A 57671-nucleotide genomic window follows, 5' to 3' on the forward strand; every position below is an offset into this window, starting at 1 on the left:
TGCAGATTATGCGCAGCAGTATCCTCTCGTGGATGTGCAGGTTCATATCAGCAATTCGGACAATATTTTGCAGGATATCCGTGCAGGACGTTTCCATATCGGACTGGTTGAAGGCCAAGTCGACGCAAAAGACCTTCAAGTCACAGCCTTTATGAAGGATGAGATGGTTCTGATCGCCTCTCCCGATCATCTGCTGGCCGCCAGTAAAAGCGTCGATTTTAACCAGCTGCAGGATCAGGTATGGGTAATGCGGGAAACAGGATCTGGCACGCGCACTTACAGCGACAGGCTGATTCAGGATGGCGGCCTGTCCATCAAGCGCAGCTTTGTGTTTAACAGCAGCCAGGGCGTCAAGGAAGCCGTAGCCTGCGGCCTCGGCATTGCCCTCTTGTCACGCTGGGTTGTCCGCAAAGAACTGGGCAGTGGAGAGCTGAGTGAAATTCCCATCCGGGGAATAAAGATCAGCCGGGATCTTTCCCTGCTGCAGAGCAAGGATGAACCGGCTGTCATGGCGGTACTGAAGTTTATTCAAACTTTGAATCTTAACGTTCAATCCATTTATGCGGATTTCTGACTTTCCTGCTGCTTTAGAAGAGTCGCGGTGCCGGTCGGCTGACGGTAAGCAACGAAGTATGCTCCTGCGACGAAAAGTGCGCCGCCGACAAGGTTGCCAAGGAATACCGCGCTGAAGTTCGGGAAATATTGTCCCCAAGTCATTTGTCCGGCAAAAATAGCGGCTGGAATCACGAACATATTGGCGACAACGTGCTGGAAGCCGATCGCAACGAAAGCCATGACCGGGAACCAGATGCCGGCGATCTTACCAGCAACATCTTTCGCGCCGTAAGCAAGCCATACCGCAAGGCATACCAGCCAGTTGCAGCCGATGGCGGACACGAATGCCTGTGTAAATGTATCATGAACTTTTGCGTTAGCAATGGCTACCGTTTTGGTCAGGAAAGCTCCTTCCGTAAGACCAACCACATGACCGAAGAAATAAGCGACGAATACAGCACCGACGAAGTTTGCAATGGTCACCAAAATAAAGTTTTTCAGCACCGAGCCAAATCCAATTTTGCGTGCAAACCATGCCATCGGTAGTGTCATCATGTTCCCTGTCAGCAGCTCTCCGCCTGCAAGTACCGTCAGAATCAATCCAACGGGGAACACAGCGGCACCCAAAAAGCCTGTAACGGAACCCCATTCTTTAGGTGCCGTACCAATGACGCGGATATCCAGCAGAAATCCGAGGGCAATAAAAGCTCCGGCTAAAAATCCCAGAACAAGCAGTGCGGAGAGAGTAAGTCTGGCTTTCTTCTCTCCGGTCTCGACTGCAATGTCTTTAATTTGCTGCGGTGAGTAAAACGATGACATGAATCATTCCTCCATAAACATTTCAAATTTTCAGCATAAAAACGCAACAAAAAAACCGCCACGAATCCATCCTTTCGCCAGAATACGAAAAAGAAAGATTAGTGCCGGTTAATTCTCCTACCCGTTTCCTATAGGAGCATCAATCAACGATCACGCTATCAATAGAGCAGCTGCAACACCTACAGCCCCTCCATTGCACTATGACATTTCATACACATGATAACATAGGTTCATTTTTTGTCAACAATGTGAACATGAACACAAAGTCTTTAAATAACACAGATTTATCGACTCCAATTTAACCGCCAATCCTGGACATTTCCACCTTGGCTCCTTCGTTCCGTTCTCCGCCTGTCGTTCCCCGCTCCAGAGAATACTGGTCATGTCTGCCTTCCCAGATGGATATGATACGCTCCATTATTTCATCGTCGGAAGCATCCGAACGCAGCAGCGTGCGCAGATCATGACCTTTGGTCGCAAACAGACAGGTATAGAACATGCCGTCCGCCGACAGTCTGCCCCTCGTACAGGTAGAACAAAAAGCATCACTGACAGATGAAATCACGCCAATTTCGCCTTTACCATCCAGAAAACGAAAGCGAGAAGCCACTTCTCCCGGGTAATTGGGATCGGCAGGGGCAAGCGGAAATTCTGCTCCGACCCGTTCCAGTATTTCCTTCTTGCTGACAACCTGCTTCCAGTCCCAGCCATTGGTATTGCCTACATCCATATATTCGATCATGCGCAGAATATGGCCCTTTTCGCGAAAATAACGGACCATCGGCAGCAGTGCATGCTCATTCACGCCTTTTTGGACCACCATATTGACCTTCACCTGCAGCCCTGCTTCCGCTGCGGCATCAATTCCCTCCAGAACCTGCCGAACACGGGCCTTGCCGCCATTCATTCTCATGAAGGTCTCATCATCCAGTGCATCGAGACTGACCGCCACACGCATCAATCCAGCCTCGCGCAGCTTCACAGCCTGTTTGGCCAGAAGACTTCCATTGGTTGTCAATGCAATATCCTCGGCACCCTTGATTTCAGAGATGCCTGCAATGATCTCGGGCAATTCTTTGCGCAGGATAGGTTCGCCTCCTGTTATACGCATTTTCTGTACGCCCAGCCGCGTGAAAATGCGCGCAATCCTTACCGTCTCCTCAACGGACAGGATATGGTCACGGGATAAAAACGGATAATCCTTATTAAAAATTTCCTCCGGCATACAGTAACGGCATCGGAAATTGCAGCGGTCCGTCACGGAAATCCGCAGGTCTCTGAGTACTCGTTTGTAAAAATCATTGGTTTCCACGATGCTCACTCCATTTCTGTGCCAAAATAACCCCACAAAGTGGAGCCTATGCTGAAGAATGCTCATTTCTGAATACGCTGCGGGGAACCCCGATATTAAGGACAGCCGGATGCCCCAGGCATCCGGCTACTCCACATCCGCGGTATTTTTCTTCATCTCTTCCCTGCATTCGAGAATACGCTGAGGATGGGTATACACATTGCAGGAATTTCCTCGTACAAAACCCACTGTCGTAATACCCAGATTCTCGGCCAGCTCAAGGGCAAGTGCCGTTGGAGCAGATTTTGAAAGTATGACCCCACAGCCGATTTTGGCGACCTTAAGCAGGATCTCAGAAGAAATTCTACCGCTGAACACGATTACTTTATCGTTCATGGGAATGTCCTGCTTCAGGCAATGACCGTAGATCTTATCCAGCGCGTTATGTCGTCCGATATCCATCCGTTCCAGCAAAACACCACTCCGGTCACATAAGGCTGCATTGTGGACACCACCTGTTTGGCTAAAGGTTTCGGCGCCTTCCTGCATCTCCCGGACCAATCGAAAAATATCGTCAAAGGACAGTTCAACCGGTACATCATGCAGTCGTTTAGCCGTCTTTGCGTCATTAAAAAAAACAAATCCCTGCCGGCTCGCGCCGCAGCAGGAAGTCACATAACGTTTGCTGTAAAGCTGGCGGTGAAGCGGACTCCAGCTACTGACCGTAGCATGGACGAAGCCTTCATCCTCCTGCACCCAGAGCTTCTCGATTTCATCGGTGCCGGATATGACTCCCTCTGAGGCGAGATAGCCCACAGCCATATCTTCAATGTATTCCGGAGTACAGACCAGCGTCGCGAATTCCTCGCCGTTTATTTTTATCGTCACAGGATGCTCGGTGACGATAAGATCCGTTTTCTCCGTAATTTGGCCGTGCTCGTAGCGGATAATGTTCCCCTTTTCCCTCGTCACAGTATTCATCGGTTCTCATCCCTGCTCTATATTTTTCTCAAACATAAAAACGGAAATGGCCACATCCTCGTCGACCTTGATATCCGAAAACAGATGAACCAGTTTCGAGCCGCAAAGCTCTTCCAAGCCTTCCGGAACCTGGTTTTTATACAAATCCTGAATCATATACGTTCTGGCGCTGTGCACCATTTTTTTGCCATCCGGCGTTTGTGCGATAAACTTTTCCGTAGGGGTAAAATTCCCGTACATCCGAGTGATAGCCATGTTCTCAACAAAGGTCGTATGAATGCGCTCCGGGCCTTTGCCGAACGTGTCTTTTCTGACTTTCCGGATGATGTCGTTAAACGCAACTTCCTTTTTCATCCCTCAATCACCTCATTACAAGTTTAACACTATACTAAATCCTAGTAACAATGTACAGGACGATTCGGCAAAAATCCAGAAGGCAAAATTTAATCCTGACAGATAATTCAATCTTGTTTTTTCAAGCGGAAGTAGTATAATCATGGCGAGACACCATTTTGACAAAATAACGGGAATGATCTGTTTAGTAGGCCATTGCTAATCGGTTACTCCACTACAACCTGCCGCACCAGAACTAGCGGATCAGGTTTAGTGGAGTTTTTTGTTTGTGGACTTTTTTATGAACGATCCGTTTAAGCAAAGGATTCTACATCCGTTATCGTGAAAGAATTGGGGAAATGAGGTTATTTCGTGAGCCAGAAAACTGTAAGTATAGCTTTGAACGGAACAAACGTTGAATTCAAAGAGGGCATGACGGTACTCGAGGCCATTAACCTTGCAGGACTAGAGCATCCTCAAATTTGTTATGTACCCGAAGTGGATCCTATTCAAACATGCGATACCTGTATCGTTGAAATCAATGGCCAACTAAAACGTGCCTGCTCCACCAATGCGGCGGACGGCATGGATATCAAGCTTTCTTCGGATCGGGCTAAGGAAGCCCAAACGGAAGCAATGGACCGGATTCTTGAGAATCATCTGCTGTACTGCACGGTCTGTGACAACAACAATGGAAACTGCAAAGTGCATAATACGGCAGAATTGATGGAAATTGAGCATCAAAAATATCCTTATCGCCCGAAAGTCGACGCCTCTGAAGTTGATATGTCCCATCCGTTTTACCGGTATGATCCTAATCAATGTATCGCCTGCGGTCAATGCGTTGAAGTGTGTCAAAACCTTCAGGTCAATGAAACGCTGTCGATCGACTGGGAAGCAGATATTCCCCGCGTGAAATGGGATGCCGGCACATCCATTAATGACTCCTCCTGCGTGAGCTGCGGACAATGCGTGACCATCTGTCCTTGCAACGCATTAATGGAGAAATCGATGCTCGGCGAAGCCGGGTTCATGACTGCTATTGATAAGCCGATTCTCGATCCGATGATTGAACTGGTCAAAGAGGTAGAGCCAGGCTACAGCGGCATTTTTGCTATTTCCGAAATTGAAGCCGCAATGCGCGACACCAGAACACGCAAGACCAAAACGGTTTGCACGTTCTGCGGCGTGGGCTGCTCCTTTGAAGTGTGGACCAAGGGACGCAAGATCCTGAAAGTTCAGCCATCTCATGATGCCCCTGTCAATGCGATTTCCACCTGTGTTAAAGGTAAATTCGGCTGGGATTTCGTGAACAGTGAAGAACGCATCACTACTCCGCTGATTCGTCAGGGAGATGCATTTGTGGAAGCCTCATGGGATGAAGCTCTCTCCCTTGTTGCTGAACGTCTGGGCGGAATCAAGAAGGAATACGGCTCTAACGCGCTCGGATTTATTTCTTCCTCCAAAATCACCAATGAAGAAAACTACGTGATTCAAAAGCTGGCACGCCAAGCGTTTGAAACCAACAATATCGACAACTGCTCCCGTTACTGCCAATCCCCTGCTTCGGACGGACTGATGTCCACTGTAGGTATCGGCGGTGATGCCGGCTCCATCAAGGACATTGCAGCTGCAGGACTTGTCATTCTGATTGGCTGCGCTCCTGCGGAAGGCCATCCCGTGCTTGCGACACGCATCAAACGTGCCCACAAGCTGCATGGACAAAAGCTGATTGTTGCAGATCTGCGAAAACATGAAATGGCTGAGCGCTCCGATCTGTTTATTCGTCCAAAACAAGGATCCGACTTTGTGTGGCTTACTGCCGTCACCAAATACATGATCGACCAAGGCTGGCATGACGCAGCTTTCGTCCAGCAGCATGTCAATCAGTTCGGTGAATATTCGCAGCTGCTTGAGAAATTCACACTGGAATATGCCGAACAGGAGACCGGTATTTCCAAAGACACACTCATCTCCATCGCGGCTATGATTCATGAAGCTGATGGAACCGCCATCTGCTGGGGTATGGGTGTAACCCAAAATATAGCCGGATCGCATACTTCCGCGGCAATTTCCAACTTGCTGCTCGCAACCGGAAACTATATGCGTCCAGGTGCAGGGGCATATCCGCTCCGTGGTCACAATAACGTACAAGGCGCTTGCGACATGGGAACCCTGCCGCCATGGCTGCCAGGCTACCAGCATGTATCCAATGATGAAGCCCGCACCCGCTTTGAACAGGCTTACGGTGTAAGCATTTCTCCAAAACCGGGCATGGATAACATCCAAATGCTGGATGCGGTGGATCGCGGCGAGCTCAAGGGTATGTACCTGGTTGGCGAAGACATGGCTTGGGTCGACTCCAATGCCAATCACGTACATGAGCTTCTCAGCAAGCTGGACTTCTTTGTGGTTCAGGACGTCTTCCTGTCCCAAACAGCCCAATTTGCCGATGTCATTCTGCCTGCTGCCCCTTCCCTCGAGAAGGACGGCACCTTCACGAATACGGAGCGTCGTGTACAGCGTCTGTATGAGGTCATGGAACCAATGGGGGATTCCAAGCCGGACTGGTGGATTACGACTCAGCTTGCGAAACATCTTGGCTTCGACTGGAACTACAGCCATCCAAGCGAAATCTTTGCAGAAATGGCCAGCCTGACACCGTTCTTCGCTAAAGCAAGCTACGAAGTCATGGAAGGCTGGGGCAGCTTTACCTGGGGTTCTGCAACTGGTGAAAGCACGCCGCTCCTGTATACCGACGGATTCCATTTCCCGGACAAAAAGGCCCGCTTCTCGCTGGTGGACTACATTCCTCCAATGGAATTCCCTGCAGAATTCGATCTTGTGCTGAATAACGGACGCCTCCTGGAACAGTTCCATGAAGGCAATATGACTAACAAATCGCATGGTATCAACCTGAAGCTGCCAGAAGTCTTTGTAGAAATTTCGCCTGAGCTGGCCGCAGAACGCGGTCTCGAAAGCGGATCTTTGGTTCGCCTTGAATCACCTTACGGCGCCATCAAGCTGAAGGCTCTGGTGACAGATCGCGTACACCGTAATGAGATCTATGTTCCAATGCACTCCACCAGCCATGAAACGGCTGTTAATCTCCTGACCGGAGGTGCGGTGGATGTCCGTACGCATACGCCTGCCTATAAGCAGACGAAAGTCCGGATGCAAACCTTGAACATTAAAGGAGCGAATCCGCTTCCGCTCAGTAATCCGCGGAACAAGAAGCGGCATCCGCAAAACGGAGTCGAAGTTCAGCGCAAATGGAACCGTCCCGGTTATGTTTCTCTGGTGGACTAAAGGAAAGGTGGTATGAAAATTGGCACAACCCATTTCTTTTATTAAAAAACGCGTTCTAAGCGAAGAAGAAATAAAGCAGCAGTCACTGGATCAGCTGAAGGATTCCGTAGCCGAGCATGAACAGGCGATTGAGAAGGCAATCGCTGTCCTGAGCGAGCTGTACGGCAGCGGCGTCCTGGAAGCAGCCGAATCGCTGCTGAAGGCAAAAGCCAAGGTTGCTGAAATTGCCCTCAATCAGGTAAAGCGACCTGAAATGACGAACATGATCAATAATGGTCTCGCAGCGGCGGGAGCCCTATCCGCTATTGACCCGGAACAAACCTCTAAGCTGCTAGGCAGTGTGGCGAAAGGACTTGAGGAAGCGAATGAGCCTCAGGACAAAAAGCTGACGGTCTTTTCCCTTATGAGTGCCCTGAAGGATCCTGATGTGAACCGCGCAATCGGCTTTGGCCTGCGTTTCCTGAAAGGGATGGGCAAAGGGCTGGGCGAGTAGGTTTTGGCATCTCTCCTTAACATGCATGCCCATATGTATGAATAAATGAATGAATAAAAGGCAGGTTCCAATTTTGGAATCTGCCTTTTTCCGTATGTTCCTTTACATCCGTATACTCCTATAAACAAAAACAGACCCCGGAGCATCGGGCTCCAGGGCATCAATCAATATATTATAAAAGGGGTATGGCTTTATTATAAGTGCCCTATCTTAAAATTAGATGAAAATAACCTTCAAGACACCTTAAATTTGCAAAGGAATTACCGCAAACTTATGTGTCTGCTCCATTTTTCGAGTGCCCGTTCCATATCGGACATCAAAACAGGCTTGCTTAAGAAATCATGCATCCCCGCTTCCAGGCACATTCTATGGTTATCGGCGCCAGCAAAAGCGGTGACAATGATAACAGGCAGTCCCTCCTGCGGAAGCTGGCGGCGAATGGACTGCACAGCCTCGATGCCATCGATGACCGGCATCTGCACATCCATAAAAATCAGGTCGTAATTCCCCTCTACAGCCGCTCGAATCGCCTCGGCTCCATCAACAGCCATGTCAGGAGCGTATCCCATTTTATTCAGGATCGCCGTAAGCAGCTGACGGTTAACCGGATGATCATCAGCCACCAAAATATTCAGTAGACCAAAACGCGGCAGGGTTGTTTCGGGCAGCTCAAGCCTGCTTAAAGTCTTCGCTTCACTTTCCGGCATGCTTGAAATCCTAATTTCTTCTTCTATAACAGGATTCGCTTCCTCCCGATGAACAGCCACATCATCGCTGGAAGTCCAGGCTTTGGATTTTAAGGTAAAATAAAACGTGGTTCCCCCTTCCTCTTCTTCCTGGATAACCCCGATCGATCCGCCCATCAGCTCGACCAGCTTCTTGCATATGGAAAGGCCTAAACCTGTTCCTCCGTATTTGCGGTTAATAGCCGGATGTAGCTGTGAAAAGGACTGGAACAGCTGGTCAAGCTTATCCGGTGGTATGCCGATTCCTGTATCCTTAACGAAAAACTCCAGCGTCATTTCGCCTTCCGACGAATCGCTTGCCATTTGAACCGAAACGGAAACTCTTCCGGTTTCGGTAAATTTAATCGCATTGCCAACCAAATTAATCAAAACCTGCCGCAGTCGTCCTTCATCACCGCGGATCATATCCGGAATGTCCGGCGAGATATGCACGCGCAGCTCCAAATCTTTCTCAGCCGCTTTGGCAGAAAACAACTCGGCCACGCTGCATAGAATCGAATGGATTTGAATCGGATCATCGCTGAGTATCATCTTCCCCGCTTCAATCTTGCTGAAATCGAGGATTTCATTCAAAATTTGCAGCAGCGCATCACTGCTCTCACGAATGATATCGGTGTAGCTTTGCTGCTCCTCATTCAGCGGGGAATCCGCAAGCAGCTCGATCATCCCCATAATCCCATTCATTGGCGTTCTCAGCTCATGGCTCATAATCGCCATGAACTCAGACTTCGCCTTATCCGCCTGCTCGGCCGATTCCTTCGCGCGGAGAATTTGCTTCTCATTCGTAATATCGTTGAAGACAATGACTGCGCCCATCCGCTCTCCCTTGTCAAACAACGGGGTTACGCGGTAGGATGCCAGAAAGCTGGAACCATCCTTCCGCCAGAATACCGACTCCTCCTTATACAGGGCAATCCCTTCCCGGACTGCGCTCATAATCGGAGATTCGCCCGGAAGATAATGACTACCATCCGCACGCGTCTGCTGCAGCATTCCCAAAAATGATTGTCCAATCCATTCTCCCGCATTAAATCCAAGCATTCTGGCTCCAGCAGGATTCATAAAGCCTGCCTGGCCCTCCAGATCAACCCCAAAGATCCCCTCAGATACCGAGTTCAAAATGAGCGCATGCTCATAGCTCAGCTTCTTGATTTGCTCCAAATACTGTTTGCTCTCCGTGATATCGCTCGTAATGCCAAAGACGCCAACAATCTTGCCGCGCAAAATAATCGGTACATTAATGACGCTGACTTCAATCCGGTGGCCGTCCCGATGCCGCAGGCCAATCTCATAGGTCTGCGGCTCACCCTTGGCCGCAAGGCTGAAATGATAAGCCGTCTTGTCCACATCGACGGGATCTATTAATGGAGTAAAGTGATTATGCAGCATTTCATGCTCTGTGTAGCCGCATAGAATCTGCTGCCCCCGGTTGACCGTCAGCAGATTGCCTTCCAAATCAAGCGAAGCGACTCCCGCCGGATTGTATTCAAACAGCGATTTATACTCTTTCAGTTGAAGATCAACCTGTTTACGTTCTGTAATATCACGGGAAACGGATATCACCTCTTCCACTTCCCCGTTCACATTATAGGTGAAGCGGCTGTTGGTTTCGAACCACATGTAAGTGCCATCTTTGCGGCGGAACCGGAATGTAAATGCATCCGGTGAATCTTCATCCAAGGCGGAAATAAGATGATGCCTGACCTTCTTCACATCGTCAGGATGAATATAACTGCGGCTCGAAGTTCCTTCCATCTCTTCCGGTTCGTAGCCCAGCATGGGTCTGCATACTGGCGAGACATAAATAAAAGTCAGCTCGTCATCTACCTTGTGGCGGGAAATGAAGTCCAGTGAATAATCCATAATGAGCTTGTATTTCTGCTCACTTTGTTTTAGCTTCTGCGCCATCTCGACCCGGTCATTCACATTGCGGCCAATGGTCAGAATCCGCTTGATACCGCCATCTTGGTCCTGAATAATCTGAAATGCCGTCTCAATCCACAAATAATGCCCGTCCTTATGTCTGACCCTCCGGGTAAATACGCTGTCAAGGGAATAAAGAGCGTTTCCGTTCAGCATGTCGGCCGCATCATCCGGGTGGTAAAACTCAGCCCGGTGATGACCTATCATTTCTTCAGCCTCATAGCCAAGTATCCGTTTCATGGAAGGGGAGACCTCTTCCAGAATGCCATCCGCCCTGCTGGTGGAAAAGAGAATATCCGCATTCTTCTCAAACAGAATCTGCATATTGGGATCAATCTCTATACGCTCTTCTTCGATTTTAGCATCCGACAGAATCGTTGCTTCCTGAACCAGATAATCATCCTCTCCGTTTTCTCCGCTCTTTGCCAGAGAAACCTGCAGTCTCACCCTAACCTCATATCCGTTTTTATGTATATAACATTTCTCCACAATCGTTAGATCTGTTGAAGATTGATGAAGCAGCTTCGCAAGACATGCAGGGGCTGTATTCAGCCTGTCATACGGATGTGTGATTTCCGCTTCTGTCATGGACAAAAGCTCCAATTCCGTATAACCCAGCATAGCGGCAAAGACGCTGCTGACAGCAATCCATTGCTCGGTATCGACGGCAACTGCAGCCATCGGAATCGACGCATGCTTGTATAGTTGTTGAATGAAGTTGTCATTACGCGAGTTTTCCACTGCCGGTCCTCCCTTCTATCACAAAAGACAAGCATGTTGAGCCCTTCGAACAGGTTGAATGGAATCGGCTCAATAGCAGATTAACCTAGATACAGGGTTTTAAAACCATTTTTTCTTATTATAAGAGAAAGCCCGCTCCCGGGTCCAGCAAGCGGCTCATCCCCATGTCCACTATATATGAAAAAGCCGCTCTATGACGGAAGTCAACGAGACGGCTCTTCATAGGTTTGCATTCAGGATTATTACACCGTGACCCGCTGCACCATATCACTCAGCTTGACGGTCATTCCTCCCAGAAAACGCGATTCTTCTGCGGCAAAAGCGATTAAATGGCTCTGTAAGGAAGCCGTTGCTGAGGTTAATGCCGATACGGTATCATTTTCATTCTCGCGCACATTTTGCAGGAACTCAGCAACCATCCGGTCGTCACCGCCGCCATGGCCGTCTCCGGCAACGCCACAGTGAAATTCTACCTGCTCGCCGGTTTCGAAACGGTTCAACGTGTATGTTCCTTCCTCCATATCACCATATATCTCGCCTTTCGTACCCATAATACGGACTCGCCGGACCTCTTTCTCGGTAAAGGAGGACAAAGTGAATGTCGCATTGGCACCACCCGCGAACTCCATATTGACGATCTGGTGATCAACCACATTGTTATCGCAGTGGTAGACGCAGCGGCCAAATGGTCCTTCTTTTAAGGCCGTCATGATGCCCTCTTGGGTCAGATCATGCGTAATATAGCGAGCCCATGGGTGTTCGGGCGGCTGGTTATACAGCTTAAGTGCTGAGAAGGGACAGCTTTGTTCAACCTGGCAGCCGTCGGTGCAGCGCGCGGTAGATCCTTCCGGCGCATGCTCCTCCCGATAATGTAACAGCGATCCGAAGGAGCTGACATGCGTACAAGGCTTATCCATCAGCCATGAGATGATATCCAGATCATGGCATGATTTGGCGAGGACCATGGGGCTCGTCTCGGCTGAGTTCCGCCAATTGCCGCGCACATAGCTATGTGTCATGTGGCGGTATCCAACATACTCTGAATGCTGGATCGTGGCGATGGTTCCGACTTCTCCCGCCTCGATGCAGCGCTTGATACCGGACCAGAATGGCGAATACCGCAGCACATGGCTGACCGTAAGCACACGCTGGTGAGTGAGAGCAGCCTGCTCGATGCGGATGCACTCCTCCGCCAGGGGCGACATCGGCTTCTCCAGCAGGATATGATAGCCAAGTTCAAGCGCCTTCATCGCGGGTTCAAAGTGCAGCCGGTCCAGTGTGCTAATGATCATGACATCTGCGATCCGGCCTTTCTCGAAAGCCTGCTCCCATGAGGTATATACATATTCCGGTGCGATATCGTGGATTGCGGCCATACGCTGCCTACGCTCCACATTCGGTTCCGCGACCGCTACAATCTTCAATTCTTCCGGATGTTTCTCTGCATATGGACCATAGATGTATCGTCCTCTGCTGCCTGCGCCAAGAAGTACGGCAGTTACTGTCTTCACATGGGTTCCTCCTCGTCATGTTGGTTACTGTGCCCTGATTGTACGTCACCTGCCGTAGGGTCGAAAGAGACTTTTCCATACATTTATATACTCTTCTTGACTTGCCCCGCCTGACGCTGAAGACGGTATTCTTGCGGAGTCTCCTGATTTTGCTTTTTGAAAAAGCGGATAAAAGCCAAGGCTGAGTTATAACCTAGAGCCGCAGCAATTTCATTAACTTTCATCGGAGTGTTCAGCAGCCATTCCTTCGCCTTCAGGTTCCGGTATTCGTTAATGTAGTCTGACAAGCCAGTCCCGGTCAGCTGCTTATACAAGCGCGAAAAGTAGGATGGATTAAGCCCGACATGATCCGCTATAGTGACTAGCGAAATATCCTGGGCCAGATGTTCCTCGATAAAACGGTGCACCTTCTTGACGAGATTCGTCGTTACTTGCCCGCCCAGGGCTGCCTGCCGCGTGAAATAGCAGTCCGCCATATTCCAGAAAAATTGTTTCACATCCGGCCAAGAAGCCGCTTCATCCTTATGGTACAGCAGGGCTATATCCAACCTCTCGCACACAGCCTGCCGGAATGGTTCATTCTGATCCATGCATGACAGGAAGATGGATGCCATTGAATGGTATAGCTCCATCTTCCGTCCATATGCATGAGATTCCCCAGTCCATACGGCGGTGAGATGCAGGTACAGCTTATTGAACTCCTCGCGGTGATTGTTCTCCAAACATTGCTGAAGCAGCTGCAGGCGGGTATGATGGCAATAATCATTCGTCTCTTCCCCGTTTTCCTGCAGCTTCACCAGATCCGAGTCCGTTACAATGACAGCAGGAGAGAGGCCTAGACCGTAAACGAAACAATATTTCAGCATATGGAATCGCTGAGAGATCATGTCCCAATCCGTCGGCTCGCTGCTGAGGGCAAAGGAGACGGACACGCGCAGCAGCCGCTGGCATGTCTGCTGAATGTTCTCCAGCATAGCACTAATATGGGAATACCCGGTCTTCCATGCTGCTGCTTCTTTAATTCCAGTCTCATGGGTCTGCAGCAGCCATATAATGCGTGAACTGTCATATACACAGGAGTAACACTGCATGCTAAGCCCCGCATATTCCTCCACAATGTTCTGAACTCCGTATAGAAGCAGTGTTTTGTCGAGCGGTGTGAACGATTCCTTCCACCTATCCACCCTGCCTAACAGCAGCAATATCTGCCGGTCCGCCTGCAGAGGGATGGCCAGTTCATTCAATTGATGCGCCAGACCATCTATTGACTCCTGCTTACCCTGAAGCAGATCCCATACATATTCCTTCTGCAGCAGTGGAAGTGCTTTACGCATCCTTTCGTTGACCCGATCCAGCATCTTGAGCTGATCGCCTTCTTCATCAAGCTTTGCCATTGCCCGCTTGACCGAACGGATAATTTTATCGTCACTCTCCACTTTCAAAATATAATCAAAGCCCCCGTAAGCCATCGCACTCCGGATATAATGGAAGTCATTATATCCGGTAAGGAAGATGACCTTGCAGGCTGGCCATTCATTCTGAATGATTTGCAGCAGTTCAATGCCTTCAAGTCCTGGCATCTTAATGTCCGATATGACAATGTCAACTTGATGTTTACGCATTCTATCGAGAGCCTCTTCTCCCGAATACGCTTTCAACACTTCCAACTCCATATGCTCAGTCGTTTGGAACAATTCCAGCAGCCCGTCCACAATGATAGGCAGATCGTCTACGATAAGCAGCCTGCGCATAGCCGGTTCCTCCTTATTCTCCGCCAAGATGTATAAGTACTTTGAGTCCGCCAAGCGAAGATCTCGACACTTCAAGCCCGTATTCTGCACCGTAGTGAAGTTGAATCCGCCGATGCACATTGATGAGCCCTGTTGTCTCTTCGATGCGGTTTGCCGAATAAGTTAATCTCACACGTAATTGCTCCAGTTTGCCATCATCCAAATGATTACCGTTATCCTCCACGCAGATTGTAAGCCGATTATCCTTCATTTCACTGTGCACACACAGCTCACCCGGTCCTGTCATGGCGCCGATTCCATGCTTGTAGGCATTTTCGATAATCGGCTGCAGCACCAGCCTCGGAACTTGCAGCGGCAGCGTCATGATATCAAAGCGGACTTGAATCCGCTCTCCATAGCAGATCGTCTGCATATCGAGATAAGTTCGTGAATGTTTTATCTCCAGCTCTAATGGGATCACATCCTCATCATCCCGGGTAATAAACTGGAAATATTCTCCGATATAAAGACAGAATTGGTACGCCTTATCCTTATTTTCAGACTTGATCAGCCGGCATAGCACGAAGAAGCAATTGTACAGGAAATGTGGATTGATCTGCGACTGCAGCCGTTTCAGCTCCGAACGCTGGTTGCGTATCTGCTGTTCATAGTTCTGCTCGATCAGCGTCTTGAGCGAGTGAACGGTATCATTGAAGGCTTGATATAGATATCCGAATTCGTCACGTCTACGGTCAATCGAAACCGGAATCAGCTCCAGTTTCTGCACACGCTTAAAGCCATGAATCAATCTCATTAATGGTCGGTACATCAGCTTAATGAGAGAATAAGAAAAAAACGTCCCCATGACGACCGCAAGAGCGCAAGCCCATAAGAACCATTGCCTGTATGTATGAATCGGGCCCAGTACGGCCGACTCAGGAATACAGGTTATGGAATACGACTTCCACACCTCCGAGTACTTAAATACAGTGAGATAGCGTTCGGATCCAAAATGGACCATTTCGTAGCCTTGTTTCGTTCCGGCAAGCTGCTTCTCCCGAACGAAGTCTTGGAGTGAATCCTGCAGCTCAGAGTGCTGCTCATTACTGCGAATAACCCAACCCTGCTCCATATTCAGCAGCATGCTCTCACCGCTATTCGATCCGGTAATTTGCTGCAGCGCCTCCTTGATCTTGTTCGTAGAGAGTTCGACTCCAATGACAAACAAGGGACTCTTGAATGTATTCGCAGGATAAGACATCGTGAGAAACAGACGATTATTCCAATAAATGAACGGATCATTATAATAGGGCCCACTATGCTGCATCGCAGCGTATTCCTCTTCGCTAATTGCCGTCTCATATTTTACACTGAGCAGCGTACGTTCAATTTCGGGTACATAGGCTTTCGCCTCGCGAATGAACGGACTAGAGTTTTTCATCAAATCAAGCCGCTTTTGAATCAGGGTGATGCTTTGCGCCCGCTCATAATACGTCATATCGGTTCCGATCGCCGCCAGCTCCATCAAGTCACTGTCCGTCACATAGGTAGGTAAATACTGAGCGATTCGCTCAACCTCCTTATCCAAAGAATCGAGATAGAAGCTGGCCGTATTTAAGGTTGAGCGTGAAATTTCCGTCTGTATGCTATTTGCTCCCCGCTCATTGATAAACCATGTAATCATCATGAGGGGGAGCAGCACGCTCAAGAACACAGCCATCATTTTCAAAAAAATTGAGGAGTCTTTCAGTCGGAATAACAGCTTCATCGTTCGTTCCCCCAGGATGAGTTGATCGGCATGGAACTATTATTCTTTGACACTCCCCATCACAATTCCTTTAATGAAGAACCTCTGCAGGATCGGATAAATAACTAATATCGGAAACGCCGCTACAAAAATTTGAGCCGCTTTGCTCGTCCTGTCGGATAACTTCTGCATCAGCTCAATGTCCTGGGACTTCAGAAAACGGAGATCCATTTTAATGATGATGGACTGCAAAAAGGTTTGGAGGGGGTATCTTTCCGGATGATTCATCAGAATCATGCCGTCAAACCAGCTGTTCCAATGCCCTACAATGGTGAACAGCCCCGTGGTTGCGAGCGCAGGCAGAGAAAGCGGTGCATAGATTCTCCAGAGCGTCGTGAAATGGCCCGCCCCGTCGATTTTGGATGATTCCTCCAATTCCTTCGGCAGATTGCGATAGAAATTAAGCAGCAGGATGATATTGAATACTTGAACCGCGCCCGGAAGCACCAAAGCCCAGATCGAATCAATGAGGCCGACCGCCTTGATGGTCATATACCACGGGATCAGTCCTCCGTTGAACAAGATCGTAAACACAAAGATCCATGCGTATAAGGTACGCATCCCGAACTGAGTGGTATCTTTGGAAAGCGGATAGGCCGTAAGAATGGTCAGGAACATGCTAATCGCAGTACCCAATACAACCCGCTGGATTGTAATCCAGAACGCCCGCAAATATTCCGGTTTACCGAACACATTCTGGTAGGCCGCCGGCGTAAATTCAACCGGCCACAGCAGCACCTTCCCTGCCGATGCCGCAGTACCCGAGCTGAATGAAACCGCTAATATATGAATAATTGGCATAAGACACATACATGATATCAGCGCAAGAAACACGAAATTGCAGCCCAGAAACAGTCGTCTGCCCAGTGACTTTTTCATAAGTTTGACCGTTCTCCTTTGCTAGAAAATGCGATAATTGGCGATGCGATAAGCCAAGACATAGGATACGGATATCAAAACAAACGAAACGATGGATTTAAGCAATCCGACAGCCGTTGCAAACCCGTACTGCGCCTGTTCAATACCCATCCGGTAGACAAAAGTATCAATGATGTCTCCGCTCTCATACACCTGCGGATTGTACAGATTGAAGATTTGATCAAACCCCGCGTTCAAAACGTTGCCGATATTAAGCGTCAGCATGAGTACGATAATCGGCATCATTCCGGGCAAGGTGACGTTGAGAGTCTGCTTCCAGCGGCCTGCGCCATCAATTTCCGATGCTTCATACAGTGTGGGATTGATGTTGGTGAGTGCCGCCAAATAAATGATCGTGCCAAAGCCGAATTCCTTCCAGACATCACTTATAACCATGACGTAAGGAAACCATTTGTTATCACCCAGGAAGAAAATCGGCTTAATGCCGATCAGCCCCAGCAATTGATTTAAAATTCCCGTAGATGGAGACAGCACATCGATAACGATGCCGCTCAGGAGAACCCAAGACAGAAAATGAGGCAAATACACCAACGTCTGAAACGTACGCTTTACCCATTCCTTGCGCATCTCGTTTAATAAAATAGCAATCGTGATCGGGACAACCAGACCCGCGATAATTTTCATCGTCGCAATATAAAGGGTATTAAAAACAATCCGCCCTACATCCGGATAGTCCATCAGGAACTGAAAGTTTTTCCACCCGACGACCGGTGAACCGAACAAGCCTTTTGTCGGGATGTATTTCTCAAATGCCATAAGAATGCCAACCATTGGAATGTAGCTGAATATGATAATAAAGACGAGCCCGGGGATGAGCATGATATGCAGCGGCCATTCCCGCTTCCATCTGCGCTCCAATTGATTCATTATGCATCACCTGCTTGGGTCAGATTAGAAAATGAGGGAATCGAAGCATTTCGATTCCCCGCGTGCAAACGTAACTGGGTCATACTCTAAACATCACTTGATTTTCGCATACCATTCGTTGACTTCTTTCGTCATGTCGTCCCCGCCAAGCTTCTTCCATTCGGTTACGAACTTATCGAATTCATCAATGGATACTTGGTTCATAATAATTTTCATAAAAATTTCATCACGTTTCCGGTTAAGAATCTCACGTTTCTCTACCATCGTTGGTGTGGGAGCCCCGTAGAACTTATTCTGATGGAACAGGTTGTGCTCCTTCAGATATGGAATATTCGAGACCGCACCGTTTGGCCCAGAAATGAGGTATTCCCACCACATGGTGATATCTTCGCCATTGACATATTTCATGGCCCGGTCGTAACGTGTTTTTTGATCCTTCGTTACCGCCAGGCTTTGATCCTTCGTCTCAATGGCCTTCGGCAGCACCTCCCCGTTATTGCTTGACAGGTTGAATGCCATGACAGGACTAAGGAGCCAATAGTTATTGCCTTTTTCCTTGAGGCCGTTTCCGTATTCATATACCTTTTGTTCAGGGGTTGGATGATTATCCACGGCGATCCATTGATTCAGCAGCTTGATTAATGCCTCCGGATGCTCGGCTTTTTTGGATACTACATAATAACTGCTCGTTCCCAGTTCGATTTGCGTGGAAGCCTCCGTATTGTCAATGGAAGGCAGACGATATACGCTCCATTCCTGAACAACCTTTCCATCCTTCACAGCAGCTTGAGCCAAATGGGCAGGCGTCCACTCCGCCCCATACAGCACACCAATTTTGTTGCTGAAAATCAATTCGGACTCTTTCTGCATATCCTTGACTGCGAATTCCGGATCAATCAATCCTTTCTTGAACAACTCCTGCAGCCCACGAAGCGCTTCCTTCATCTCAGGCTGAATGTCGCTGTTCATCAATCCGCCTTGACCATCTTCCATCCATTGATTCAAGTAGGCATGGTAGCCATTCATAAAACCGACCAGACCCAGCGCACCTTCATCAAATTTCTTGTTCAGTGCCAGACCGTAGGATTTCCCCGTTCCCCCAGGATCCTTCGTCGCGAAGGCTTCCATAATGTTCATTAAATCCTGCATCGTTTTCGGCTCAGGCAGGTTCAGCTTTTTCATCCAATCAGAGCGTACCCACACCAGCTGCGGTGAAAAAGGGTTGCCCGTTTGTGGAATCGCCATCAGCTTGCCGTCAAAGGTACCCGACTTCATCTGAATGCCGCCGTCTTTTTGCATAAACTCTTTTGTTTCGTCAGAAGCATACTGATCATATACGCTTGTCAGATCTTGAATCATATCTGCTTCAATCAACTGCTGTACCTGGGCTGGAGTGGCCGGGAAGAGATCCGGAATGTCGTTGGTGGTGATCGCCATCTTCAGCTTCTCCTGGAACTGAGGTCCATCGACGGTTCCATCCACAACCCATTGGTTCTTGATTTTGACACCCGTGTCTTTCTCGTACGCGTCATAAACGGCATTCTTGTCGAAGGACTCCCCTTCATCAAACTTCAAATATGGATCCTGTGCACGAACCGTAGATATTTCCATAACTCCTTGTTCCTTTGAAGCCTCCGGCTTCTCTGCCGCGGCGTTCTCCGCTGGCTGCTTTGTTTCCACCGTTTTACTGCTGCAAGCGGATATGCCAAGACTCAAGATGAGCGTAAGCACCAATCCAATTGTCCGAACTTTATGCACGTTTGACCCTCCTATTAGTAAATGATTTATTCATGTCTGCCTTCTATCCTCATTATAGGTAGCGGTTCCAGGTTCAGGCTATATACCGGTCTTTACTTCCATATACAACTATTGCGGGGCACAAAAAAACCGTGGTTCCAAAAGGAACGCACGGTGAGGGGACAATGTAGCTGCAGAACATGGAGCTTTAACCTAAGACGACTTCAACCTGATGGGCTTGCCCATCCCCATACACAGGAAGAATATTACCCTGAACCTTACTACCATCCACGGTCACGGATGCTATTCCCTTGCTTACACGGTTAGGATTAGACACATGGATTACATACGTATCCCCGCGGAATACCCGCGTAATGGTGAATTCCTCCCAGTCAGCCGGAATACACGGATTAACCTTTAGCCCGTCAAATTCCGGCTGGATGCCCAGTATAGATTGCGTAATCGCCACAAAGTTCCAGGCAGCCGTTCCAGTGAGCCATGAGTTTTTGGCTTCACCCTGACGGACTGCATCCTTGCCCGCGATCATCTGCGAATACACGTATGGCTCCGTACGATGGATTTCACTGATATCTTCCAGATAAGCCGGCGCGATTTTCCGGTACAACTCGAAGGCCCGATCGCCGCGGCCAATAACCGTCTCAGCCATCATCACCCAAGGATTGTTGTGGCAGAAAATACCCGCATTTTCCTTATAGCCGGGAGGATACGAGGAAATTTCGCCGAGATTGATATAGTATTTCGAGTACGGCGGATTTTGCAGCACAATACCGTATGGTGTTTCCAATCGTTCAGCAACAGAATTGAGCGCCTTCTCTGCGATTCCTTCCTGAACGCCGATACCTGCCATGACGCAGAAGCCCTGCGGCTCAATAAAGATCTGTCCTTCGTCGCATTCCTTGCTTCCGATCTTCTGCCCGTAATGATCATATGCCCGCAGAAACCATTCACCGTCAAAACCGTGATCAAGCGTAGTCTTCCGCATCGTCTCAATATGCGCATCAGCTGCTGCCGCTTCTTCAGAGAGCCCGCGACGTTTACAGAGCTCTACAAACTCCGGCCCCGCAAATACGAACAGCCCGGCAATAAATACAGATTCAGCTGTACGGCCTTCAATATGTTGTGTGGTTTGGAACGACTCATCCGGCACATCCGAGAAACAGTTCAGGTTAAGGCAGTCATTCCAGTCCGCCCGTCCGATCAACGGCAGTCCATGCGGTCCCAAATTTTCAATGACATGATAGAAGGAACGCTTCAAATGTTCAAACAATGTCGCCGTATTGCCGGGGTTGCAGTCAAATGGAACCTGCTCATCCAGGATAGCAAAATCTCCGGTTTCTTTGATATAAGCCGCGGTTCCCACGATCAGCCACAACGGATCATCATTGAAGCCGCCGCCAACCTCATTATTCCCCTGCTTCGTTAACGGCTGGTATTGATGATATGCCCCGCCGTTCTCAAACTGGGTTGAAGCAATATCAATAATGCGCTCTCTCGCCCGCTCCGGAATTTGATGTACAAAGCCAAGCAAATCCTGGTTGGAATCGCGGAAGCCCATGCCTCTGCCGATCCCCGATTCAAAGTAAGATGCTGAACGCGACATATTGAATGTAACCATGCATTGATAAGGATTCCATATATTCACCATGCGGTTCAGCTTGTCATCATGACTTTGAATCGTATATTTGGATAGGAGATTATTCCAATAGTTCTTCAGCTCTTGCATCGCGTCTTCAACGCCGGTATCATCCGCAAAACGAGCTATCATCGCTTCCGCGCGGGCTTTATGAATAACATTCAGCGATTCCCATTTCTCCTCCTCCGGATTCTCCACATAACCCAGCACAAAATTCAAGGAGGCAGATTCCCCTGCTGCGAGCTCGAGTTCAACACAGTGGGAAGCTACGGGCGACCAGCCGCTTGCGACAGAGTTCGAGGATTGACCGGACACTACGGTTTGCGGCGCCTCCAGGCCATTATACAGTCCCAGGAAGGACTCCCGATCCGTATCAAAGCCGTCAAGCTCCCGGTTCACGGAGAAAAAGGCGTAATGATTGCGGCGCTCCCGGTATTCCGTTTTGTGATATATAACAGACCCTTTCACTTCAACCTCGCCCGTGCTCAGATTCCGCTGGAAATTGGTCATGTCGTCATAAGCATTCCATAAGCAAAATTCAATAAAAGAGAACAGCTTCACTTTTTTCGGCGCATCCGAGGTATTCGTCAAGGTCAGTTGATGTACTTCGCCATTGTATTCCAGCGGAACGAAAGCCAGCTGTTCGGCACGTATGCCATTTCTTTCTCCTGTGATGCGGGTATACCCCAGCCCATGACGGCACTCATAAAAGTCCAGATCCTTCTTGACCGGCATCCAGCCCGGCGTCCAGTAATCTCCCTCGTCATACACATAAAAGTAACGGCCACCGTTATCTACCGGTATGCTGTTATAGCGATAACGGGTCAAACGGCGCAGCCGCGCGTCACGATAGAATGCATATCCTCCGCCCGTATTCGACATCAAACCGAAAAAGTCTTTCGTTCCCAGGTAATTAATCCATGGGTAAGGCGTTTTTGGAGTCTGGATGACATACTCCTTGCTGGCGTCATCAAAAAAACCGAATTTCATTTTGCTGTTCCCCTCTCCATTGATTTGTGAACGCGCGTTTATTTTGCGCTATGATGAAGCCCGTTACCGGGCGGCATCTTCCAATACGGCAATTATTTCGGTTCTGCGCAGGTTTCCCGTACGATCAGCTGTGTCGGAAAGCTGACCGTGCTGAAGGATGTACTGCCCTCTTCACACATTGTAACAATATGATGTGCTGCAGCCTGCGACATCTCATAAATGGGCAGCCGGACTGAGGTGAGCGCTGGTGAGAGCTGGGAAGCGACAGGGATATCATCGAAACCTGCGATGGATATGTCCCCAGGGATCTGGAGTCCCAGCTCCCTGCAAGCATCCATGGCTCCCAGTGCCATTTCGTCATTGGCTGAAAAGAATGCGGTCGGCCGCTTTCTGGACATAAGCAGCTGTTTGACCTCTTCATATGCCTTTTGCCTGATGAATTCTCCGCTCAGAATAATCTCTTCCGGAACCTCCAACCGTTGCTCCTCCATCGTCTCCACAAAGGCCTGATAACGCTGGCGGCCAGACTGTGTATTCAATCTTCCGCTGATCAACCCGATATGCTCATGCCCCAGTTCGATCAAATAACGGACAGCCATAGCCGCCCCCTCATAATCCTTCGAATTAATGACAGCTGCATAATCCTTATCCAACCGGTGCTCAAGCAGCTCCGCAATATCATAATCAATGAGCACGAAGGGAAGCTCAAGCTTCGCTATCGCATGGACCATCCCGGCATTCTTCTCCATGCCGATGATGATGCCTCCATCAATTCTTTTTTGCAGAAATGCCTGCTTGACCTTCAGAAAATCATCCTCCGAGTAGACCGTATGAATCAGCACGTAATAGCCCATCCGGTTGACCGTATCGACGATGGTCTCCACGAATGGAGCAAAGTAATTGTTCTGGTATATGCGGTTCGGATTCTGCTTATCAGCGGTACTGATCACAAAAAGACCAATCGTGTTCATGCCTTTACCGGCAAGAACGCGTGCGGAGGTGTTAGGCTCATAATGATTCTCCTCGATCACCTTCATAACTTTGGCACGCGTCTTCTCCGGAACATTAGAATAGTTGTTGATGACGCGGGAAACAGTGCTGCGGGACACTCCCGCCAATCTCGCAATATCTTCGCTGCGCATGGTATCCCCTCTTTTGTGAAAGCGCGTTTATTTTTCAATTGTAACCTCAATCCCGCTCAAAAGACAATAACCAGATTCATTGAAAATGCGGATGCCGCTAAATGAGTATGAAGTATGTAAAAAAACCTGAAGCGGACTCGCACTTCAGGTTTTTTATCCTCATGATCTCTATGATTACAGCAAAGCTTCGACTGCCCGTTCCATATCAAGGGGCCCTATTGGAGATTCAAACCGTTCCACCACGTTCCCCTTACGGTCTACCAGGAATTTAGTGAAATTCCATTTGATATCATTGCCTTCCATCAACTCAGGCTGCTTATCCTGGATGAACATCGACAGCATTTTAGCCTCGGAATTGTTCATATCAAAGCCTTCAAAAGGAGCCTGCTCACCCAGAAAGCCGAAAAGCGGATGCTTATCGGCACCGCGTACGTCCACTTTTTCAAAGAGCGGGAATGTGACGCCATAATTGATCTGGCAAAAAGTGCTGACATCCTCATTGCTTCCCGGCTCCTGCCCGCCGAACTGGTTGGAAGGAAAGCCAAGGATCATCAAACCACGGTCTTTGTATTTCTCATACAGCTTTTGAAGATCGGCATACTGGACTGTAAAACCGCACTCACTTGCTGTGTTAACGATCAGAAGCACGCTGCCTTCGTACTGTGACAGTACCTTTTCTTCGCCACGGATATTTTTGGCCTTGAATGAATATACGCTCATATCTCGAACCTCCGTTGTATTTGCCGTTGTAATGATAACGGCTTCCCTTTATAATTCACAAAATTAAATTGTGTGCAATTCAAATTTAACATACATTGTCCCTTGATGCAAATGAGCGGCGTTTCAGGATAAACCTTGATTGAAGCGGCTTAAGGTATTATGAAATTGATTTAAATGGGTAATATATAAACGGATTCAGTTTTCATTCATACCTATCAAAGGAGTGTTGTGCTATGAAATTATCCGGCAAAACAGCCATTATTACAGGAGGAGCCAGCGGGATCGGACAAGCAACCGCGCGACTGTTTGCACAGGAGGGCGCCAATGTCGTGATAGCCGATTTTTCCGAAGCTGGACAAGAGGTTGCCAACCGGCTGCAGGATGATGGACATCGCGCGATCTACGTTAAAGTCGATGTCACAGAAGAAAAGGATATTCAGGCACTCATCGAACGCACCGTGCATACATACGGCCAGGTTGATATCATGTTCGCCAATGCGGGTGTTGCCAACGATGAGCCAGCCGATCAGCTCTCGCTTGAAAAATGGCAGCGTACGCTGGATGTGAATCTGACGGGCGTATTCTTGTCCGATAAATATGCCCTCATTCAAATGCTCAAGCAGGGTACCGGCGGTGCGATTATCAATACTGCTTCGATCCACGGACATGCCGCCAAGGCTGGAGTCACTGCATACGGCTCCTCCAAAGGCGGAGTGGTTATGCTGACACAGACCCTGGGCATTCAATATGCCAGCAGAGGTATCCGTGTCAATGCGGTATGTCCCGGATACATTGATACGCCGCTGTTAAAAGCATTGCCGCCGGAAGCGAAGCAAAAGCTTGTCGATCTGCATCCGATTGGCCGCCTGGGAAGTGCCGAGGAGGTCGCCAAAGCCGTACTCTTTCTGGCCAGCGACGACTCGACCTTCGTAGTGGGAACAAGCCTGATGGTGGACGGAGGATACACGGCTCAATAATGGACAAAAAAGCGTCCGTGGTTCAGTTTTAAGCTGAATCCGGACGCTCTTTCCATCCCCTTTTCTGTGGGGTGCTTCGTTAATTTATACTTATCCAGGTTCCAGCTGGAATCTCGTTCGCTCGTTTCCCCTTCACATGCCACAAAGATGGCATATCCCTCACATGGCGGAGTTCCACATTAAACGGTCTGTTCTGGGGCAGCCGGTTGAAGCGGAGCCACAGCCTGTTGCCGTCCACTATGCTTTCTTCCACCTGGATTCCGTCAATATCTGCTTCTTGAACATCTTTGCCGTCTGCCACGATCATTCCGGTTGAGTCTGGATCCACTCGCTTATTAAAGACAATGACGACTTCAGTGTCTCCCTCCGTACGTGCAGTCAGCGGAACAGGATGCTCATCATGCATATATCCACCCAAATGATATTCATAGGCAGTCCAGGTTTGATATCCCAAATCATAGACCGTGTTCTGGAATCGGTTCAGCCAGGTACGGTCCTTAATCATGTTCGATTTTGAGCCGACATCGGCCTGTATTCCGAGCGGAAGCTCGGGAAATGCTGCCCGGATTGGGGCTGCGAAGCTTTCATAGGTGCCTGCATATTCAGCCCTCAGATTTCGTTTCATCCAGTCCGGCCAATGGGTCTGCAGCATGTGGAGATCCGGTTTGACTCTTCCGATCATGGAGATGGCGTCAAGTCCCTGCCATTCCTTAAGCCGCAGGGTTGAAACTGCACCGCCATCTACAGCCAGCGACCAGGTGGCTACCAGGATATCCGGGCGGGTCTCACGCGCTCCGCCACTGCCGTTAATGATTTCATCAATGAGTGCATTCACGGCGTCCACGCGAAAATCAATCCATTTAGCGTAGACATCCGGTGTTTTTTTATAATAATTTGCAGCAAACCTGTTCACGAATTCGGGTACCGCCAGTCCATGCTTCTCCTGAAATGCCTGCTGGGCTGCGGGTCCAATATCTCCGTAGACTCCGCGGCGGATACCATCCCATTCAGGAAAGTAAGGCTCCGCAATTTCAACGCCGTCAAAAGCATAATCATGGAGCATCCGCGATACAGCTTCCTTCTTCCACTGCACATATTCCTTCGAAAATGGGGAGAACCGTTCAAATCCATCATTCAGCTCTTTTAAAAGTCCCATTTTCCAAGTGGGCCATTCCTGCGGCAGATGAGAGGTTGAAAACGTTCCGTTTCCGATAACCAGTGCCCAGACGGCCATGTTTCGGTGATGAAAGGATTCAATGAGTTCAGCATTCACCTGGCTTTCGTTCACCACAAAGTAATGGACGGTCCGGTAGCCGGCAAGCTGTATTTCTTCAGCAATGCTATCTGCGGAACGGTTTTGATAATAGGGAAACAAGGGATCAATTTGAATACTCGGACCTTCTAAGGCCCAAGCTCTTACGAACTCACTTCTCACGTTGGTCTCCTTCCTGCGGAACTCTTAGCAATAGCCCTGCATATGCAAAATATGCGCCTGCTATTCTAGCATTGCCGAAAATGGGAAATTTCACCCTTTGCCTGTTTTCTTGGCAAGAACATCATGAATCCCCTCACCGCCCAAAATTAATCTCATACAATAGAGCAAACACATAAGCGGAGGGATGTTCCTTGTCTATTCTCAAGCTCAGGAAAAACATAACACTGCAGCAGCGGCTGGCCCGGCTGACAGGCCACCTGGTCGAAATTAACGGGGAGGGCCTGGGGCTGGAGCCTGGCAGGCTGCAGCGTGTATTTAAAAGCAATTTCATTCAGGTACAGGGAGAGCTATTCGTACCATTAAGCCTGCAGTCCATTAGGGTATTTGATATTAATCCGGCTCCCCGTACAGTGCGTGTCGGCCTCCGGACGACTTTTAACACGGGTAAGGCATTCTCAAGCATCCGGCTGGTCGAGATCGGAACCGATTTTATCGAGGTACAGTCCAAAGGAAAGTTCCCTTCACGGATTCTGTTTCCACTCAATAAGATTGAGGGCATCTTTCCAGTCCGCCTGAAATCAAAGAACTAAACAGAAAGTCTTACCACTCCGTCCATCTCAGTACTGCCAGAGCGGTCAAATGCAGCGGGTAAAAGGAACGCCACACCCATTTGCGGACCCGGATATGTTCGAGTTTATTCCATACTGCCGGTCCATACACAATCAGCAGCGTCGGAACAATGCTCAGCAGCTGCATCAGACCGCCCGGCCCATAGACCAGGACATATAACAGATTAAGCAGTAAATGGACGAAGATCAGCCGTTCGTTCGCAAAGCAGCGGAACATGAGTACCAGCAGCAGTCCATAGGCGCCGTAATCAAAAGGAAAGAGCTGCATAACTGCGCATGTTACCAGAACAATGCTTCCCTTTGCCCATAAAGAAGGCATAAGGTCCATGATCTGCATAATGGCGGCTGCCATAAACAGCGTGGTGATCACATTCAATCCTTCCGGATTTAATGCCAGCTGATACGGAATCTGCGACAAAAGTGCAAGGATAAACAGTCTCACCAGATATTTCGGTTTTGACCGTGTATGGACATGACCCTGAACCAGGGCATATGCATAAATCGGAAATGCGATCCTGCCAATGATCCGGAGCCAGAGCTGATTTTCAAAGCACACGATACCCAAATGGTCCACCAGCATGGTCAGCATGGCGATCAACTGCACAAGCTCTTCCTCCTTTCACGTTACTCGCGCGAATGTCTTTTGTTCTATTTTACTTTGAGTCAGCTCTTTCTCCAAGTTCCCCTCCGATGTGATATATTCATGAAAGAAATAATACCATCTACCTCAAGGAGGGTAACTACTTTGAATTTTGATAAAATCATTACGAGAAATCTCACCGGCTCTGATAAATGGGACGGTATGAAAAATATTTTTGGCACAGCTGATGCACTTCCGATGTGGGTGGCCGACATGGATTTTGAGTCTCCGCCATCTGTGATTGCAGCCATGCAGAAACGTGTTGAACATGGCGTATTCGGCTATACCATGCAGACGGACGAATACAAGCAATCTATCGTAAACTGGATGAAACAACGCCATGACTGGGAAATTGATCCGGAATGGCTCGTATTTTGCCCGGGCGTCGTTCCCGCGCTTAGCTTCGCCATCCAGGCCTTTACCGAACCGGGCGACAAAGTCGTCATTCAGCCGCCGGTATATCCTCCGTTTCATAGCGTCGTTAAGGATCATGGCCGCGAGCTTGTCCTAAATCCACTGAAGTCTGAGAACGGACATTATTCCATGGATCTTGAAGCATTGGAGCAAATCCTGGACAGCCAGCAGGTAAAAATGCTGATTCTGTGCAGCCCTCATAATCCGGTCGGACGGATATGGTCATCCGAGGAACTCGAAGCCTTGGTTCAGCTCTGCACGCGGCATGATGTCCTGATCATATCCGATGAAATTCATGCCGATCTGATCTATGAAAAAAATGCGCACATGCCGCTTGCCAAGTTGTCTGATGAGGCAAAGAATCGTTCCATTATCTGCACCGCGCCAAGCAAAACCTTTAACATTGCCGGACTCAACACATCCAATATCATCATTCCGGATCCGGAAATTCGCAGTATCTTTATGAAGGCGCTCCAGCTCTATCATGTGGGATCCATCAGCGCGATCGGAAGCACGGCCGCCGAAGCAGCCTATACCGATGGCGGTGAGTGGCTGGATGAAGTGCTTACCTACTTGCAGCTAAACATTGATTATGTCGTTGAATATATAGGCAAGCATATACCTGAAATCAAGGTCCAAAAGCCGGAAGCGACTTATTTGCTATGGCTTGATTTCAGCAGTCTTGGTATGACTCCGAATGAAATGGAAGCCTTTTTGTTGAACAAAGCCAAGCTTGCCTTAAATAAAGGATCTGCATTTGGACAAGGTGGATCCGGATTCATGCGTATGAACATCGCCTGCCCTATGGCCACTGTCGTCGAAGCAATGAAGCGGCTGGATGCTGCAATGACTGAATGGCGGCTTGAGCAAAAGAATGCCTGAATGAGTTGAACCTTCTCATTTTTCTCTGCCATCCTTCACTTCATTTATTGATTCAGTTCATGCCATAAGGGTACTTAACTACTGACATGTTCAAGACAATAAAGGAGGTTTTTTACCATGGCAGAGCAACGTCTTGCAGGAAAAACAGCGGTAGTTACAGGAGGCGGTTCGGGCATCGGAGAGGCAGCAGCCATCCGTTTCGGGCAGCAAGGAGCCAAAGTGTATATGCTGGATCGTACGCCGGAGCATGCGGAGAAAACCAAAAGCCGGATTGAAGAGGCAGAAGGAAAAGCGTTCGTCATTGAATGCGACATCTCGAAGCCCGAGAATATCAAACAGGCTTATGCGCAAATTGCCGAGAAGGATTCGCAGATCGATATTGTATTCGCCAATGCCGGTATTAATGGCACTACCGCGCCTATTGAAACCATGGAGATCGATGAATGGGATCAAACCATCAATACGAATCTGCGGGGTACTTTCGCAACTGTGAAATATGCCATTCCACTCCTGAAGGATAACGGGGGAAGCGTGATTATTACCAGTTCAATTAACGGTAACCGCGTCTTCTCCGGTATTGGCTTCTCGGCCTATTCATCCACGAAAGCTGGACAAGTCGCCTTTATGAAAATGGCGGCCCTTGAGCTCGCGCGCTATAAAATCCGGGTCAATGCGGTCTGTCCCGGGGCGATCGATACGAATATCGGTGAGAACACCTACCCGTCGGATGACTTGAAGAAGGTGAAGATTCCTGTGGAGTTTCCGGAAGGAAACCACCCGCTTGAGCAAAAGCCGGGTGAGCCTGAACAGGTTGCCAATCTCGTCCTCTTTCTTGCATCAGATGAATCATCCCATATCACGGGAACGGAAATTTATGTGGACGGGGCCGAGTCCCTGCTACGCGGCTGATTCCTCTATATTTGCACCATCCCAAGAGTCCGAAACTACGGACTCTTTTTTTATTTTAAACATTTGGAAATCGCTATGAAAATTTTGACTCATTTTGTCGAAATATAGAAGTAGGATTCCTCATTATAAACAAAAAAAGAGGATCCGTATCATATACATACATCTGGGGGAATTGTTTTGAAAGCACGGTTGAAAGGAATCTTTAATCTATTCAGGATTAAAAGACTGCGCAGCAGACTTATGCTCATCATCTGTCTCATGGTCATTATTCCAAATATTTTTCTGGCACTCTTTTCTGTTAACAGCGCAAAAGAGCAGCTGCAGACTAAAATGGAGGATATCACTCAATCCAGTGTCACGCTGCTCGATAAGCTTTTGGATACGACCGTCCAAATGCAGGTATCGAACATTAACCAGCTCGCGAATCAGATCACATCGCAAGAGATCGATCAGCACTCCATACAAGCCCGCAAGCTGATCAACGATTACAAGGCCCAGCATTCGGAAGTCGAAGTGGTATCGCTCGGCAATGATCGTGGAGCCTGGATGAAATCACCGGATCCAGGTAAGGAGGATTTTGATCCTCGTACCCGCGCCTGGTATACGCTCGCCAAAAAGTATCCCACACAGGCTATGGTCGCCGATCCTTCTGTATCCTTTTCTACCAAAAACTATGTCATGACCATTTCCAAGACCCTGCCTGATGGTGAAGGCGTCATTTGTATCAGTCTCAGCATCTCTGGAATGGACCAAACCGTCAAAAATATCCGACTTGGCAATAAAGGCTACATTTATCTCATGGACCGGAACGACAAAATAATGTCCCATCCGACCATTAAAACAGGGGAAAAGGCTACCGGAAAACAGCTGGAGATTATGCACAGCCAGAGGGAAGGTTTTATTCAATACACCAATCCTGACACCCATGTGCTCCAGCGCGGTTATTACGCCACGAACAGCATTTCTGCTTTCAAAATTGTAGGTATTCTTCCTGACAGCGAATATAGCGATGCAACGCGTCCGATTTTTTACACCGCCGTTGGTGTGCTTGTGATAGCTGTTGCCATCGTTCTGGTGCTCCTGTTCTTCATCATCAGAGGAATGACAAAGCCGATCGAGCAGCTCAACCATTCCGCCATACGCGTAAGTGAAGGACATCTGAACGAACAGGTAGTCACCAAACGCAAGGATGAGATCGGTACACTGGCAAGCAATTACAACGGCATGGTTGCCTCCCTGCGCAGTATGGTCGTTGACATGGGTGACACCTCCAGTCAGCTGGCTGCTTCCAGCGAGGAGCTGACGGCCAGCACCGAGATGAATGCCAAGTCAGTGGAGCTTGTCTCCGGTCTGGTTTCGGATTCATCTGAAGGCGCTACAATCCAGTCACTGGCCACGGAGGAAACGGCTCGTACCATTGAAGAAATGACGCGAGGCATCCAGAAAATAGCCGAATCCGCAGGCATGATCGTAGATTCATCGAGCCGTACCGAAGAGGATGTACACGCAGGCAGCCAGAAGATTCGTCAGGTCAGCGCCCAGATGGACACCATCCGGATTTCTACGGTTGAATCCGCGGAGCTGATGGAGCAGCTCCATAACCACAGCGCCAACATCGCAGCCATGAGCACAGCCATTTCGGAAATTTCCAAACAAACGAATCTGCTGTCGCTGAACGCCGCAATTGAGGCGGCGCGTGCTGGCGAACACGGACGAGGCTTTGCTGTTGTAGCGGATGAAGTCCGCAAGCTTGCTGACCAGTCCAATATCACAGCCGATGAGATCCAGCAAACGATCGTTAAAATGACAGAGTTGATCTCCGGCGTATATAATGTTATGAAAAACAAGGTTCAAACAGATGTAAACCAAGGTCTGAATGTCACGGCTGAGGCACTGGAGGCCTTCGTGAACATCGAGCAGTCTGCCAAGCAAATCTCCGACCAGGTTCAAGATATTTCCGCAGTAACCGAGCAGATGTCAGCCAGCAGCGAAGAAATATCAGCTGCGGTTCACGAGGTTGCAGGCATTTCCCGTCAGACGGTCGAATCATTTGAACGAGTAAACGCGGCCAGCCAGGAACAGCTCGCATCTATGGAGGAAATCACCTCGTCGGCTGCCGGGCTCGCCCGGATGGCTGTAGATATGCAGACCATGATTGACCGGTTTAAGCTGGATAAATAATGGAAAAATGATTTTCCTGTGGGGCAACGCTGCGTGAACGAAACGTTCCTCCAATCGCTGTTGCCCCCAAATATATGTTATTAATCTTTTTCAAGGTGAATATTTGGGGGCAAAGGCGACCGCTATCGCTTTTCCGGAATCGTTTCGTCCTCTCCGCTACTTCGAGATAATCACATTTCTATAACTACTTTAAAAATAAGATGCCAACCTTTAAGTGCAAATTAACTTAGGGGTTGGCATCTTATTCTTGTATATAATTTATACCTTAGGTCAAGCTTATTTCTTCATACGCTCATGCAGGAAGTCGACGATATGCACGGCCTTCATCTGACCGCTCAGCCCCTGCTCATCGATGCCATGCTTCATTTGCAGCAGGCATCCGGGATTGCTGGTCAGCAGATAGCTGGCTCCAGTCGCCTCAACATGCTCCATTTTGTGATCGAGGATCTGTCCGGCCATTACCGGCTGCGTGACATTGTAAATCCCTGCTGAGCCGCAGCAGCGGTCAGCGTTCTTCATCTCGATGAACTGCGCTCCCTCTACTTGGCGCATCAGCTTACGCGGCGCATCCGCTGATTTCATGACATTGCGGAGATGGCAAGAATCCTGATAGGTAATCCGGACAGGCTCTTCGCCTCCTTGCGTCTTGTCCTGGCTGAAATCAAGGCTTCTTCCGGCACGTACCAGCAGATCACTGATATCAACCACTCGTTCGGCAAACCAGACAGCATCGTCACGCCACTGCGGATCCTCATGCAGCAGATGATCGTATTCGGTCAGGATTGCCCCGCAGCCGCCCGCATTGGAAACGATATAATCCACGCCAGCCGCCTTAAACGTCTTGATATTGCGTCTTGCGAGATCTCTTGCTCCTTCTGCTTCCCCGCTGTGCGCATGCAGCGCTCCGCAGCAGTTCTGTTCACGCGGGATGATCACTTCAAAGCCGGCGGCCGTAAGCAGGTCAACCGTATGAATATTGGTTTCTGTAAACAGAACGTCCATAATACAGCCTCGGAACAAAGCAACCGTTGCAACCTTCTCTCCCTTGGCTGGATGGCGATCGCCGATCTTCTCCACGACGCCTTTGCCGGAAGCATCGGGCAGAATTTTCTCCATGTCACGCATATGCTTAGGGAATAGCTTCATCGCACCCGAAGCATGCGCTACAGTACGAAGTCCGGATTTTTGGTAAAATTGCAATCCGCGGCCAACCCATTTCATCCGCTCCTGATGAGGGAATACGGTCTTAAATGCGGCCTTGCGAGTAACTTTTACCCATGTTTTATGTTCTTTGTGATCCTCAATGGCATCCCGTGCCTGTTCAATAAGTTGGCCATACTGGACTCCTGCCGGACAAGCCGGTTCGCATGCACGGCAGCCCAAACAGTGATTCATTTGGTCTTCAAAGGCCTGATCCGGCACCATAATGCCGTCCGTAACCGCCTTCATGAGGGCAATCCGTCCCCGTGGAGACTCGGCCTCAAGGCCGGTTTCCGCAAACGTCGGGCATGCTGGAAGGCAAAAGCCGCAGCGCATGCAGTTTGTCAGCTGATCCTCATCGAGGCGTAATCGAAGCTTTTCGGTAAGTGCATTCATTGGTTGTGCTTGCCCATTAGCCACGCTGGATCACCACCCGTTTCCGTGTTTCCTTCGCGAATACCTTGCCGGGATTAAGCAAATTATGTGGATCGAAGGAACTCTTGATCGCTTTCATGACATCCATTCCCGCCGGACCAACCTTCCATTCCAAATATGGCGATTTCACCATGCCGACGCCATGCTCTCCGGTAATGGTTCCTCCCAAACGGATGGCCGCTTCAAAAATTTCCTCAAACGCTTCCTCTACCCGCTCAATCTCTTCCTTATCACGCGCATCGGTCGTCGCCGTCGGATGCAGGTTGCCGTCTCCCGCATGACCAAATGTACTTATCTGAACCTGATGCTTCAGTGCGATCCGGTTGATCTCGACTACCATCTCTGCGATCTTCGAGCGCGGCACAGTCGCATCCTCCAAAATAGTGGTCGGACGCAGTCTGGCCAAAGCTGTGAATGCACTGCGGCGCGCAGTCAGCAGCTTTTCCGCCTCTTCCAGACTTGCTGCAATGCTGACCTGGTCGGCATTCTCGCTTTTACACACTTCCGTAATGATCGCAATGTCACGTTCCACGGCTTCTTCATCGCCATCCTGCTCAATAATGAGGATAGCCTCCATATCCAGAGGCAGACCCAGTTTGGCGAAGTCATCCACCACTCGAATGGTTGCGTTGTCCAGAATCTCCAGGGTAGCCGGAATAATCCGGTTCTCGATAATTTTGGATACCGTCCGTGCCGCTCCGTATAAATCCTTGTACATCGCCAGCATGGTCTTTTTATATCTTGGAGGCGGAATCAGCTTCAGAATTGCCTCGGTGATAATTGCAAGCGTACCTTCGGAACCAACCAGCAGCTTTGTCAGGTCATATCCTGCCACGTCCTTCATCAGTTTGCCACCGGTCCGGATAATGTCTCCGTTCGCCAGAACGGCTTCCAGGCCGATCACATAATCTTTGGTTGTCCCGTATTTCAGCCCGCGTAGTCCACCTGAGCATTCCGCGATATTTCCCCCGATGGTGGAAATCGACATGCTGCTGGGATCTGGCGGGTAGAACAAGCCCAGACTCTCGACATGGGTACTGAACTGCTTGGTGTTCAACCCCGGCTGAACAGTGGCTGTCAGATTCTCAAGATCAATTTCAAGAATTTGATTCATACGATGCATAACCATAACCACACCGCCCTGAACCGGCACGGTGCCTCCGCATAGATTGGTTCCTGAGCCTCTGCCGACGACAGGGATTTTGAAGCGGCTCAGCACCTTCATTATTTGTGACACCTGCTCCGTATTCGACGGATACACGACGGCATCCGGCAAAGATTGGAGCATAGGAGTCCCGTCATAAGAATGAGTTACTAGGGACTGCGGATCATCTTTGTAATGTTCACTGCCCAATATGGAGATGAGTTCGCGTCTTACTTCTTCTTGCAGCAAGGAAAGCACTCCTTTGATCGCATTAGGTTAATTAAATTAGTCAGGTCATCTGATGACTTTTCTTGTGAACAAGTATACACTAGAATATATGAATCGAAAATAGAACTTAATCGAAAAATTAAAATTTTAACTTGTCCGCAGTTGCGGTAAAATAAGGAAAATAAGGGTATTTGAGGAAGGGCGTTGAGTCGTTTGACCAGTCAGCAAAGGCCGCTTAAGCAGTACGAGTGGGTAATGAATGATTTGAAAAAGCAGATGGATGATGGGCAGCTTTTGCCCGGGGACCGTCTTTCTTCTGTAGTCGACCTGGCTGCACAATATAACGTAGGCAGATCGACCATTCGGGAAGCTCTCAGTGCGCTGAAAGCGATGGGGCTGCTGAATATTAAGCAAGGCGGGGGCACTTTTGTCAAAGCGCCTCCCGTTGAATCGGCTCCCGTTCATCCCATGCAGCATTATGCAGACCTCTGGGAGGGGCGGGCCGCGTCGCTGCGCCATATTTTGGAGGTTCGGCGCGTGCTTGAATCAGGCTGTGCTTCACTTGCCGCGCAGCACCGTACAGACGATGATCTTAGCGTCTTCAAGAAACTGCTGGAGGATATGGAACAGTCGGATGATGAGCATTTCATTGAGCAGGCCGACGTCAAGTTCCATCAGCAGATTGCGGCCTCAACCCATAATCCGCTGCTTATTGACCTGATGGAATCCTTGTCCCTCAAGCTCCATGAGAGCATGAAGGATATGCGTGCGCTGTGGTTTTACGCTGAACGTTCCTCTGCGGAACGCCTGCTTCAGGAGCATATGCGGATTTATGAAGCGATTGCGCAGCAGGACTCCAAGGAAGCAACAGCCCGGATGGAGCTTCATATTTCCAAAGTGGAACAGGTTTTAAATGAAAAGAAGGCCGGAGACCTGCAGCGGGTCTAACCAAGAATCTAGTTCTCGATCCGGATTTTCACAGCATCGCTGACCGAATGCACGTCAAGGCATGATAATATGCCTTCGATTCGCTCCAGCATTTTCTCCAAATGTCCGTCATCGATCCGCGGTAAAAAGGTGGCATTTTCAGTCTCGGCAATATATTGGAGTGTATTCAGAAACAGTTCTGTTTCCAGATCAATTTCCGCAAAGTCACGAATCCTGCTGATCAGTTCATCGTAGCAGATATCTTCCAGGGGAAGCATACCCTCCGACTGCAGGTAGACCTGTTTTAGTTTGGCCTTGACGGCCATATGCCCAACGATCAGGGATGCCCTGCAAAGCCCCTCTTCCATCAGAAGATGGGCTAGATTCATATGGCTTTGGGACAAATCATTCCAGTTACGGGCTTTTGAATAGAGCTCATAGACATCTGGTCTGTGATGACTGCTCTCGTCACGGCCCTGAAAATACTCAGTATTGAATAACATACAATCCCCTCCAGTTAAATCGCTTTAATTCTCTATTTATTCGGATTCGGCTTCACAGCGTTGAGCAATTAAAACGAATGCTAAACATAGGCCCTTAGTCCTGATCATTATAGGACCTGATACCGGGTTCGACCGATTGTCCTATGTTATATATTTCGGACTTCTTTCCTAAAAAATGAAGATAATTCCATTAAAAAAGCGTGATGAATTGCACCCCTGCTCGCTTCCAAGTGATGCTATAATAAATAAGTTCAAAAGACATCATGACTATTAAAGGAAGCTGAGCTTATGATTACTACGATTTTACTTGAAGTTGTATTGCCTGTTTTTGTGCTGATCGGATTCGGTTCCCTCATGCAGCGCATTTTTCGTCTGGACTTATATACGCTGGCCAAAATCAATTTTTACTGCATTACTCCCGCAGCTGTTTTTATGAGTATGTATCATTCGGATATGTCCGGCGGTCTTCTTAGCACCGTCATTGTATTTTATGCGCTATACGTGCTGATTTTGTACCTGATAGGTTCGATTGTGGCCCGCCCCATGAAATTCCAAAGCAGCATGAAAGCCGCTTTTAACAACAGTATTATGCTCGACAATTCCGGAAATTACGGCATGCCCATCAACGCCCTTGTATTTAAAGGAGATCCGCTGGCTGCATCCATGCAGGCGCTGATCATGTCTCTGCAGAGTCTGCTGACCTTCACCTACGGCGTTATCGCCATTCAGGGGGTCAAGATGAAGGGGAATTACCGGAGTATGATCATCGGTTTTCTAAAAATGCCTGTTCCCTATGCTTTGGTACTGGGACTGCTGCTGCACGCGCTGCATGCTCCCCTCCCCATTTTTGTTTCTCAGCCCTTAACATACGCCCAGCAGTCTATGGTCGCCATAGCATTACTCACACTCGGGGCCCAGATCGTCAAATATCCTCTACGTCTTTATCGGCTCGATATTTATATCAGCCTATTCCTTCGGCTTATTATAGGACCCGCCATCGGCTGCGCGCTTGTATTTGCTCTGGGTCTGAAGGGAATTCCTGCTCAGGCGCTGCTGATTGCGTCCGGCATGCCGACCGGTGTCAATACATCCATTCTTGCCGAGGAATATGCTAACGAGCCTGACTTTGCTGCGCAAACCGTGCTGCTCTCCACCCTGTTTAATGTCGTTACGATCACAGGATTGATATCGCTCGCCAAAATGTTTTAAATCCCCAAAAGATTCATTATAGAGCCTCCTATGGTATATTATGTACAGCAGACAAAAGTACATAAATTTGGAATGCCAGGGGTGAATATCCATTGGATTTATTGGAAAAAAGAATTGCACAGCTTGAGGCTAACATGAAGGAAATGCAGCAGGAGTTAGCCGAGCTGCGCCAAGAGAGGCGAGGGACGGACCGGAACCCTGAGGCTCAGACAACGCCGAATAATACCAGTCCTCCACCGTACGCCGGAGGACAGCAAGGTTATGCTGCATACGGGCAGGCCGGCATGCAGCATAACCCGCAGCAGGGAATATCAGGTTATCCTAGCCAGAGTCAGTCTTATCAGGGACCGCCGCCCCAAGGGTACTACCCAAATCAAGGGACGGAACAGCCCAATCCGCCGGGAATGAATCCGTATGCTTACAATCAGCAGCGGCCGAATATTCCGCAAGAGCCTAAACCACCAAAGGACTGGGAGCATCTTATCGCCCGAGTGTGGCTTCCGCGCGTCTTTATTGTTGTTCTGCTGCTCGGTGTGCTGTGGGGTTTTACAGCCGCTGTCAGCGCGGGTTATTTGACCGAACCTGTACGCTGCCTTCTCGGCGTTGTTGTCGCAGCTGTCATGTACTGGCTCGGTGAGAGACAGATCCGGAGTCAACGCGAAGCGCTGGGGCAAGTGCTTTTGGGCGGCGCCATCGGTGTGCTGATTTTATCCGTGTTCGCTGCACATGAGCTGTATAGCCTGATTCCTTCAGCTCTGGCGTTTATCTTATATATCCTTTCCATCGCGCTTTGTGTGTTTACGGCGCAGCGCCGCCGTTCCCAGGCACTGATGATCATTGCAACCGTAGCCGGATATCTGATTCCCTTCCTTGTTCATTCGGCCCATCCGAATGCCTGGGTGTTCACGGGCTATGAAGCCATCTTCTCACTTGCGATGATCGCCGTTGCCCTGAAATTTGATTATCGTGCAGCCTATTACGTCGCTGTCGGTGTGCTTCATCTTCCGCTTCTGATCGGTTATGCTGCAGGTGACTTCGGTGAAAGCCGCCATATTTTTATTGCAGCTGTATTTATTCAGCATGCGGTTCTGCTGGCTTATGCCTACTTCGGCCCAGTCCGCCGTAAGCTCGATGAAACCCTCTCGTTGTTTCCAGGATACGGCATCATGGCACTGTGGATCTATGCAATGTATCCATTTACCGAGGATTCCATCCACTGGCGGCCGCTGATGCTGATTGGCTGGGCGCTGATCTACAGCCTAGCTGCTCTAGGGAAGTACATGAAGGGCGAACGCCCTCCCGTTTATATATCCATCGCGACGGCTGCCTGGTTCCTTTGGGCACTTGATATACTGAACCAAAGCTACTCACCTGCAGCCGCTATCGTCGTAGGCACTGCTGGATTGATTCTTGGCTTTAAGCTGAAAAACTACATGCAGCAGATTACAGCGGCCGCGGTCTTTCTGTATGGTGTATCCGGGACGCTTTTCCTGATCATACATGATCTTTTCTCAGCCCCAAGCCTTTCCTGGCTCATCTTGCTGATCAGTATCGCGGTTCTTTCTTACGTTATCCGCCGCATGTCCGAACCAATAATCTTCGACCGGTTGCCGGATATTCTGATGTGGGCCGATGCCTTATTAGCCATCATCTTTATCACACAGATCACCAATGTGTTGACCGCCGATCTCACGTATGATTTCCGTCATCTCGTTCTTTCGGCGGTATGGGCGCTATACGCGATTGCAGTTATCGTCTGCGGTATGATTTTTCAAAGACAGATGGTCCGGATCGCAGGACTTGGACTGCTCTTCCTTACACTGGTAAAGGTCATTATCGTGGATCTGCCGGATGTATCGGTAGCCGTCCGGGCGATCCTGTTTATCGGCCTGGGCGCTTTGGGCATGTTCGTTTCCCGGCTGCTGTACAAACGTAAGGACAGTACTCCACCTGCTCCTGTGCCTGACGAAACGGCCATAGATCCTTAAAATGTTTCACTTCTTGAACCAAACAAAAAGCAGATGCCTCTCCCCCAGGGAAAACACCTGCTTTTTGTTTTTCTTCCCTCTTCCTTTATGGAAGAAGTATGCTGGCAAGCTCCTGGTAACTGACCGCATGATAATGGGGCTGATGATCCGATTCAGGCTTCACTTGGCGATGGTTGAACCATATGGCTGTCCAGCCGGCTTCAAGCGCACCCACGACATCATTTCGCCAGGAATCTCCGATATAAAAGCTCCGAGAGGCTTCCGTTCCCGTTATTTCATTTACATGCATGAATAGGCGCGGATCCGGTTTGTCATAACCAACGGTACCAGAGATGAAGATATTCCGCGGGTTTATAATTTTATCCATTGCGAGCGCTTTGATTTTAGCCATCTGATGCTTTGCCGGTCCGTTCGTAATCAATCCGACTACATGACCGGCTGTCTGGAGTGTACGGATGAGTTCAACTGCGCCAGGGAAAGGGCTGATTTGAAACTGCCCCTCCAAGTATATCTCCTGAATCCGCGAGGCTTCCGCTTCTGTCACTTGTACTCCAAATTCCGCAAGGGCGAGCATGACGCGCTGTAATCTCATTTCCTGCAGATCCTGGTCTGCCCCCGCAGCATTTACACCGCCATGGCGGGCTGATAATGCATCGCTATAAAATCTGAATCTATGATAAACCGCCTCATACGGGAAGTCTTCTCCGGTGGATAATACTTTTCTCAGCGCATGTCTCAGCGGCTCCAAATGATCGTATAACGTATCATCCACATCGAAAAATATCCCCTTGGGCTTATCCTGAATTTCTCTCATTGCGTTCCCTCTTTGTGATTGTGATTTTTGTTACAGTATTTAATCTTTGTCTATTTTAGCACATTTTCTCTTTGTCCTAGCGGCTTTCAGTGAAATCGCATTTTTGTCACAGCCTGTTTTCATCGATCTAAAAGCCCTTTCAATTGTGACAGAACTGGCACAACCGTTCCGGTCATGTCCAATTATGAACAAAAATGAAAATCGCTGAATTTGCCGCTTTTCCGCTGTTAATCATGATATTTGAAGATTTTTTCAGAAGAATGTGAAGTTTGTCACAGAATATATGTATATTTATGGTAATTATGTATGTTCTTGTATTTGTTTTCGATTTCGCAGGTTACTATGCTAGGGCTATGAGGATTCGCGAATAATCCAACTCAGCAATAACGACATGCTAGAAAGGAGTTTCCCGTGAAAAACAAAAAAAGATGGCTATTAACTACCATACTTATTTCCATCATCATGCTGCTCAGTGGATGTAACTCCATGGTAGTACTGAATCCAAAAGGTCCGGTTGCCAAAACGCAGTCCGATACCATTATTTTCTCGATTCTGATGATGGCTTTTGTTTTACTTGTTGTCTACATCTTATTCGTTTTTATGCTGACCAAATATCGTTCCAGCAAAACAAGCGATGATTATGAACCACCCCACATGGAGGGAAACAAATGGCTTGAATTGATTTGGACGGTGATCCCGATCATTATCGTAGCTATTCTCTCCGTTGTAACAGTGCGCACGACCAATGCTGTTGAAAAGGTGCCAGCCGGCTACGAAACTCAAAAGCCGCTTGTCATTTATGCCGCTTCTTCGAACTGGAAATGGCACTTCAGCTATCCCGAAGAGAATATTGAAACGGTGAACTACGTTAATATTCCGACCAACCGTCCGGTTGAGTTCCGTCTCTACTCCTACGGACCGATTACAAGCTTCTGGGTTCCACAGCTCGGTGGTCAGAAATACGCCATGAGCGATATGGTGACCAAGCTGAATCTGGTCGCCGAACATGAAGGTTCATTCATGGGTAAAAACTCGAACTTCTCCGGTAAGGGCTTTGCTCAAATGGAATTCGAGGTGCTTGCTCAAACACCTGCCGAATACAGCAAATGGGTTAAAGACGTCAAGGATACAGCACCAAAGCTCACCGAGCAGGAATTTAACAAGCTGCTTAAAACCGAGATTGTCGGCCGCAAATCGTTTACTTCCACGCACCTCGGCTTCGCGCCTGCTCCTATGGATATGTCCGAACATGGGAAGAGCGGAGACAGCAAGACTGAAAGCACAGACTCCAGCAAGGAGCCTATGGATCATAGCGATATGAGCAATATGGATCATAGCAATATGGATATGAAAGACATGAATGACAATTCGTCCATGGAAAGTGGACATTAAGATCATGGAGAAAGGAGACTCAATTGCATGAAATGGGACGAATTTTTTGTAACCGGTGAGCCGATGATTTACGGAGCCATGGTTAGTATTGTGCTCGTATCCATCGCCATCCTCGTCGGATTGACCTATTTTAAGAAATGGGGATATTTATGGCGCGAATGGCTGACCACCGTTGACCATAAACGTATTGGCGTCATGTATATTTTATCAGCTCTCATCATGCTGTTCCGCGGCGGTGTTGACGCCCTGTTGATGCGTACGCAGCTTGCGGTACCGGAATCCGGATTTTTGGATTCCCAGCATTATAACGAAATTTTCACAACGCACGGGGTTATTATGATCCTGTTCATGGCGATGCCGTTCGTTATTGGACTTATGAACGTCGTTGTGCCGCTGCAAATCGGCGCGCGTGACGTTGCTTTTCCAAGACTGAATGCTGTCAGCTTCTGGCTCTTCTTCGCAGGAGCTATGCTGTTCAACATTTCGTTTGTCATCGGGGGATCACCGGATGCCGGTTGGTCAGCGTACTTCCCGCTTGCAAGTCTTGAATTCAGCCCGACGGTAGGTAACAACTTCTACTCGCTCGCGCTGCAGATTTCCGGTATCGGTACATTGATGACAGGCGTTAACTTCATCGTGACGATCCTAAAAATGCGTGCACCTGGCATGAAGCTGATGCGTATGCCAATGTTCACATGGTCGGTTCTGATTACGAACGTTATCATTTTGTTCGCATTCCCGGTTCTGACAGTAGCCCTTGCTTTGATGATGTTCGACCGCGTCTTCGGCAGCCAGTTCTTCACCATGGCTAACGGCGGTATGGATATGCTATGGGCCAACCTATTCTGGGTTTGGGGCCATCCTGAGGTATACATTGTTATTTTGCCGGCCTTCGGTATATTCAGTGATATTATCTCTACCTTCTCGAAAAAGAATTTGTACGGATATAAATCAATGGTGTTCAGTATGGTCATCATTTCGCTCCTGTCCTTCCTTGTATGGGCTCACCATTTCTATACAATGGGCGCCGGAGCCATGGTCAACGGGTTCTTCTCCATCACGACGATGCTGATTGCCGTTCCGACCGGGGTTAAAATATTCAACTGGCTGTTTACGCTAAGGAAAGGTAAAATTACATTCACCTCTCCAATGCTGTACGCGATGGCCTTCATTCCGATCTTTACCTTCGGCGGCGTTACGGGCGTCATGCTCGCAATGGCAAGTGCCGATTACCAGTACCATAATACGATGTTCCTGGTTGCCCACTTCCACTACGTACTTATTCCTGGTACAGTGTTCGGGGTACTCGCCGGTCTTCATTACTGGTTCCCTAAGATTTTTGGTTTCCGTCTGAACGAACGTCGGGCCAAAACAGCCTTCTGGCTGATTGTCGTAGGCTTTAACGTTGCCTTTATGCCGCTGTTCTTCCTTGGACTGCAAGGAATGACGCGCCGGATGTATACCTATTCGGCAGACACAGGCTTTGGTCCGCTTAACATGATTGCGACCATTGGTGCATTTGTTCTGGCTATTGGCTTTGTCGTTCTGTGCTACAACTTCTACTACAGCTTCCGTCACAGCCCACGTGATGAGCACGGAGATCCATGGGATGCACGTACGCTGGAGTGGAGCATACCAAGTCCGGTTCCTGTTTACAACTTTGCTAAAGTACCACATGTTGAATCCCAAGATGCCTTCTGGCATGCTAAAAAACATAATGTTCCTCTTTTTAAAGAGGGCCCTTATGAAGAGATTCATATGCCTAACAACAGCGGGCAGCCATTCATTCTTGGTGTAATTATGTTCTTCGCCGGCTTCTTCCTGGTCTTCAGCTGGTTCATTCCTGCCCTCATTGCAGGCATAGGCGTGGTAATCATGCTGGCGGTACGTTCTTTCGAACGCGATCACGGCTATCACATCTCGGCGAAGGAAATTGCCGCTACCGAACAGAAATTGCGGGGTGATTCCGTATGAAAATAAATGATGCACTGCCGCTGGAGTACAGAACGGAAGAGAATAGCAATAAGATCTTCGGTTTCTGGCTTTTCCTCGGCGCTGAAATTGTCCTTTTCTCGACGCTGTTCGCCGTATATTTGGTTCTCTGGAACCGCACGGGCAGCGGCCCGACCGGCAAAGATCTCTTCGAGATCAACGGTGTCATCTGGGAAACAGTTCTTCTCTTGACCAGCAGCTTCACCTGCGGCCTTGGCATTCATGCCATGCGCCTCGGGCTCAAGAAGCCGATGATGATCTTCTTCGGTATCACTCTGCTGATGGGCCTTGGCTTTCTCGGCATTGAAATTACCGAGTTCGTGAATTATGTGCATGAAGGTGCAACGCTGCAAACCAGTGCCTTCTTGTCCAGCTTGTTCGTCCTCCTGGGTACTCACGGTCTTCACGTGACCATGGGCTTCCTGTGGGGTGCAGGCATCCTGATTCAGATCAAGCGCCAGGGCTTTACGGATGAGACGACCAACAAGTCGTTTATCTTCTCCCTGTACTGGCACTTTCTCGACGTGGTCTGGATCTTCATCTTCAGCTTTGTCTACCTGAAAGGATTGATGTAATATGGCACGATTATTCCCGATACGTCACGTGATGGGATATATCTTCTCGCTAGTCCTTTCACTTGTGGCACTGGGCGTTATCTACTGGGATCTGACGTTCACCGCAGGCATCGTTATTCTGGTGATTTGTGCATTGATTCAGGCATCTCTGCAGCTGGTGCTGTTCATGCACATCGGTGAGACTTCTTCCAAGAAGCAGTTGTACCTCAATATCGGTTACGCGGTATTCGTCGGCGTCGTTACGGTTTTCGGTACGTTGTTTACGATGATTTGGGGATTTAGATAAGTTCGATGGTAAAAGAAAAAAGCTGTCCCCTGTGGGACAGCTTTTTTGTATTGTACGGCGCCATGTTGACGGGCATAGTTACTTATACAGCTGAGCAGCGCATCGCGGCAAGACGTTGCTGCGACCGCTCCGCTTTTTCGTAATCGTTCGCCCCCTCCGCTGGAGTCAAGATTTATGATCCAATATTCGTTGCTTCAAAAAGAGGCTGTACGCTATTGTCCAGCCTCTTGGCTTTTTATTATCCGATTGTTCCCGCCTTCAGCTACGCTTCATTTTGCGCTATAACCTCCGCAAGCTGGCGGTAGATGCCCACGATCTCGTCCATTGGCATCCGCACCAAGCCGCTGGAGGAAGGGGCAACGAACTCGTGTATTTCAGGGATGACCGGGCTTGGTTGAAAGCCCCAGTTCACCTTAGTTTTTTTGCTGTATTCGGTATATACGCCTTTTCCGACAAAGCAAGCGATCTTGGGTCGATAATCTTTCAGTTTTGCATGCAGAATATCTCTCCCCTCCGCATACTCGCTGCGGTCGATATCGTCAATTCCCCGCGTTGGGCGGGCGACGATGTTGGTAAAACCGTAGCCAAGTCTCAGCAGGTCCTGATCCTCGGATGCGTCATAAAGCCGCGGTGTCAGGCCGGCACGATGCAGAATCCGGTAAAAATTGTTGCGCGGATTGGCGTAATGATGACCGGTCTCCCCAGACAGCAGGCTTGGATTAAAGCCAATAAACAAGACCGACAATCCATGATCCAGATGATCCGGTATTTCCGGCATCATGACCACCCCCTTATACATATTGTTGGTGACATTAAGCTTGCGATCATCGTACACTCCATAGTAGTTACCCGTGACCTGTGCATCCGAACCTCCGGGAATAGGAATGTAATGAGTATCCATTTGTCATTGTCTTTCCGGCCATTGTTTCACCTTGGGACCATGAAAAAAGACCCTCGAATGAGAGTCGAATGGCAATATAGGCTTCTGCAGAAGAACGCATACATTTTTAATACAGCTTGTCCGAGGTCGCTTTGGCGGTAATCTCTCTGTATTTAATGGCCTCACTCTTCATTTTCAGCGACACGGCCACATTCAGAATATCAATAATTGCGAGCTGTGAGATTTTAGCCGCCAGTGAGCTGCCCTGCAGCGGATTTTCCCTACCCACCATAATAAGGACGATATCTGCCACTTTGGTAATTGGCGAGCGGGCATTACTCGTAATGGCAATAATGCGGGCACCCGCTTTTTTGGCAATGTTAAGGTTATCGATGGTATCTTTCGTGCTCCCCGAGATTGACAGTCCGACGGCCACATCCCCCTTATTCATCAGCGAAGCCTGCATTGCCTGAAAATGGGTATCTGTATTCGCCATACTATTCTTACCGATTCTGGCAAAACTGTGCGCCCCCTGTGTTGCCGTTAAGCCTGAGGAGCCTACACCAAAAAAGTGTATGTTTGAAGCTTCAGTCAGCGCATGAATCGCCTGGGTTAACTGATCCTCATTGACCAGTTCACGCGTTTGCTCCAGCGTCCGGAGATGCGTCCCGATAATTTTATGACCGAGGGTGAGCGGATCATCGTCTTCCGCAATTTCCTCATGAATATGATCGGTTGGTTTCACCAAATCCTGTGCGAGTGAGAGCTTAAAGTCCTGGAACCCCTGAAATTTCATTTTGCGGCATAAACGCAGCACGGTCGTCTCTCCAACATCTGCCTTCTCCGCAAGCTCCGTAACCGAATCATAGATCAAATCCTGAGCATTCTCCAAAATATACTGTGCTACCTTTTGCTCGGTCTTGGTCAACCCATTAAAATGGCTCCGGATACTGAGCAGTGTTTTCCCCATTTCCTGCATGCTTTGCAAAGCTTTCCGTCCCCTTCCTGTTTCACATCAACGTTCCAAAAACTGTTGCTTATCCGGGAGATTATTCCCATAAATATTAATGTGAAGGTTAATTCCGCCTGTAAGTTAATCCTATTGTACCCGGTTGGAAGTACGGTTTGCAAGCGTCTGCATAAGGGCTCCGGATGCCATTCCATGGGCATATTTATACCTCTTCTGGTTGCTGCATCACACTCAGATCCATGTACAATACATTCCACCGATGACCATCCAAATCAGCGAAGCCCGCACCATACATTCCCCCTCGATCCTCAGGCTGTCCGAATATGGTCCCACCTGCCTTCACGACCTTCTCAACCAGTTCATCCACTTCTTCCTTACTCTCTGCATCAATGGAGAATAAAGCTTGGGTTGCATGTACCGGATTCGGGATTTCATTGCCTGTAAAACCTTTAAAAGTAGGCTCGGGAAAAAGCATCACCACAACCTTTTTATCTCCAATGATCAGGCCGGCCTTATCTTCGCTATCTGCTAGGTGCGGATTCAGTGAAAATCCAATCTCGGTAAAAAACTGTTTCGATCTTTGGATATCTTTTACGGGCAAATTGATCCAAATTTCTTTGGTCATGATCTCATCTCCTTATGAGTTTCACTTTTGGATTCCTCGTATGAGCTTCAATTTTCAAGATGTTGTTTTCATATGTAAGAGTCAGCCTTATTATTTTTTGATGGATGGCTCGGGACGGAATCGAACCGCCGACACTAGGATTTTCAGTCCTATGCTCTACCGACTGAGCTACCGAGCCTTAGAATTAAAACTTTATAAGACGGATTGTCAAGCTAAGTGCGACACCTCGTCCATGAAGGCTTCGTGAGCCGACTTCCAATCTAGGCATTTTCGGGGGCGGTTGTTAATCAGCCGGAGCGCATCAGCAAGTTGTTCATCCGTAATGGCAGCGAAGTCATGCCCTTTGGGGAAGAACTCTCGGAGTAGGCCGTTTCCATTCTCGTTGGAGCCCCGCTGCCAAGAGGAATATGGATCTGCAAAATAGACCTGGATATCGTGAAAGGCTTCCAGATTCGCGTAGCAAGCGAACTCTTTCCCTCGATCGGTTGTCGCCGTTTGGAAGGCACCTTGTGGGTATTGGCTGGCCACGACACCGAAGGCGATTTCCATGGAGTTAGCCGTCCTATCTGGCATTTTCACAGCCACGTAAAGACGCGTCTTCCGTTCAATGAAGGTAGCCGCACAGGCTTTACTATTCCCTCGGCTGGAGACGACAGTATCGAGCTCCCAATGGCCAAATGACGTGCGTTTGCGAACCTCTTTTGGTCTCTTGCTAATTGGGGTGCCAACGAGGAAGCGACCGCGCGTTTCCACCGGTTTCTGACGCTTGCCTTTATGCCGTAGAACCTTGACGTCTCCAGCTGCAAGGCATCCTTTGTAGAGCCATCTGTAGATGGTCTTGAAGCAAACGAAAGGCTTCCCTTCCGCCCGTCGCTTCTCCGCGATCTGCTCAGGAGACCACGTCTCCAGCAGCTTCTGGTTGATCTGCTCAGCAAGATCTGTGTTGTACTTCCCGTTAGGCACACATGAAGCTCTTCGCTCGTGGTAGGCCTGTTGGGCGGGTAGAGCCGCATACTCTTCTTTCTGGCTGCCTCGTACAACTTCACGTGCGATTGTAGAGGGATGACGGCCCAGTTCACGCCCTATTTCCCGGCAGGACCAGCCCAGTCGATGTAACGTTTCTAGTTGTCCGCGCTCAATTATGCTAAGATGGGAGTAGCTCATGTTGGGTTCTCCTGTGATAAATGGTTTAGTTGTGGTGACTTCCATTTTACACGAAACCAGCATGGGCCATTTTTGTTTTTCCTAGCTTGAGGTGTCGCACTTCATATTACAATCCGTCATAATAAAATACAAATAGCTCCTCATCCGAAGGGACGAGGAGCCGTGGTACCACCCAAATTTAAAATTTTCTGTTGTAACACAGAAAATTCTCTTAATTAATTTAACGGTTAAACCGGTTGCCTCTACACGCTAGTAAATCTAGTTTCAAGGAACTGCTCCGGAGTGAAATTCAATCAACCTGTTCCTAAGAAACGCTCTCAATCTATGACGTTTCATCCCTGTAAAGAAGTATTGATTTACTTGTCTCCATCTTTGCATATGCAATATTTAGTTTTTCACATTGTATGTTAAAAACTGGAACCCGTCAACTCTTTTTATGAAGTTGTGCTTTACTTGGCTTCAATTCTTTTCTCCACACACCACTTCATGACAAGCAGGTACACTGCGCAGAGCAGGACTTCGAATATCAGCGTTCCTATAGAATTTAAGTTCACACTGGAGTTTGCCATGTCATGCGACAACACACCGTTACTCACCTCCGCATGAAAGGTCACCAAGCTGAAGATTTGTGAAGAGTCGCGGTTAAACAACAGGTTTTCAAGCCATCCTGTGACGTTCGTGATGATCAAAAAGATGATCAGACCAACCCAGAACACGCCTTTTCTCGTGATGCTGCGTGCTAAAGCAATGGTCACATAAATCGTGAAATACCCATATACAAGCACCAGAATATACTCCAGCACGATTCCGGCCATAACAGGCACAGGGATACGGAAAATGTCACCTATTAGGGAAGTATCGAATTTTGCAAAAAAGTAGAACGCGGTCCCTATGCCAATCAAGGTAAGAACCAAGGTATTGATCAATCCGTACAACAGAGATGCCCATACATAAGAGAAAGCATGAACGGGCAAAAGCCTTCGGCTGACCGATTTGATGTTATAATCAAAAACCTTCAGGCTGGATATCGCGAAGATCACAGCAGCTGCGATAAAAAAGAACACGGTTAAGACCAGCTTAATTTCAAGGTTGGCACGGGACCATAGGAGTACTAGCTCACCAATAATCAGGACCACCGTTAATCCGAGTAAAAGATTCGCATTCCGCCGCAAATCATATTTAAGCAGCTTGATCATTCGCCGAACACCTCTTTAAACATGTCGTCGACGCTCCTTCCGTGCTTCAGGCGGACGCTCTCCACTTCTTCGTGGAGTACGATGCTTCCACTGTTTAAAAACATGACTTCATCGAAAATCCTTTCCATATCCCTTACCAGGTGGGTACAGATGATGAGACTGCTTTCTTCACTGTAAAAGCGCACAATGGCATCCAGAATTTTACCTCTGGCCACAGGATCTACCCCGCCAATCGGCTCATCCAGCAAATACAGATTGACGTTACGGGAGAGGGCCAAGGTCAACTGCAGCCGTTCATTCATGCCTTTGGACAGCACGCTGACGCTGTCTTTTTCGTTCAAATTCATAAAATCGAGCATTTCACGTGCCTTTTCCATATTAAAATCCGCATAAAAATCCTTATAAAAGGCGACGGCGTCCTTCACCTTCATCCAGCTCTCTGTTAGCGGACGGTCCGGCATATAGGAAATCAGGCTTTTCGTTTCTCTGCCAATGGGTTTTCCCATGACAGAGATATCACCGGCTGTAGCAGGGGTAAGGCCTGCAATGATTTGCATCAGCGTGCTCTTACCGCTTCCATTGGAGCCGAGCAGACCGGTGATTTTGCCTGGTCTGATTTCGAAGCTTACGTTATCCAAGGCCTTCTTGGAACCATACTTTTTGGATACACCGTTAACCTTCAGCAATGTGTCCATCCGGAGAAGCCCCCTTCCGGTCCGTGTTGTCTTTGACCGCCACTGCTTCCTTTACGATGGTGACGATATCCTGATTCTTGAACCCCAGCTCCTGCATGCCATGTATGAATTGGTGAATCAAATCGCCAGCCATTTCCTTTTTAATCGCCATAATTTTGGATCCCTCGCTTGTCACATATCTTCCCAGCCCGCGCTTTGTCTCCACTACTTCCTCGCGTTCGAGCTCCTGAAACGTTCGCTGGATCGTGTTCGGATTAATCTGCAAATCCGCCGCAAGCTCCCTTACCGACGGAATTTTATCACCGGGCTGAAGCAGACCGGATACGATCTGCCTTTTGATATGGTTCATGATTTGGAGATAGATCGGCAAATTGTTGTCAAATTCGATGCTCAATGGGAATAGACTCCTTTCGCCGTCAGCTTCGGCTCCCTGGCTGCATTAGGCAATATCACGTTTCTTAAACGTAACAAAGCTGGCGCCAAGAAACAAGACAATATATACCGCTATAATCACAATTGAAAACGGAAGCGTCATCCCTTCGATCGGCGGATGTCCACCATGAATGTATATCGACAAATCCGCATTCGGGAACAGCACATATTTATAAAAGCTTTTTGGAATCGTGATGCCGCTGAGCATAATAGCAGCCATACCCACGCCCATTGCTGCTCCCGTGGAACGCGTCAGCACACCCATCATAAAGCCCAGCGTCATATAGACGATGCTATAAACCAGTGAGCTTCCGCTTGCGATCAAAATATCACGCCATGCCCCGGATGAGTGCTCCGTCCCGAACAGGACGGCACCAGAAGCAAAGCTGACCACGTTCATCCAAACGATGAGCGTCAATGCAAAGAGCAAAGCGGCAACATACTTGGAAGCGAGAACTTTTCCCCGGCTTTGTCCACGGATAAGCAAAAATTTAATCGTTCCCTGCCCATGCTCTCCGGATACCAAGCCGGCAGTGAATATAACAGCAAGCATGGCCGTGAACTGTCCGAAGCCGCTTGTGCTGGACATCAGGGTCGTATAATCGAAAGCGGATCCTACCATATCACCGGCCCAGCGTTTAAGTACCCAAGCGAGTACCACTGCCACGACGGCTATGATCGCATATGGAATAAAAAAGCTGCGTTTTTTGGACATTTTAAGCCATTCATTTATCACCAGATTATTAAAGCTACGCAATGCGGTTTCCCCCTGTCCATTTCAAAAATTCATCTTCCAGCGACTGTTTGAGCTCCGTAATCTGGTAGATCGGAATTTGAGCACTACCCAGTGCAGTGACCAAATCCGGGATATCCTTGTACCGGAGCGACAATATCAATTCATTCTGCTCGGGTTCAACCTTCAGAATCTCGGCCTTTTCATGATTTCCGAACACCTTCTTCGCCTCTTCCAAATGTCCGACCCGGAACATGACGCGAACCAGATCCTTCTCATCTTGCCCGGACCCACCGTTTTCGCCGATTGTACGGATTGTTACTAATTTTCCATCCTGGATGACAACGACCCGGCTGCACAGCTGTTCCATCTCAAGCAATAGATGGCTCGATACCAGGATCGAAATGCCTTCCTCGCGGGCAATCGTTTTAAGGTAATCACGCATCTCACGAATGCCTGCCGGATCAAGACCATTAGTCGGTTCATCCAGAATGAGTACCGAAGGCTCATGAAGCAGTGCCTGCGCAATACCGAGCCGCTGGCGCATGCCAAGCGAATATGCCTTGACCTTCTTCTTCATGGCGTTTTCAAGTCCAACCAGCCGGACAACCTCATTGATGCGATCATTACTGATCCAGTCATTCATCCGCTGGTACTGCTTCAGGTTATCGTAGCCTGTCATGTACGGATAAAATTCCGGGTTCTCGATAATGGCCCCAACATGGCGGATCGCCTTCTTCCACTCATGACGGATGCTGCTGCCCCGGACGAATACATCTCCTTCAGTCATTTGAATCAGTCCTGCGATCATACGGATGGTCGTCGTCTTCCCCGCACCGTTAGGTCCGAGCAGTCCTACAACCTCTCCTTCATGGACATCAAAGGAAAGCTGATCGACGATTCTTTTGCCGCCTATTTTTTTGGAAACGCCTCTGAGTAAAAGTACCGCGTCTTCAGCCTGTATATTATTAGGATGGTTCATGCTCACATCTCCTTTGTACTAGTGTTATAGTTGAATAGTACACTAGGACATCTGTAATGTAAAGCCTAATTTTTACTACTGTTTGGAGAAAATAAAAGCCGCCCCCTAGTGGGACGGCTTGCGTATCTATTTATACACTGTTGTACTTTGGCTGTTCTGTGAAAATAAAGCGCTATTGTTGTTCAATTATCGTTTCCCGAAAATTACTGAACATGTATTTCCGGTTTGATATCATTTTGACTTAAAAATTTCATTAAATCATTACTCAGCTGCACCATCTCATTATTAGCATTATTCGCATAATCCGGCAACATCATATCCCTAACCATTTTAGTTCGTAGCCATGTCATAAAGAAAAGATCCAAAAATAAGTTCGGAATTTTAAGCACCATTTTAAGCATTGGTGGATCAATTGAAACGCCAGCTTTTTGTATTGCCCTTAGATAAGCTTTTAAAGTGACTGTTATTTCGCGTGCCGTTTTTCTGGTTCTGGCTGTTTTTTGGTCAGTTATCTTATTCTCAGAATGCAAAATGCTCAACATGGCAATGTCTGATACGGAATGTGTGATTAGATACGCTTGCATATCCTTTTTAATAACGTAGGGAAGCTTTGCTGTTTTAAATAATTTTGCGAGGTTTTCTATGCGTTCTGTCACTACACCATTCATTTCTCCAAATGCAGTTGCTGCTATAATCTTTGGTGGAAATCGAGCATGCAATACTCCATCTTTAATCTGTCCGCCGAATCCAGGAAAAGCTGGTAAAAGTCTATTCCCTACGATATCCAGCCACGAAGAAAATCCAATTGAATTACTGGTCATCGTAACTATATTTTTGCTTTGATTATCTTTTAGCGCTAACAACGCTGATTCGGACCGATCATAACGAACGGTAACGAAAATAAAATCGTATACATCGTCATTTTCGAGCGTATCAATGACATTCACTTGTATCGATCTAACTGTACCTTTTTCTTGATATTGCAGGCCATTTTCTCTTAAAGATTTAAATCTATTAGAATGTGCAAACAGGGTAACGTCAAACCCTGCTTCAATAAGCTTAATTGCGTACATGCTCCCGATGACACCTGCACCAAAAATTAAAATTCTATCTTGTTTTGCTGACATTAAAACCACACCTCTACTTATTAACATTGCCTTTTGATTATCAGACAACATGTTGTATGATGTGATTGTAAATCTTTATTATTCCTTGATCAATCATCAGTTTTTTATTATTTGTCGGATGATATTCTTATTCGCTAGTAGGAGGAAACATGAAAAAGCAACCCCAAATAACGGAGAAAACAAGACAAACGTTTGTAGAAGTTTTTTGTGAGTTATATAGCCAAAAGCCGATTGAGAAAATCTCGGTTCAGGAAATTGCGAATAAGTCAGGATATAACCGCAGCACCTTTTATCAATACTTTACTGACATTTACGAATTGTTAGACTCTGTTGAAAATGACTTATTGAATGACATGAAAAAAGAATTGGCGAATAAAGAGCTATCGATGGATACGGTTCAAGATACGCTCTATTGTCTGGACAAAAGAGAACATCTCCTGGTTCTTAATGCCCTCTTGGGTGATTATGGTAGTACCCGTTTTTTAAAACGCTTAAAAAAAGAAATCACTTTGGATCAATTAGAATTAAACGTTCCGCAAAACCATTCCTTAACGCCATACTTCATTGAGTTTTACCTGACAACTTCCCTATCTTTATTTCGTCTTTGGCTCCAGCGTCAAAAGGATTTATCGTCAGAAGAGTTTTTCAAGTTAGTGGAGAACCTATATTCAAAAGGGATTACGCCCTATTTTAAAGAATGAGTCTGTCATTCAAACCAAATCCATATGTTGTATAACAATAAAAAAGCGCGTGTTCGTGGATGCCGTATGCGCGTCCGCCGCTTTGATTGCTGCGCTGCTGCTTAGACGCTTTCAAGTTACTTTATTGTGGAGGAAGTATCCCTTTCAACATCCTCTTTAGGACTCTCTCCTGTGGTGAAGGACCACATCTTTTTCTTTTTTCCGGGGCTTCCCTTCATTTCGTAGGACAGCGAAATTTGATATGTACGGTTGCCTTTTAATACGTATTTCGGGTATAGAAACAATGTGTCCTTGTTATGAAGCTCCTCAAAGAAAGGAATCTCCGTACCACTCTGATCGGTGATCTTTGCTTGATGCCATACCATTTCCTTTTCGGTAGTCGCTGATATAATGAAGCCGGAAGATTTGATATTGAACTGACTCAGCGGGTTGGGATTCTCATTTCCATAAAAGCCTACTCCGACATTCTTCATACCGTCATAAGGGTACACGGCGATTCCGCTCTTGATGGGGGTTGGATCATAGGGCCCGGCCATATCCAATACTGCCGTACCATTCACAAAACCGATTCCGACCTCAGTGTATTTGTGACTTAGGATGATTTCCCGGTGATAGGCTGTGTCCAACCATTCCTCCATAGCCCCCTTAATGGTTGTCTGCTCGTAATGCATGACCTCCCCAGTCATATACCCATTTGGGCCGGGTGACCAGCCGGATGCTTTCAAGCGATCAACAATCGTGCTCCCTTTAAACCCGGGCAATCCTTTGCTTTCACTATGAGCGCTTTGTGATGCTTTCTCATGATTCATATTGTAATATACCGCATGAAGCTGAGCTGCTTTGGACATATTGCCATTGTACTTCAGAGCCTGCAGCCCGAGTTTTGCCCGGATACTATTCAGATAAGCTAAGGCATCATTTTGATCCTGGCTAATCCCCGTCCCCGCACTGACTGCAGCCGCATAGCCCTGGTGTGCGAAGGGAACTCCCCCCAGCAGCATGCCGGCCGAAATAAACGAAACCAAGATCAATCTTTGTGCTTTAAAACGCCGATGAAATAAATAGCTAATCTGATTATCATCCTTTATATGCACTTCAATTTCATCCTCTCAAAGGTGGTCTTATCATTTATTTTCGACAAATTCCATCATTTCCCTTAATGATTACGAAAAGAACTTCAGCACTCCCTGCTGAAGTTCAGATTATTTCACATATGCGAATTATATTATCCTTATTTAAGCAGTAGACGATCATCCATTCATTTTGCACCCGAACATCATAGTCTATAAAATGCAATATTATCTCTTTAATTTGGACCTTCTTAACAAGCGGAGGTCTTTTTTTGTCGTCTTAACGTCGAAATTATACTCATCGGCAGCCTCCGGAATCTTGAGATCTTAAAACAGCCAGGATACCCAGTAAAAAAGAAGAATCAGCGTAAACAGCACGGTGACGGGAATGACCACGATTGTTACTTTCAAGTATTGGGCCCAGCTGATTTTGACACCGCTCTTTCGCACAATATGCAGCCACATTAAGGTTGCGAGTGTGCCTATAGGCAGCAGCAGTGAACCGATATCACTCCCAATAACGCTGGCCAAATATGAGATTTTTAATGTGAGAGGGTCTAGTCCCATATGGGTCAGAGTGATCGTGCCGACCATCAGTGCCGGGTGATTGTTGAATATATTGGACAAGATGCTGATCAATCCGCCCATCAGAACGCTGGCGTAAAATAAACTACCCGACACAATCGGCTGAAGCATCCGGATCAGCCATTCTGTCAAACCGATATTGTTCAGGCCATAGATAATAACATACATGCTGAAAGCAAAAATAAGGATATACCACGGTGTTTTTTTCAGCATGTCCGTAGGAGGGATCTTGAGATGATACCAACGCCAGGCCAGCAAAAATGCTGATCCGATCACAGCCATCAAAGATACAGGGAAGTGAATAAAGGAAGCTGCGAATAAACTGATTCGGACACACAGAACAAAGATTAAAATATTTCTCATGAATTTGCCCGGGTTATCCTGCTGAAGCGAATCCTGCAGGGGATGCTGCCCTGGTCGTAGATTCCATTGGGCTGGGGTTGGAAGCTTCTTCGGAAGAGTTCGGTAAAAGAACAGAAACAAGAGGGTAGTCAGCAGGATAAGCCCGAGCGTAGCGGGGACAAACATCATGGCCGTGTGCATATAGAGATCCATATGAACGATTTTGAGTGCGATCAGGTTAACGATATTGCTTACCCCGATTGGCGCACTGGACGCCGTGGCCACAATGGCCCCGGAGATCAAATATGGAATTTTCTGATGGTTTTTTAGCCCCATATTCTTCAGCATCATTAGTAAAATCGGAGTTGTAATCAGAATACTGCCGTCATTATTCACAAACAGCGTCATCATGAAACAGAACAGATTCGTTAACCAAAACAGCCGGATTCCCGAACCTCTGGCCTTCGCCGTCAGTAGTTCGGTTGCCCAATGAAAAAAGCCAAAGCTCTCCAGAACAATTGCCATGACAATGGTGGCCATAATTGTTACCGCTGCACCGCTGATTGTTTGTATGATATCGCCCAAGTCTGCCATTGAAACGCTACCGCTGAGCAGTACAAGGAGAGCACCGATGGTTGCAGGAATTGCTTCATTTACATGGGGACGCCAGAAGATGAAGCCAATGGTTAACAGGAAGGAACAAACCGTAATCAACACCATTAAATCATGCATGTCAAACCCTCATCTCTTAACTTAGAAGTTTATTTTTTGTGCACAACTCTCCTTTGCGTCAAAGATCTGAAATTCCGTGCTCTATGAAAAAACCATCCACATTCCTCCTTTCCCTGTGAAACTATTGCTTTGGTAATGCTATATATATACGTATAGTGAACAAGCTTCGACAGGGTCAACAACACGCTTCTATCAAAATCTACTATTGTCAATCATCTCTGTTTAACACTGGATGTCACTAGCCGCTACAGGCTGCTGTACCTAGAAAAATGCTATTTTCGAGTCTATGTAAAAGAAACACAAGGCATAAATAAAAAGAGGCTTCAGCGGTTATGCTAAAGCCTCTTGGAATATTGGGTTATGCCGCTTTTTAAAATTATACGAGCCAA

At 48.1% G+C, this 57671-nt stretch carries 49 protein-coding genes, 1 tRNA gene and 1 other annotated feature (2 of these 51 only partly in view); of the genes, 16 read left to right on the forward strand and 34 right to left on the reverse strand.

What is annotated here, in order from left to right; translation table 11 throughout:
• Window positions 1–574: the 3' portion of a LysR family transcriptional regulator gene (locus tag E6W40_RS25730; protein ID WP_136608477.1), read on the forward strand. It extends 329 nt beyond the left edge of the window; 574 of the gene's 903 nt are visible here — the last part of the coding sequence; its start codon lies off the left edge, out of view; it ends in the stop codon at window positions 572–574.
• On the opposite strand, the gene E6W40_RS25735 is transcribed toward E6W40_RS25730, so the two are convergent.
• From E6W40_RS25735 to E6W40_RS25750, 4 genes are all read right to left on the reverse strand, one after another.
• On the reverse strand, window positions 559–1374 hold the full coding sequence (locus E6W40_RS25735; RefSeq protein ID WP_136608478.1) for a formate/nitrite transporter family protein: 816 nt from the start codon (window positions 1372–1374) through the stop codon (window positions 559–561). The genes E6W40_RS25730 and E6W40_RS25735 overlap by 16 nt on opposite strands.
• Window positions 1375–1672: 298 nt before the next feature.
• Complete coding sequence (moaA, locus tag E6W40_RS25740) at window positions 1673–2689, reverse strand: GTP 3',8-cyclase MoaA (protein WP_425464966.1); 1017 nt, start codon at window positions 2687–2689, stop codon at window positions 1673–1675.
• A 123-nt stretch (window positions 2690–2812) separates the two neighbouring features.
• On the reverse strand, window positions 2813–3646 hold the full coding sequence (gene fdhD, locus E6W40_RS25745; protein ID WP_136608480.1) for a formate dehydrogenase accessory sulfurtransferase FdhD: 834 nt from the start codon (window positions 3644–3646) through the stop codon (window positions 2813–2815).
• 6 nt (window positions 3647–3652) lie between these two features.
• A complete protein-coding gene (locus E6W40_RS25750; protein ID WP_136608481.1) occupies window positions 3653–4000 on the reverse strand; it encodes a Na-translocating system protein MpsC family protein in 348 nt (115 codons plus the stop codon).
• 372 nt (window positions 4001–4372) lie between these two features.
• Here E6W40_RS25750 and fdhF point away from each other — a divergent pair, with 372 nt between their 5' ends.
• Together fdhF and E6W40_RS25760 are read left to right on the forward strand one after the other, a co-directional pair.
• Window positions 4373–7288, forward strand: a complete 2916-nt coding sequence (gene fdhF, locus E6W40_RS25755) for a formate dehydrogenase subunit alpha (protein ID WP_425464967.1) — start codon at window positions 4373–4375, stop codon at window positions 7286–7288.
• A gap of 19 nt (window positions 7289–7307) precedes the next feature.
• Window positions 7308–7781, forward strand: coding sequence for a helical membrane plugin domain-containing protein (locus E6W40_RS25760; RefSeq protein ID WP_136608483.1), 474 nt, complete (start codon window positions 7308–7310; stop codon window positions 7779–7781).
• 260 nt (window positions 7782–8041) lie between these two features.
• Here E6W40_RS25760 and E6W40_RS25765 read toward each other — a convergent pair whose 3' ends face one another.
• The 10 genes from E6W40_RS25765 to E6W40_RS25810 form a co-directional block, all read right to left on the reverse strand.
• Entirely contained in the window at window positions 8042–11191 is a 3150-nt protein-coding gene (locus tag E6W40_RS25765) for a PAS domain S-box protein (protein WP_136608484.1), read from the reverse strand.
• Window positions 11192–11433: 242 nt separating this feature from the next.
• Window positions 11434–12702 (reverse strand): Gfo/Idh/MocA family protein, encoded by a 1269-nt coding sequence (locus tag E6W40_RS25770; RefSeq protein WP_136608485.1) that lies wholly within the window; start codon window positions 12700–12702, stop codon window positions 11434–11436.
• Between the two features lie 83 nt (window positions 12703–12785).
• Complete coding sequence (locus tag E6W40_RS25775; RefSeq protein WP_136608486.1) at window positions 12786–14453, reverse strand: response regulator transcription factor; 1668 nt, start codon at window positions 14451–14453, stop codon at window positions 12786–12788.
• Window positions 14454–14466: 13 nt separating this feature from the next.
• Complete coding sequence (locus E6W40_RS25780; RefSeq protein ID WP_136608487.1) at window positions 14467–16200, reverse strand: sensor histidine kinase; 1734 nt, start codon at window positions 16198–16200, stop codon at window positions 14467–14469.
• 39 nt (window positions 16201–16239) lie between these two features.
• Window positions 16240–17118 (reverse strand): carbohydrate ABC transporter permease, encoded by an 879-nt coding sequence (locus tag E6W40_RS25785; protein WP_136608488.1) that lies wholly within the window; start codon window positions 17116–17118, stop codon window positions 16240–16242.
• 21 nt (window positions 17119–17139) lie between these two features.
• Window positions 17140–18045, reverse strand: coding sequence for an ABC transporter permease (locus E6W40_RS25790; protein ID WP_136608489.1), 906 nt, complete (start codon window positions 18043–18045; stop codon window positions 17140–17142).
• Between the two features lie 93 nt (window positions 18046–18138).
• Window positions 18139–19803 carry an extracellular solute-binding protein gene (locus E6W40_RS25795; protein WP_136608490.1) on the reverse strand — a complete coding sequence of 555 codons (1665 nt, stop codon included), beginning with the start codon at window positions 19801–19803 and terminating at the stop codon, window positions 18139–18141.
• A gap of 187 nt (window positions 19804–19990) precedes the next feature.
• Complete coding sequence (locus E6W40_RS25800) at window positions 19991–22426, reverse strand: glycoside hydrolase family 94 protein (RefSeq protein ID WP_136608491.1); 2436 nt, start codon at window positions 22424–22426, stop codon at window positions 19991–19993.
• Between the two features lie 92 nt (window positions 22427–22518).
• Complete coding sequence (locus E6W40_RS25805) at window positions 22519–23568, reverse strand: LacI family DNA-binding transcriptional regulator (protein ID WP_136608492.1); 1050 nt, start codon at window positions 23566–23568, stop codon at window positions 22519–22521.
• Between the two features lie 174 nt (window positions 23569–23742).
• Window positions 23743–24288, reverse strand: a complete 546-nt coding sequence (locus E6W40_RS25810; protein WP_136608493.1) for a glutathione peroxidase — start codon at window positions 24286–24288, stop codon at window positions 23743–23745.
• A 233-nt stretch (window positions 24289–24521) separates the two neighbouring features.
• Between E6W40_RS25810 and E6W40_RS25815 the strand changes: the two genes are divergently transcribed.
• Window positions 24522–25265 carry an SDR family NAD(P)-dependent oxidoreductase gene (locus tag E6W40_RS25815; RefSeq protein WP_136608494.1) on the forward strand — a complete coding sequence of 248 codons (744 nt, stop codon included), beginning with the start codon at window positions 24522–24524 and terminating at the stop codon, window positions 25263–25265.
• A gap of 79 nt (window positions 25266–25344) precedes the next feature.
• On the opposite strand, the gene E6W40_RS25820 is transcribed toward E6W40_RS25815, so the two are convergent.
• Window positions 25345–26700 carry an N-acyl-D-glucosamine 2-epimerase gene (locus E6W40_RS25820; protein WP_136608495.1) on the reverse strand — a complete coding sequence of 452 codons (1356 nt, stop codon included), beginning with the start codon at window positions 26698–26700 and terminating at the stop codon, window positions 25345–25347.
• A gap of 191 nt (window positions 26701–26891) precedes the next feature.
• Between E6W40_RS25820 and E6W40_RS25825 the strand changes: the two genes are divergently transcribed.
• Complete coding sequence (locus E6W40_RS25825; RefSeq protein ID WP_136608496.1) at window positions 26892–27290, forward strand: hypothetical protein; 399 nt, start codon at window positions 26892–26894, stop codon at window positions 27288–27290.
• 10 nt (window positions 27291–27300) lie between these two features.
• On the opposite strand, the gene E6W40_RS25830 is transcribed toward E6W40_RS25825, so the two are convergent.
• Complete coding sequence (locus tag E6W40_RS25830; protein WP_136608497.1) at window positions 27301–27933, reverse strand: TraX family protein; 633 nt, start codon at window positions 27931–27933, stop codon at window positions 27301–27303.
• A gap of 141 nt (window positions 27934–28074) precedes the next feature.
• Between E6W40_RS25830 and E6W40_RS25835 the strand changes: the two genes are divergently transcribed.
• The 3 genes from E6W40_RS25835 to E6W40_RS25845 all read left to right on the forward strand — a co-directional run bounded on the left by E6W40_RS25835 (window position 28075) and on the right by E6W40_RS25845 (window position 32355).
• Window positions 28075–29265, forward strand: a complete 1191-nt coding sequence (locus E6W40_RS25835) for a MalY/PatB family protein (protein ID WP_246073194.1) — start codon at window positions 28075–28077, stop codon at window positions 29263–29265.
• Between the two features lie 117 nt (window positions 29266–29382).
• Entirely contained in the window at window positions 29383–30174 is a 792-nt protein-coding gene (locus tag E6W40_RS25840; protein ID WP_136608499.1) for an SDR family oxidoreductase, read from the forward strand.
• A gap of 177 nt (window positions 30175–30351) precedes the next feature.
• Complete coding sequence (locus E6W40_RS25845) at window positions 30352–32355, forward strand: methyl-accepting chemotaxis protein (RefSeq protein ID WP_246073195.1); 2004 nt, start codon at window positions 30352–30354, stop codon at window positions 32353–32355.
• Between the two features lie 276 nt (window positions 32356–32631).
• Here E6W40_RS25845 and E6W40_RS25850 read toward each other — a convergent pair whose 3' ends face one another.
• A complete protein-coding gene (locus tag E6W40_RS25850; RefSeq protein WP_136608500.1) occupies window positions 32632–33951 on the reverse strand; it encodes a (Fe-S)-binding protein in 1320 nt (439 codons plus the stop codon).
• A gap of 16 nt (window positions 33952–33967) precedes the next feature.
• The gene (locus E6W40_RS25855) at window positions 33968–35383 is read right to left on the reverse strand and encodes an FAD-binding oxidoreductase (protein WP_136608501.1); all 1416 of its coding nucleotides are present in this window, start codon (window positions 35381–35383) and stop codon (window positions 33968–33970) included.
• A 183-nt stretch (window positions 35384–35566) separates the two neighbouring features.
• On the opposite strand from E6W40_RS25855, the gene E6W40_RS25860 reads away from it, so the two are divergent.
• Window positions 35567–36310, forward strand: coding sequence for a FadR/GntR family transcriptional regulator (locus E6W40_RS25860; protein ID WP_342774740.1), 744 nt, complete (start codon window positions 35567–35569; stop codon window positions 36308–36310).
• An 8-nt stretch (window positions 36311–36318) separates the two neighbouring features.
• Here E6W40_RS25860 and E6W40_RS25865 read toward each other — a convergent pair whose 3' ends face one another.
• The gene (locus E6W40_RS25865; RefSeq protein ID WP_136608502.1) at window positions 36319–36792 is read right to left on the reverse strand and encodes a hypothetical protein; all 474 of its coding nucleotides are present in this window, start codon (window positions 36790–36792) and stop codon (window positions 36319–36321) included.
• A 288-nt stretch (window positions 36793–37080) separates the two neighbouring features.
• Here E6W40_RS25865 and E6W40_RS25870 point away from each other — a divergent pair, with 288 nt between their 5' ends.
• Complete coding sequence (locus tag E6W40_RS25870) at window positions 37081–38001, forward strand: AEC family transporter (RefSeq protein WP_136608503.1); 921 nt, start codon at window positions 37081–37083, stop codon at window positions 37999–38001.
• A gap of 92 nt (window positions 38002–38093) precedes the next feature.
• Window positions 38094–39989, forward strand: coding sequence for a DUF2339 domain-containing protein (locus E6W40_RS25875; RefSeq protein ID WP_168929059.1), 1896 nt, complete (start codon window positions 38094–38096; stop codon window positions 39987–39989).
• Window positions 39990–40074: 85 nt separating this feature from the next.
• On the opposite strand, the gene E6W40_RS25880 is transcribed toward E6W40_RS25875, so the two are convergent.
• Complete coding sequence (locus tag E6W40_RS25880; RefSeq protein WP_136608505.1) at window positions 40075–40803, reverse strand: HAD family hydrolase; 729 nt, start codon at window positions 40801–40803, stop codon at window positions 40075–40077.
• 462 nt (window positions 40804–41265) lie between these two features.
• Here E6W40_RS25880 and qoxA point away from each other — a divergent pair, with 462 nt between their 5' ends.
• From qoxA to qoxD, 4 genes are read left to right on the forward strand one after another with little or no spacing between them, the layout of a single operon-like run.
• Window positions 41266–42195 carry a cytochrome aa3 quinol oxidase subunit II gene (gene qoxA / locus E6W40_RS25885; RefSeq protein WP_136608902.1) on the forward strand — a complete coding sequence of 310 codons (930 nt, stop codon included), beginning with the start codon at window positions 41266–41268 and terminating at the stop codon, window positions 42193–42195.
• Between the two features lie 27 nt (window positions 42196–42222).
• Window positions 42223–44169: a cytochrome aa3 quinol oxidase subunit I gene (qoxB, locus tag E6W40_RS25890; protein WP_136608506.1), complete on the forward strand. Its 1947-nt coding sequence runs from the start codon at window positions 42223–42225 to the stop codon at window positions 44167–44169.
• The gene (qoxC, locus tag E6W40_RS25895) at window positions 44166–44762 is read left to right on the forward strand and encodes a cytochrome aa3 quinol oxidase subunit III (protein ID WP_136608507.1); all 597 of its coding nucleotides are present in this window, start codon (window positions 44166–44168) and stop codon (window positions 44760–44762) included. Before qoxB ends, qoxC begins: the two co-directional genes overlap by 4 nt.
• 1 nt (window position 44763) lies before the next feature.
• The gene (gene qoxD / locus E6W40_RS25900) at window positions 44764–45048 is read left to right on the forward strand and encodes a cytochrome aa3 quinol oxidase subunit IV (RefSeq protein ID WP_136608508.1); all 285 of its coding nucleotides are present in this window, start codon (window positions 44764–44766) and stop codon (window positions 45046–45048) included.
• Between the two features lie 262 nt (window positions 45049–45310).
• On the opposite strand, the gene E6W40_RS25905 is transcribed toward qoxD, so the two are convergent.
• The 11 genes from E6W40_RS25905 to E6W40_RS25955 all read right to left on the reverse strand — a co-directional run bounded on the left by E6W40_RS25905 (window position 45311) and on the right by E6W40_RS25955 (window position 53852).
• Window positions 45311–45826 (reverse strand): mismatch-specific DNA-glycosylase, encoded by a 516-nt coding sequence (locus E6W40_RS25905; protein ID WP_136608903.1) that lies wholly within the window; start codon window positions 45824–45826, stop codon window positions 45311–45313.
• Between the two features lie 229 nt (window positions 45827–46055).
• Window positions 46056–46907 carry a MurR/RpiR family transcriptional regulator gene (locus E6W40_RS25910; protein WP_136608509.1) on the reverse strand — a complete coding sequence of 284 codons (852 nt, stop codon included), beginning with the start codon at window positions 46905–46907 and terminating at the stop codon, window positions 46056–46058.
• Between the two features lie 193 nt (window positions 46908–47100).
• Window positions 47101–47523: a VOC family protein gene (locus tag E6W40_RS25915; RefSeq protein WP_136608510.1), complete on the reverse strand. Its 423-nt coding sequence runs from the start codon at window positions 47521–47523 to the stop codon at window positions 47101–47103.
• A 105-nt stretch (window positions 47524–47628) separates the two neighbouring features.
• Window positions 47629–47701 (reverse strand) — tRNA-Phe (locus E6W40_RS25920).
• 29 nt (window positions 47702–47730) lie between these two features.
• Window positions 47731–48687: an IS30 family transposase gene (locus E6W40_RS25925; protein WP_136608251.1), complete on the reverse strand. Its 957-nt coding sequence runs from the start codon at window positions 48685–48687 to the stop codon at window positions 47731–47733.
• Between the two features lie 145 nt (window positions 48688–48832).
• Window positions 48833–49069 (reverse strand) — a binding site (T-box leader).
• Between the two features lie 67 nt (window positions 49070–49136).
• The gene (locus E6W40_RS25930) at window positions 49137–49883 is read right to left on the reverse strand and encodes a hypothetical protein (RefSeq protein ID WP_136608511.1); all 747 of its coding nucleotides are present in this window, start codon (window positions 49881–49883) and stop codon (window positions 49137–49139) included.
• Entirely contained in the window at window positions 49880–50578 is a 699-nt protein-coding gene (locus E6W40_RS25935) for an ABC transporter ATP-binding protein (protein ID WP_136608512.1), read from the reverse strand. The genes E6W40_RS25930 and E6W40_RS25935 overlap by 4 nt, the downstream gene beginning before the upstream one ends.
• Window positions 50556–50972 (reverse strand): GntR family transcriptional regulator, encoded by a 417-nt coding sequence (locus E6W40_RS25940; RefSeq protein WP_136608513.1) that lies wholly within the window; start codon window positions 50970–50972, stop codon window positions 50556–50558. The genes E6W40_RS25935 and E6W40_RS25940 overlap by 23 nt, the downstream gene beginning before the upstream one ends.
• A gap of 45 nt (window positions 50973–51017) precedes the next feature.
• Window positions 51018–51767, reverse strand: a complete 750-nt coding sequence (locus tag E6W40_RS25945) for an ABC transporter permease (protein WP_136608514.1) — start codon at window positions 51765–51767, stop codon at window positions 51018–51020.
• Window positions 51760–52725: an ABC transporter ATP-binding protein gene (locus E6W40_RS25950; protein ID WP_136608515.1), complete on the reverse strand. Its 966-nt coding sequence runs from the start codon at window positions 52723–52725 to the stop codon at window positions 51760–51762. Before E6W40_RS25950 ends, E6W40_RS25945 begins: the two co-directional genes overlap by 8 nt.
• Window positions 52726–52928: 203 nt before the next feature.
• A complete protein-coding gene (locus tag E6W40_RS25955; protein WP_136608904.1) occupies window positions 52929–53852 on the reverse strand; it encodes a ketopantoate reductase family protein in 924 nt (307 codons plus the stop codon).
• Between the two features lie 149 nt (window positions 53853–54001).
• Between E6W40_RS25955 and E6W40_RS25960 the strand changes: the two genes are divergently transcribed.
• Window positions 54002–54553, forward strand: coding sequence for a TetR/AcrR family transcriptional regulator (locus E6W40_RS25960; protein ID WP_136608516.1), 552 nt, complete (start codon window positions 54002–54004; stop codon window positions 54551–54553).
• Window positions 54554–54669: 116 nt separating this feature from the next.
• Here the strand turns inward: E6W40_RS25960 and E6W40_RS25965 are convergent, their stop codons facing one another.
• The 3 genes from E6W40_RS25965 to E6W40_RS25975 all read right to left on the reverse strand — a co-directional run.
• The gene (locus tag E6W40_RS25965) at window positions 54670–55647 is read right to left on the reverse strand and encodes a CAP domain-containing protein (RefSeq protein ID WP_136608517.1); all 978 of its coding nucleotides are present in this window, start codon (window positions 55645–55647) and stop codon (window positions 54670–54672) included.
• Window positions 55648–55950: 303 nt separating this feature from the next.
• Window positions 55951–57282 (reverse strand): ArsB/NhaD family transporter, encoded by a 1332-nt coding sequence (locus tag E6W40_RS25970; protein WP_136608518.1) that lies wholly within the window; start codon window positions 57280–57282, stop codon window positions 55951–55953.
• Between the two features lie 376 nt (window positions 57283–57658).
• Window positions 57659–57671, reverse strand: partial view of a dihydrodipicolinate synthase family protein gene (locus tag E6W40_RS25975; protein ID WP_136608519.1) — the 3' end only. Its footprint extends 1058 nt past the window's final position; 13 of the gene's 1071 nt are visible here — the last part of the coding sequence; its start codon lies beyond the right edge, outside the window; the stop codon is at window positions 57659–57661.

This window comes from Paenibacillus dokdonensis, from assembly GCF_004916975.1.
GTDB classification, from domain to species: Bacteria; Bacillota; Bacilli; order Paenibacillales; family Paenibacillaceae; genus Paenibacillus_AQ; species Paenibacillus_AQ dokdonensis.

What these genes read in the sequence shown, in the direction of transcription:
- qoxD (WP_136608508.1), top strand. Translation starts at nt 44,764, where the DNA reads ATGGCACGATTATTCCCGATACGTCACGTGATGGGATATATCTTCTCG.
- E6W40_RS25870 (WP_136608503.1), top strand. Translation starts at nt 37,081, where the DNA reads ATGATTACTACGATTTTACTTGAAGTTGTATTGCCTGTTTTTGTGCTG.
- E6W40_RS25810 (WP_136608493.1), bottom strand. Translation starts at nt 24,288, where the DNA reads ATGAGCGTATATTCATTCAAGGCCAAAAATATCCGTGGCGAAGAAAAG.
- E6W40_RS25915 (WP_136608510.1), bottom strand. Translation starts at nt 47,523, where the DNA reads ATGACCAAAGAAATTTGGATCAATTTGCCCGTAAAAGATATCCAAAGA.
- qoxC (WP_136608507.1), top strand. Translation starts at nt 44,166, where the DNA reads ATGAAAATAAATGATGCACTGCCGCTGGAGTACAGAACGGAAGAGAAT.
- E6W40_RS25850 (WP_136608500.1), bottom strand. Translation starts at nt 33,951, where the DNA reads ATGAATGCACTTACCGAAAAGCTTCGATTACGCCTCGATGAGGATCAG.
- qoxA (WP_136608902.1), top strand. Translation starts at nt 41,266, where the DNA reads ATGCTGCTCAGTGGATGTAACTCCATGGTAGTACTGAATCCAAAAGGT.
- E6W40_RS25805 (WP_136608492.1), bottom strand. Translation starts at nt 23,568, where the DNA reads ATGCGCAGCGAAGATATTGCGAGATTGGCGGGAGTGTCCCGCAGCACT.
- E6W40_RS25790 (WP_136608489.1), bottom strand. Translation starts at nt 18,045, where the DNA reads ATGAATCAATTGGAGCGCAGATGGAAGCGGGAATGGCCGCTGCATATC.
- E6W40_RS25930 (WP_136608511.1), bottom strand. Translation starts at nt 49,883, where the DNA reads ATGATCAAGCTGCTTAAATATGATTTGCGGCGGAATGCGAATCTTTTA.
- qoxB (WP_136608506.1), top strand. Translation starts at nt 42,223, where the DNA reads ATGAAATGGGACGAATTTTTTGTAACCGGTGAGCCGATGATTTACGGA.
- E6W40_RS25735 (WP_136608478.1), bottom strand. Translation starts at nt 1,374, where the DNA reads ATGTCATCGTTTTACTCACCGCAGCAAATTAAAGACATTGCAGTCGAG.
- E6W40_RS25910 (WP_136608509.1), bottom strand. Translation starts at nt 46,907, where the DNA reads ATGCAGGAAATGGGGAAAACACTGCTCAGTATCCGGAGCCATTTTAAT.
- E6W40_RS25905 (WP_136608903.1), bottom strand. Translation starts at nt 45,826, where the DNA reads ATGCCGGAAATACCGGATCATCTGGATCATGGATTGTCGGTCTTGTTT.
- E6W40_RS25840 (WP_136608499.1), top strand. Translation starts at nt 29,383, where the DNA reads ATGGCAGAGCAACGTCTTGCAGGAAAAACAGCGGTAGTTACAGGAGGC.
- E6W40_RS25960 (WP_136608516.1), top strand. Translation starts at nt 54,002, where the DNA reads ATGAAAAAGCAACCCCAAATAACGGAGAAAACAAGACAAACGTTTGTA.
- E6W40_RS25925 (WP_136608251.1), bottom strand. Translation starts at nt 48,687, where the DNA reads ATGAGCTACTCCCATCTTAGCATAATTGAGCGCGGACAACTAGAAACG.
- E6W40_RS25970 (WP_136608518.1), bottom strand. Translation starts at nt 57,282, where the DNA reads ATGCATGATTTAATGGTGTTGATTACGGTTTGTTCCTTCCTGTTAACC.
- E6W40_RS25785 (WP_136608488.1), bottom strand. Translation starts at nt 17,118, where the DNA reads ATGAAAAAGTCACTGGGCAGACGACTGTTTCTGGGCTGCAATTTCGTG.
- E6W40_RS25780 (WP_136608487.1), bottom strand. Translation starts at nt 16,200, where the DNA reads ATGAAGCTGTTATTCCGACTGAAAGACTCCTCAATTTTTTTGAAAATG.
- E6W40_RS25775 (WP_136608486.1), bottom strand. Translation starts at nt 14,453, where the DNA reads ATGCGCAGGCTGCTTATCGTAGACGATCTGCCTATCATTGTGGACGGG.
- E6W40_RS25750 (WP_136608481.1), bottom strand. Translation starts at nt 4,000, where the DNA reads ATGAAAAAGGAAGTTGCGTTTAACGACATCATCCGGAAAGTCAGAAAA.
- E6W40_RS25815 (WP_136608494.1), top strand. Translation starts at nt 24,522, where the DNA reads ATGAAATTATCCGGCAAAACAGCCATTATTACAGGAGGAGCCAGCGGG.
- E6W40_RS25880 (WP_136608505.1), bottom strand. Translation starts at nt 40,803, where the DNA reads ATGAGAGAAATTCAGGATAAGCCCAAGGGGATATTTTTCGATGTGGAT.
- E6W40_RS25955 (WP_136608904.1), bottom strand. Translation starts at nt 53,852, where the DNA reads ATGTCAGCAAAACAAGATAGAATTTTAATTTTTGGTGCAGGTGTCATC.
- E6W40_RS25935 (WP_136608512.1), bottom strand. Translation starts at nt 50,578, where the DNA reads ATGGACACATTGCTGAAGGTTAACGGTGTATCCAAAAAGTATGGTTCC.
- E6W40_RS25950 (WP_136608515.1), bottom strand. Translation starts at nt 52,725, where the DNA reads ATGAACCATCCTAATAATATACAGGCTGAAGACGCGGTACTTTTACTC.
- fdhD (WP_136608480.1), bottom strand. Translation starts at nt 3,646, where the DNA reads ATGAATACTGTGACGAGGGAAAAGGGGAACATTATCCGCTACGAGCAC.
- E6W40_RS25865 (WP_136608502.1), bottom strand. Translation starts at nt 36,792, where the DNA reads ATGTTATTCAATACTGAGTATTTTCAGGGCCGTGACGAGAGCAGTCAT.
- E6W40_RS25800 (WP_136608491.1), bottom strand. Translation starts at nt 22,426, where the DNA reads ATGAAATTCGGTTTTTTTGATGACGCCAGCAAGGAGTATGTCATCCAG.